Here is a 57,671-nt window from a genome sequence, read left to right on the forward strand (position 1 = left end):
AGGTGTCACCTTCGCCGATGTGGAGGACTTGGCCGTCGCCGATGTAAGTGGTCGTGCCGGTGCTCTCGGTGCGGGCCGCATTGCCGGCGGCTTGGGCGACCGCACGGGCCTGGTCGGTCTGTGCGTCCTGGTTAGTGGTCTGCGGCGGTTCGTCGAACGCGCCGAGTGTGCTCGCGGACTCCGAAGCACTCGCATAGCCATACACCGCAGCCGCGTCTTGAACCCACATCTGCACGTATTCGGCTTCGGTCGCCGCGATCGCCGGCGTGTTCTGGCCGAAAAAGTTCGTCGCGGTCAGTCGGCGCTGTATGAGAACGCATCCCAGGCATCCAACAGGGCGTCGACGTTTAACTGGGGTTGAATTCCCGAGGTTCCGGATAACCCGGGCGCGGCCAAGGCGCTGAGCCCTGGAGGCCCCGCAGGGGTCGGCGGAGCCGGTGGCATCCCGGGCGCCACGGTAACCAGGCCGATCAAGCCGCCGCGCCCGACGGAGCCGCCGGGGCCGACGGTAACGATATCGCCGGGTCCGATGGCAAGGGTGCCACCGGATTCGACCGGGACGGTGCTGCCGGCGTTGACGGTGAGATAGCCGCCCCCGTCGATGGCAAGGGTGCCGCCATCACCGACGGTCAGGGTGGTGCCGGGGTTGAGCGTAATGGCGCCGCCGGATTAGACGGTCAAGGTGCTGCCGTAATAGACGATGAGTGTGCCGCTGTTGGTCAGAGTGCCACCGTTGGTCAAAGTTCCGGCGTCGAAAAGGGCCCCTCCGGCGTGGATGGCCAGGGTGCCGTCGGGTTGGACGGCGAGGGTGCCGAAGTCGCTAAGCGTGCCGTAATCGTTGAGCACGCCGCCGGTGTTGACCGTGAGAGTGCCGTAATCGCTGAGCGTGCCGTAATCGCTGAGCACGCCCCCGCCATCAACCGTGAGGGCCCCGTAGTCGTTGAGGGCTGCGCCGGTGTCGATCGTCAGGGTGCCGTGGTCGCTGAGGACGCCGCCCGGGTCGACGCTCAGGGTCCCGGAATCGGTAAGTGTGCCACCGCTGTTCACGGTGTGAGTGCCGTAGTCGTCGAGGACGCCCCCGGATTCGACGGAGACCGCACCGCCGTCGTTGAGAACGCCACCGGTGTCAACGGTGAGGGTGCCGGAGTCGTTGAGGAGGCCCCCGGAGTTGAGCGAGATGGTGCCACCGCCGTTCACGGTGAGAGTGCCGGTGTCGTTGAGGGTGCCGTTGCCGTTTACGTTGAGCGTCCCCTGGTCGCTGATGAGACCGCCGGTGTTGGTGAGGGTGCCGTAGTCATTGAGGCTGCCGCCGGCGTTGACGTTGAGGTAGCTGCTGGGGCTGACGTTGAAGTTGCCGCCGTCGGTGATGGTGAGGGTGCCGTAGTCATTGAGGCTGCCGCTGTCGGTGAGACTACCGCTGTTGATCAGGGTGCTGCCGGAGTTGAGGTTGAGGGTGCCAGCGTTGTCGAGAGTGCCGGTGTTGGTGAGGTTTCCGTTGTTGATCAAGCTGGCGCAGATCCGCGAGTCGATGCTGACAGCACCGGCGTTGTTGAAAGTGCCGGCATTGGTGAGGGTTCCGCTGTCGGTGAGGGTGCCGCCCGGGTTGACGTTGACACTACCGGCGTTGGCGAGGGTACCGCCGGGTTGGACTGTGACGGTACCGTCATTGCCCAGCGTGCCACCGGATTCGACGGTTAGGGTGCCGTAATCGCTTAGCGTGCCACCGGATTGGACAGTCACGGCGCCGTAATCGTTCAGCGCCCCGTTGTTGGTGAGGGCGCCGGAATCGGTGAGGGTGGCGCCGTTGTTGACGGTCAGGGTGCCGCTGTTAGTGAGCGAGCCAGCGCTTTGGACGTTGAGGGTACCGCCGTCGGTGAGCGTGGCGCCGTCGTGGACGGTGAGAATACCGGCGTCGTTCAAAATGCCGCCGTTGATGGTGAGGGCGCCGCCGCTCTCGCCGGGGGTGCTCGATTGGACGCTGAGGCTGCCGCCGCTTTGGATGGTGAGAATGCCGGAGTCGTTGAGGGCGCCGCCAGTATTGACGGTGACGACGCCGCTGTTGGTGACGCTGCCGCCGTCGGCGACGTTGAGGGCGCCGTTAACGGTGAGGCCGCCGCTGTTGGCGATGGTGCCGCCGTCGGCGACGTTGAGGGTGCCGCTGTCGGTGAGGCTGCCGCTGGCGTTGACGGTCAGCATGCCGCTATCGGTGAGGGTGCTGCCGGCGTTGACGGTCAGGGTGCCGCTATCGGTGAGGGTGCCACCAGAGTCGATGGTGAGGGCGCCACCACTGCTGACGTTGAGAGTGCCCAAGTCCGTCAAGGTGCCGCCGCTATTGATAGTCAGGGTGCCGGAATCGGTGAGAGCGCCGCCCGAGCTAACGGTGAGAGTGCCCGAGTCGGTGAGAGTGCCGGAATTGGTGAGGGCACCGCCACCGCTAATCGTGAGAGTGCCGCCGTCCATGAGGGTGCCGCCGGCGTCGACGTTGAGGGTGCCGCTGTCGGTGAGGACACCGCCAGCGTCGACGGTCAGCGTGCCGCTGTCGGTGAGGACGCCACCACCGTTGATGGTCAGGGTGCCGCTGTCGGTGAGGACGCCACCACCGTTGATGGTCAGGGTGCCGCTGGGGCCGACTGTGAGGCCGCTGTCGGCGTTGAGGGTGACGGTGCCTCCACTGTTGACGGTGAGGATGCCGTCGGCACCAACGGTAAGGATGTCGTTGTTGGTCAGGGTGCCATCGGCGCCAACGGTGAGGATGCCGCCGGTATTGATGTTGCCGCCGACCGTGATCCCGGCGTCGTTGGTGAGGGTGCCGCCGGAGTCGACGGTCACGGTGCCGCTATCGGTGAGGACACCGCCGGCGTTGACGGTCAGCGTGCCGCTATCGGTGAGAGTGCTGCCGTCGCCGACCGCGACGGTGCCGGAATCGGTGAGAGTGCCGCCGGAGTAAACGGTGAGGGTACCGCTGTCGGTGAGCGTGCCGCCGCTATTGATAGTCAGGGTGGAGTCGGAGTTGATGGTGACGGTGCCAGAGGAGGCGAGGGTGCCGGAATCGATGAGAGTGCCGCCGTCGGCGACCGTGAGGGTGCCGCCGGAGGAGACGGTGAGGCCGCCGCCGGAGTTGATACTGACAGTTCCGTAGTCGGTGAGGGTGCCGCCATCGGTGAGGATGCCGCTGATGTCGTCGATAGTGCCGCTGATGGTGAGTGTGCCGGTGGGGTCGACGGTGACGGTGCCGCCGCTGTCGATGGTGACAGTGCCGCTGTCGATGGTCAGGGCACCGCGGTCTGTGAGGGTGCCGTCGATGGTGAGGGTGCCGGAGTCGGTGACCGTAAGAGAGCCGCCGTTGGTGAGGGTGCTGGCGTCGCTGAGCGTGACGGTGCCGTAGTCGGTGAGGATGCCGCCGTTGTTGAGGGTGCCGTCGACGGTGAGGCTGCCGGCGACGGTGAAGCTGCTGCCGGATTCGACGATGACGGTGTCGCCGGCGCCGATGGTGTAGGTCTGGCCAGAGACGATTGTGAGGGTCTGGCCATCGCTGATGGTGGTGGTGGTACCGGAGTTGGCGGTTGAGCTGAGTTGCTGTGTGAGTGTTTGGGTTTGGGTGCTGGTGGTGTTGGCGGTGGCTTGGGCTACGGCGCGGGCCTGGTCCGTCTGCCCGTTCTGGTTGGTGGTCTGCGGCGGGTCATCGAACGCGGCCAGGGCGCCCGCAGTCATGGAGTCGGCGGCGTAGCCGTACATTGCGGTGACGTCTTGAACCCACATCTGCATGTATTCGGCCTCGGTGGCCGCGATCGCCGGGGTGTTCTGCCCGAGGAAGTTGGTCGCGACCAGCGTCATCAGCTGCGCGCGGTTGGCCGCGATCACCGGCGGGGGCACCGTCATCGCGAACGCCGTTTCGTACGCCGCCGCCGCACCATAGGCCTGGGCTGCAGTCTGCGCCGCCGCAGCCGCACTCGCTTGCAACCATTCCACATAGGGCGTCGCCTCGGTGGTCATCGCTAGCGATGCCGGGCCGGACCACACCGGTCCGGTCAGCCCCGCGATCTCCCAGGAGTGACCGGCCGCAGCGGATTCCAGCTCGGCGGCCACCGCGTCCCAACCGGCCGCGTTCGACAGCACTGGACCCGCCCCGGGCCCGGTATACACCAACTCCGAGTTGATCTCGGGCGGCAACAACCCAAAATCCATGGCTCTGTTTCCCTTCCAGCCATGACGACATGCTTATTCGACGGAACGGCTGCGACGGGTCATGTCCCAGCCTTGCGGGACGGAATGACATGCGCCTATCCGCTTCTGCACCTTGTCGGATCCGTGCTGGTCCAAATATACGGGCATGCACGTATGGCAGCAATATATACTGAAATAAATTGGGTGTCGTGCAGCTGCCTCGGGGCCGAAGAGCAGTCAGTTCAAAATGGACGCGCTAGACCGCAGCCGCCCTACAGCGCCACCAAGCCGTCCTGAGGACAACGATGCCGCGACCAACCCGACGCCAGTAAAGCCAATGGCGCCAATGATTGTCGGGCAGCCCTCCGGCACGGCCTCGCGGCGCAGGGCGGCGCTGTGCCGTTGGTCATCACCGGTGGGATCGCCAGCGGGATCGCCGCCTACTTCGAGGCCCGGGTGATCAAGTTGTCGCGCTGACCGTGCTGAGCAAGATCGTGATCGCGCTGTGCGCCGCGATCACCGTGATTCTTGAGGTCTTCCCGCAGCCACTGCTCGACCTCGCGGATCATGCCGCGCGGTTGCTGCAGTAACACCGCGACTCACGGGCGCACCCATTATCAGATCGGATGCCTTCTCCCCGATCATGATTGCCGGTGCATGGGTGTTGCCGGCGGTGATCGACGGCATGACCGACACGTCGGCGACCCGCAAGCCCGCCACGCCACGCACCCTGAGATCCGGTGTTACGACGGCGTCGTCGTCGACGCCCATCCGGCACGTCCCGACTTGATGGTGGTAGCTGCCGACGGCACGCCGCACGTATGCGCGCAGGTGATCGCGCGTGCGTGCTGCCGGTCCGGGTGCGACCTCGGCGTAGCGCCACTCGTCGAAGGCGGCACTGGCCCCTATCTCGCGGCAGATCTCCACCGCGTCGACCAGCGCTTCGACGTCGTAGGGTTCGGCCAGGACATTCGGATCGCACCGCGGCGCGGCCGCTGGATCGGCCGAGACAAGCCGCAGGATGCCGCGCGACCGAGGACGGATGATGCTGGGCGCGATCGTATATCCGTTGCGCGGCACGGGATAGCCCTCGGCCGGGTACACCAGGTGCATGAACAACGGCTGCAGATCGGGCCCCGGACCACGCCAGTACGCGGTGGAGGTGAACAGTTGGCACTCAAGCAGGTTGTGGTGCGGCGGTTCCATCGGCCGCGCCGCCTCGTAGATGTTGCTCACCAGCAGGTGGTCGTGCAGGTTCTCGCCCACCCCGGGAAGATCGACAGTGGCCTTCACGCCGATTTCGGTCAGGTGCTCGGCGGGTCCGATGCCACTGAGCATCAACAGCTTCGGTGAGCCCACGGTGCCCGCGCACAGCACCACTTCACTGTCGGCCGACGCCTGAAGAATCTGCCCGCGCGCCGAATACTGCACCCCGACCGCGCGGCCACCGCGAATGACGGCATGGTGCACCAGCGCCCCGGTGGTCACGGCCAGGCGCGGATTTCCCCGCACCGGAGCCATGAAACTGCGCCACGCGCTGGCCCGGCGACCGTTGCGGGTGGTCACTTGGCTGTAGCCGACACCGGCCTGCCGCGGCCCGTTGAAATCATCGATCACCGGGTGCCCGAGGGCACTCGCCGCGTCGATGAACGCGACCGATGTCGGGTTCGGTCGGGTGATGCGCTCGACCGGCAGCGGTCCGCCCGCTCCGTGCCACCGGCTGGCGCCGTCCACGTGGTCCTCCGAGCGCAGAAACAACGGAAGTATGCTCTCGAAATCCCAACCCTTACAACCGAGTTGGGCCCACTCATCGTAGTCGCTGCGGTGCCCACGGATGTAGATCTGGCCGTTGAGGGAGCTGCTCCCGCCCAACACCTTTCCCCGCAGCCAATACAGACGCCGATTGTTGGCGTGTCGTTGCGGGGTAGTCATGAAAGCCCAGTCCTGCCCGCTGTGCAGTAATGCGGGCCATCTGGAACTGATGTGGATATCGGGGTTGATGTCGGCGGGGCCGGCCTCCAGCACATGCACCGAATACCCACGGTCCAGCAATCGGCGCGCGACCACACTGCCGGACGCGCCCGCGCCCACCACGATGAAGTCGGTTGTGTGTGTTCGGTGGCTCACCATGGCTCCCTTGTCTGACGGCGTCTCGTCGACACCGGGTGCCGCCACATCCTGCTTATCGGCACAGCGCGCGGCCAGGACAAAAAACCTTGCAGGTACGTCAAACCACCAAGGAAAACAGCCAAATCCAGCGCATACTCGTGATGACTCGCGGCGTTGTCAGGCCCAATGCGTGATCAGCCCAAGAACGGGCGGGTAGCCAACAGGTAGATCGCCAACACCGCAAGCGGGGCCGCCAGCGGTACCCAGGGCAGCCGCAGCGGGAACGACATGGCCACCGCGCCCACCACGGTAAAGCTTACGGCGCCAACAAGTGTCGGCCAACTTGCCATGACGACCGCATCCGACATCCCCGCCGCGTGGCGCGAGACCAGATAGCCGGCCGCGCACAGCCCCGAAAGCAGCGCGAACACATAGGAGCGATCGGAGACGACGATCACAATCACGCACAGCAACACGGCAACCGTTGCGGCGGGCCGCAACACGACCCCGACGCCCACAACGACCAGCGCCGTCATTCCGGCGGCCACCTCCGGCCCGTGGGTGCCCACCGCGGCCAGGCCGACCATCAGCAGACCGAATATCGTTGCCCAAGCGTGGATCCCGAATCGTGCACCGAATGACATCACTACCCCCGCAGCCGTCCACACACCCGGTGACGGCGATCCGGCATCACACCCATCGACTGCTCGAGGGTGTGATCTGCCTGCCAGGAGACGATGTCGACACCGATCGTCGCCATGTCGCGATACATGGCCGAGCGCTGCAACGCCCACAGCCGATCCACCAACGGGTCTTGATCGTCTTCGAACGGCGAGACGTCCAGGGTGTCGACCGCGATCACGACATCGCCGCGCTTGCGCAAATCGATGAGCGCCAGCGCGAATTCGGTGTCGAGCAGGGTGGAGAACGCGATGACGATGGCCCCGGCCGGGACGGCCGCACGCGGCGCCAGTGTTCCGGTGGTGTTCTCGAATCGATCGCCGGCGCCGAGCACGGTGTCCAGGACGCGATAGAACTGCCGCTGACCGATGTCGGCGCCGAGCCAGCGCGGCCGATGTCCGCCGAGCGCGACGATTCCGGCGCGATCGCCGTAGCGCAGCGCGGTCTGCACTACCTGAGCCGCACCGCGCACCACTCGTTCGGTGGCATCGGTCGCCGGGCTCGCCGGCTGCCGGTACCCGTCGATCAGTACCACCACGTCGGCGGCGCGGTCGGTCAGACGCTCCGTGACATGCAACTGGCCACGACGCGCGCTCACCGGCCAATTCACCGCTCGCAGTTGGTCACCTGGAACATACGGACGGATGTCGGCATACTCGACGCCGGGGCCGACATGCCTGGTCAGGTGGGCGCCGAGCCGGTCGAGTAACTCGGTTCGCGGGATGGGCGTCGACTGCGGCGGTGTCAGTGGAAACACGATCACATTGGCGACGTCGACGATCGCGGTGCCGGTGACCAGCCCGCCGCGCGCGACCGGGTCGACGCGAGCGGGGATCGAATAGTTTCCCCACCGCTGCGCCACGGCCGCAACCGTTTTGGCGTGCGGGGAAGCCGCATCGAGAACTTCGAGCGCCATGCTCTCGACGGCGGGAACGGTGAGCTCCGCTGTCCACGCCCGGTCCGCACCGGCGGCCTCGGTCACCGACAGTGTCACCCGCGCCTGCTCCCCTTCGAAGCATCGCTGCGACTCCGGTTGCCCGCGCACGTGGAACGTCGGCACGGGTTGCTGCCAGCTGATCGAACACAGCACGCCGAGCAGAGGAGCCGCGAACGCGATGAGCTGCCAATGCGCGCCGATCACGGTGGCAACGAGCGCGACACCCGCACAAGTCGCGATGGCCCGTGTCAATGGTGATGCGCGCCAGCGGAACTCGGCTTCGTGGCCGTTCATGGCGGGCTCATTTGGTGCCCTCGTTGGCGCGAGGCACCGGCAAGCGCCGCAACAGTTCGCCGACGACGTCGGCGCCCTGAATCTTGCGCACCCACATCTCCGGGCGCAGCGTGATCCGGTGCACGACCGCCGCGATGGCCAGAGCCTTGACGTCTTCCGGGATCACATAGTCGCGGCCGAGCAGCAGCGCACGAGCGCGGGCGAGTTGAACCAGGTCGAGTTCGGCACGCGGGCTGGCACCGACGGCGACCTGCGGATGGCGCCGGGTGGCGGTGGCCAGTGACACCACGTAGTGCAGGACATCCTCGTGCACCGTCACCCGCTCGACGGATTCGCGCATCGCCAGCAGATCCTGGGCTTCGACGATCTGATTGACCGTCGGCTCGGCTGAGACACGATCGAGACGGCGACGCAGCATGGCCGTCTCGTCGCGTTCGGACAGATAGCGCAGCTCCAACCGCATCGCGAATCGATCCAGCTGCGCCTCCGGCAACGGGTAGGTGCCCTCGTATTCGATCGGGTTGTCGGTCGCCAGAACGATGAATGGTGTTGGCAGCTTGTGTGTTTCGCCGTCGATACTGATCTGGCCCTCGGCCATCGCCTCGAGCAGTGCGGCCTGGGTCTTGGGTGGGGTGCGGTTGATCTCGTCGGCAAGCAGCAGGTTGGTGAAGGTCGGGCCGGCGCGGAACGCGAAACGCCCCGACTGCATGTCGTAGATCGTCGAACCGAGCAGGTCCGCCGGCAACAGGTCCGGTGTGAACTGCACCCGGGTGAACCGCAGACCCAGCGCGGCCGCAAAGGATCTCGCGATCAGCGTCTTGCCCAGTCCCGGCAGGTCTTCGATGAGTACGTGGCCACGTGCCGGCACCGCGGTGAGGATGAGGGTCAGCGCCGAACGTTTGCCCACCACCACGCGTTCGATTTCGTCGAGCACCGCCTCGTAGTGTGCGGTAGTGGTACTGGCGGGCATCGCGGCCGGCATCGTGGCGCCCCCTGTCATACCTGCTCCAACCTCCGGAAAATCTCTTCGAACACGGCCCGGCCGGGGCCGGGCTGGTGATCAACAACACGCCTGATATTGTTGGGATTTACCCATTCCCACAGCTCGGCGCCGAACAGCATGCGCCCGGTCGATTGAAACGCCGCCGGTTCTTGGCAAGTCGCTGGCCGGTCGCCATTTCGTACCGGCGAGCGAGCATCGCACGCAGATGTCGATCCCAGTCCGCGCGCGTGGACTCCGACCAGCGAATCGTCGTCTCGGTGGTGGCAAGCCAGCGGCGCAACGAATCACCGAGATCGTCGATCCGGGTCAGCCGCGAGTTCTCCCCCGTGTCCCAGCAGCCGACGAACGTCGAGCAGTACCAGCGCCAGGGCGACCCCTGAGACCACAGACACCACGGACCGCTCCCGCACGATCAGCACCAGCAGCTCCGACCCTACGATGAAGCAAACACCCAGAGCTATCAGCCTTTTCATACCGCACTCCGTAGCTCGGCAAGAACCAGCTGCAGCACCCCGACCGCCGCGTCGCGATGACCCTCGCTCATCACATGAGGACTGAACCGCGCCTCCTCGAACAGGTTCACCAGTTGAACGGCGTTATCGATATGCAGCGCATGGCGTTCCACCGCGCGGGCCAATACCTCGGTCGGGGTGTCGAACTCCTGCGGGGCGGCTCCGGGAACCCGCGCGAGCTCACGTTCCATCGCGGCGTAGCACACGATGATCGCCTCGCGCGGTTCGCGACTCGGGTCCGCCATTTCGGCCAATCCCAGTTCGGCGGCCCGCACCAGGGATTCCGAACGGGCTGCCGGCGGCGCATATTCGGCGTCATCCTCGGCAACGGCGTGCAGCACCGCGGCGCGGAATCGCCGCCGCGACATGATAAACGACGCGACGACGATCAGCAGCATCATCGGAACCGTGGCGCCCAGCAGGATGCCCAGCATGTCGCCGCGGTCGTGGTGCGCAGGCCGGTGCTGTGGCGGCGCAGGCGCGGCCGGCTGGGGCGGTGCGCCGGCATCCTGCTGCATGGGCGGCACCCCATGCGGCACCCACCAGCGGGACAGCAGCATCGCGATCAACAGCCACGCGCCAATCACCGCGAGCCCGATCAACAACACGCGCCAACTCGGTCGGCCGCGGCCGGTGCCGAGCATCCCGGAGATATCGCCCGTTCTCGGCGCCATCGCGCGTGGATCGCGTAGTCGCGCGATGACCGCGACCGCGAGCAAGGCGATTGCCGCACCCAGCAGAACGACGACGAACACCAGCGCCGCGCGGCCACTACCTTCGGCGTGTGTCGCACCACCGCGAGCCGGGAGGTATCCGCGCAGGGCAGCGGCAACGACGATCAACAGCACGATGAGCGCAACGACGCGCCCTGTCGGCTTATCGGGCTTCTGGCCACACCACTCGCCGGTTTTCCTATGCCGTTGCGGCACAGGCCTGATCCATACTTGCACGTCAGGCCGTCGTGTGACCAGGGTTCGCCGGTATCCCGCGAACGTAAGCGCACTGCGAAATCGAGCCAGCTATTTCGCAGTGCGTATTCCCCCGCGAGCGGGAGGTGCCCCCAGCTCGCGAGCGGGCGTTGTTCTAGACAGGATCGAAGGGCCGGAAGCTGCCGTCGAGAACCTCGTGGTGGCCGATGGTCCGCCCGGTGACCGTCGCGGGGTCAACGAGCGCCAATTGCACTGCCGCCAACACGAATTCATCTTCGGTTGCGGTGTCGCCGAAGGCCGTGGCGTAATACGACAGGCCGGGCGTCATGATCGGCTTCGACGGTGCCAGCGCGTTGACGGCGATGTTGTGATCGGCCAGATCGAACGCCGCGCACTGGGTCAGATGCTCGAGTGCGGCCTTGGAGCCTCCGTAACCAGGTAAGACACCACCGCTGCGATCGGGATAGGGTCCGTCGCCGGGTAACCGCGACGCCGCCGAAGTGATGTTGATGACGGAGTTACCACCGGCGGTGATCATGTCCGGCGACACCAGCTGCATCAGCTCGTAGGTCGCAAACACCGCGATGTCGAAATGGCGGCGAAAAGCGGACAACGGCGTGCTGACGAACCCCGGCCAACCGGGTTTGGCGGCGCCGGCCGGTTTGGCGGGCTCCACCCGCGGCGGCCCACCGGGCACCGGCGGGCGCCCCGGCGCGGTGAAGGCCGCGTTGTTTACCAGAATTGTGATGGACCCCAACGCATCTCGCGCTTCAGTCACCAGCCGGGCGACGTCTTCTCGGTCGGTCAGATCGGCACGGACAGCCGCCGCGCGCCCGCCGACCGCCGCGATGGCGGCCACGGTCTCGCCGATGGTGCCCGGCAGCCGGTCATCCCACACCTGCTCGGTGCGCCCGGCCACCGCCACCGTTGCGCCCTCGGCGGCAAGCGCCAGCGCGATCGCCCGGCCCAGCCCGCGGCAGCCGCCGGTGACGATCACCGAACGCCCCGCGAGTCGTCGCGTCATCGCGTCACCCCGTGCACGACGATGGCGGTGATCTGGTCCACCCACGCCTCGTCCAGCTTCTCGTCCGGGCGCAGCAGCATCCGCAGCATGGTCGCTCCCCCGATCAGCTCGATCAACCGGTCCGGGTCGACGTCAGGATGCGCTTCACCTCGGTCGACGGCCTCGCGCAGCCGCACCTGGACCGCCGCGAACAGGTCGGTGAAACGCGACATCACCCGGGCGTTGAGTTCGGGATCGGCCGACATATCCGCCACCAGCCCGGGCAGCGCGGCACGCACCACCGGGCTGGTGAAGACGTCCCGCGCCGCCGCGATCATCATCCGCAGATCGGCGGCGAAGTCACCGGCCGGCGTCTCCAGCGCGCTGGGCGCCGTCGGGAACGCCGTTTCGTGCACCAGTTCGGCCTTGCTCGACCACCGGCGATACAACGCCGATTTCGTGGTGCCGGCCTGCTCGGCTACGGCGGCCAGGGTGAGATTCGAATAGCCGATTTCCACAAGCAGTTCCGCGGTGGCCGCGAGGATGGCAGAGTCAATACGCGGATCCCGGGGGCGCCCAGCACCTGGGGCCTTGTCAAGGTCGGACGGGTCTGCTTTCATAACGCGACCTACCGTATCGTAATTGCCGCGAAAGGTCTCGCCGTGGCCAATGAACCTGTGCTCGACAACGTCGACCGACTGCAGCGCTTCAGCCGCGATGTCACGACGCTGCCGGCGGTGATGTCGAAATGGCTGTCCACCGTCCTGCCCGACGGCGCGAAACCCGACGTCACGGTCGAAAGCGGCATCGATTCGACGGGCATGTCCTCGAAGACCATCATCCTGACCGCGCGGTGGCAGGAGGACGGCCAGCCGGTCGAGCAGAAGCTGGTGACGCGTGTAGCGCCCAGCGCCGAGGACGTACAGCTCTTCCCCACCTACCGACTTGATCACCAATTCGAAGTGATTCGCAAGGTCGGCGAACTCACCGACGTCCCGGTACCGCCGGTGCGTTGGCTTGAGCCCTCCGGCGAAGTGCTGGGCACACCGTTTTTCGTGATGGACTACGTCGACGGCGAGGTGCCACCCGACGTGATGCCCTACACCTTCGGCAACAACTGGTTCGCCGATGCGGCCAAAGAGCGGCAGCGCGAACTTCAGGATGCGACCGTCGGCGTGCTTGCCAAGCTGCACTCAATCCCCAACGCGGAGGGCATATTTGGATTCCTCACCGAGGGTAAAGGTGAGACCGCGCTGCGCCGACACTACAACTGGGGTGCGGGACTGGTACGACTTCGCGGTGCCCGACATCGGCCGGTCTCCGCTGTTGGAACGCAGCTTCACGTGGCTGGAGGACAATTGCCCGACGGCAGTGGACGCGGGTCAGCCCGTGCTGCTGTGGGGTGACGCCCGGGTGGGCAACGTGCTCTACCGCACTTCCAGCCGGTGGCGGTACTGGACTGGGAGATGGTGACGTTGGGCCCGCGTGAGCTCGACGTCGCGTGGATGATCTACGCACATGGTGTTCCAGGAGCTCACCGGACTTGCCGGATTGCCGGGACTGCCCGACGTGATGCGCGAAAAGGACGTCCGCGCCACCTACCGGCGACTGTCCGGCGTGGAGGTGGGCGACCTGCGTTGGTTCTACGTGTACTCCGGCGTGATGTGGGCGTGTGTGTTCATGCGCACCGGCGCTCGGCGAGTGCACTTCGGCGAAACCGAGAAACCCGACGATGTCGAGTCGCTGTTCTACCACGCCGGGTTGATGAAACGTCTTATCGGAGAGGACCAGTAATGCTCGGACCGCTCGACGAGTACCCGGTACACCAGATTCCCCAGCCGGTCGCCTGGCCCGGTTCCTCGGACCGCAACTTCTACGACCGGTCCTACTTCAACGCCTACGACCGCACCGGAAACATCTTCGTCATCAGCGGCATCGGCTACTACCCCAACCTCGGCGTCAAGGATGCCTTCGTGCTCGTCCGGCGCGGAGACTCGCAGACCGCGGTGCACGTTTCTGACGCGATCGATCAAGACCGGCTCAACCAGCACGTCAACGGCTACCGCGTCGAGGTGATCGAACCGCTACACAAGCTGCGCATCGTCCTCGACGAAACCGAAGGCATCGCAGCCGATCTCACCTGGAAGGATTTGTTCGACGTCGTCCAGGAACAGCCGCACATCCTGCGGTCGGGCAACCGGGTCACGCCGGACGCCCAGCGGTTCGCGCAACTGGGCACCTGGAGCGGACACCTCGTGATCGACGGCGAGGAGATCACGGTCGACCCCAACACCTGGCTGGGCAGCCGCGATCGGTCCTGGGGCATCCGACCGATCGGTGAGGCCGAACCGGCCGGACGGCCTGCCGATCCGCCGTTCGAGGGATGTGGTGGCTCTACGTGCCAATGGCTTTCGACGACTTCGCCATCGTGCTGATCATTCAGGAGGAGCCCAACGGGTTCCGCTCGCTCAACGACTGCACCCGGATCTGGCGCGACGGTCGCGTCGAGCAGCTGGGCTGGCCGCGGGTCAAGATCCACTACACGTCGGGCACCCGCATTCCGACCGGCGCCACGATCGACGCGACCACCCCGGACGGCTCCCCCGTGCGCTTCGACGTGGAGTCCAAGCTGCCGGTACCGATTCACGTCGGCGGCGGCTACGGCGGCGATTCGGACTGGATACACGGCATGTGGAAGGGCGAAAAGTTCGCCGAACGTTTGACGTACGACATGACCGACCCGGCGATCATCGGGCGCGCCGGCTTCGGTGTGATCGACCACGTCGGTCGCGCGGTCTGCATCGAGGGCGACAAGCCTCCGGTCGAGGGCTGGGGCCTCTACGAGCACGGCGCGCTGGGCCGTCACGACTCGTCCGGATTCGCCGACTGGTTAACGGTTGCGCCGTAACCCTTTTCGCGTCGTACGGCGACGGGAGTCGGGCTGCCGTGACAGTAGGACAGCACGTGCTCGCGGACCAGCGCCTCGACGTTCGGATCGCGTGTCGCGAAAGCTTCCACGATCGCGGTGTGGTCGTCGGCGTTGGCATGTAATTCGGTGCGCAGCAAGCGGATCGACAGATTCGTCCACACCTCGATGCCGAGCGATTCCCAGACCGCCAGCAGAACCCGGTTGCCCGCGGCGGCCACGATCTCACGGTGAAAGGCGACACCGGCCCAAACCTGCATGCCGATGTCGCCCAGCTCCGCTGCCTCGCGAAGCTCGTCGGCATGCCGCTGCAATGCGGTCACGTCGCCGGCGAGTTTGTCGACCGCGACCGAGGCGGCGAAACCTTCCAGCGCCGCTCGCACCGGATACATCTCCAACAGATCATCCGGGCCGATGTCGCGGACCCGAGCGCCCTTGTTCGGCACCGAGCTGACAAGGCGCAGCGCCTCCAGATCCCGCAGGGCCTCCCGCACGGGCGCCTGGCTGACGTCCAGCTCGGCGGCGACCTGCCGTTCGACGATCCGGTCGCCGGGCTGCCAACGACCGCTGATCAGGCCGTCGAGCAGCACACCCAAGATCTGTTCGCGAAGTGGCTGACCACGAACTTCGGCGCGAGCGCCGGGAGTGTTGGACACCGTTTAACTCTAGGGCTCTACCGCCAAACCCGGTTCCGAACGTCCTGAAGAGTCGGGCCCGGCTCCCGGTTGATCTGCATTACGCGGCATTTGATGCCTCCGCATACCTTGCGAATCTCGGTGCCGGTTACCTCGATGACCTCCACGCCGGCAGCGCGGATCTTCGCGTTCGTCACGTGGCAGTCCGCGTGTGCGATCACCTTTCCGAGTTCCAGCAACAACACGTTGCAGGGCGCGAGAAAGTCGCGCTGTTCCCGCGCGTCGGCCTCGATCAGCTCGAAGTTGTTGTCGTGCAACCAGGTACGTGCTTCCCAGTCAAGTGCCGCCGGCGAGACCACCAATTTTCCGACGTCGATCGCGTTGATGTTGATGTCCGGGTGAGCGCAGGCGCCGGTGGCTTGGTTGAAGAAGTTCTCCACCGCGGGCCGCAGTTGAAGATTGTGGAACTCGTCGGTGCCGCTGGCCTTGGAGATGGCATTGACGAATTGGTCGGTTCCGCGCTGATCGTATGAGGCCGACAGGCAGGTGACCAACACCTCCTCGGCGATCATGTTGCACGCCCTCGGCTCCATGGCACCTTCGGTGATCGCGACAAGCGGCGGGATGTTCAGTGTGTTCCATGCCCATTTGGCGAGGTACTCGCTGACCCCGACCATGCCGGGCAGGAATCCGAAACGCGAGATCACCGAGCCCCCGCGCCAGATCGAGCCCCACGACAGGAACACATGCCCCATCAGCGGCCCGTACGGATTGGACGGCTCTTCCGGGTAGTCGATCCAGTGCACGGTGATGCCGTTGTTCTCGAATGCCGTTGACAGTTCTTCGGTTTCGCGCTGAAATGCCGTCAGGTCGACCGGATTACGATCCGGCACGCCCATGAGCCCTTGGAAAAACGCGGGATTCTCCTTGTACTGGGAGCTCTGGTCGTGCAGCGTGTGCTTGGTCGGGATGTGCAGGGCAACCTCGGTGAGCCGACCGATTCCGTTGAAACCGAACGAACGCCCGGCCACGGCCTCGGCCTGGTACGTGCGGTAGTCCGCCTCGTGCGTGGCGCGCACGAACTCGTAGGTGCTGATCCCTTCCCGATACTGCGGGATATCCGTCAGCCGCCAATCGTCGTAGGCGCGGGTGGACTGGGGCGTAACAGTTGCTGTCATCGGTTCCTCGGCTCGAGTGGGACGGACCTTTCCCGGTGACTTTGATCGATGATCGATCATTTGTCAAAGCAGACGTCGACGATGCGGAGGTTCAGCGGCGGTAAGCCGCGCCCGGATGGTCAGCCGGCAATAGCGGTCCGGCCCCGCCCAGCCGTTCACGCAGGGTGCCGCGTGCCACGTGCTCCGGCAGCCGGCCGCGTCGACGCAGCTCGGGCACGACCAGTTTCGCGAAGTCGACGAAGGTGCCCGGCGTCGTCACGTAGGCGATGTTGAAACCGTCCACATCGGCCTCCTCGACCCAGCGCTCGAGTTCGTCGGCGACCTCGGTGGGTGAGCCCACCAGCACCGGGCCGCGACCGCCGATACCGATCTCTTCGGCCAATTCCCTTGCCGTCCAGGTTCTCTCGTCGGTGGTGAACGAGGCCAGCGCCGAGCGGTTGGCGTCGGTCTCGCTGTAGCGCAACGGATCGTTGTCGCCAAGCTCGGCCAGGTCCACCCCGGTCCAGCCGCCTTGGCGTCCACCGAGAAGCCTTACAAACCAAGGGAATCTGGCCTCGATCGCCGGCGACTGCGCCGCCCCGGTGAGGATCTGGAACGGGGCGAGCAGGAAAACGACAGCCGCGTAGGTGAGCTTCTGCATGGCGTCCAACGGTTCGCCGGGCAGCAGCGGGGGCAGGTTAAACGTCGCGTAGGTGACGATGTCATTCCAGGCTCGGTGAAGATCGACCACGAGTAGGGCCAATACCGGTGTCATTGGCCCGTGGCGAACAGCAGGATGTAGTAGGACAGTCCGACCGCAATCCAACCGATCACCGAGACGAAGTGCCAGTGGCGTCCCATGCCGAGTTTCTTGTGCCCGGGCAGGGCGACCAGCGCACTGTAGTCCTCTTCCTCGTCGAGGGTGTCGTAGAGCTTGTCGTTCGGCATCTTCTTCGGGGTGAACCGTGCCCATTCGGTCCCGGGCCTGCTATCGTCGTGCCAATACAACTTGGGATGGGTGGACAGGATTTCGATGCCGCTGCGCAGCAACAGCGTCAGGAATAGCACATTGAGCCAATGGTCGACGCGAAGCCAGGCCGGGTAGTCGAGCGTCGTCATGTCGCGACCGATCAATCCGTCCAGTGCTGCCGTTGCGGATAGGCGACATTGATCCCCAGCAGCACGGTCGCGTGCAGCGCGACGAAGGCACCGGCGAAGGCCAGTGCGAAGGTGGCCGGCGCGAAGTCCCACCGGCCGGTGATCGCCGTCATGCCGGTCAGCCTCGCCATCCGGGTGCCGACGTCGGCGCCGAGCACGGCAAGACACAGCAAGCTGCCGAAACGCCAACCCGAGTGGGCCACCAGGGAATTGCGTCCGAAGTAGAGGACGCCGGCGAGCAACACACAGCCGACTGCCACCACCGTGGCGTAGATCGTGAAGTAGCCGGGCGGCGCCGGCTGGCTGAGCGCAGCGTAAAGGTGCGTCGCGGCATTACCCGACAGCAGCAAAACACCCAAGCCCGTCACCGTCCTGGGCAGATCGAACGCGACGTACCCACCGAGTCTGAGCGTTCGAGATAGCCGGCTGCGAAGGCTCACCGCCGCGGCGTACCCGTGAGCGGCCGGCTCAAACGAATGCCGACCGCGCGGGTTCGATCAGCGCCCCGGATTGCACCAAAGCCTCGATCTCGTCTGCGGTCAGCCCGATCTCTTTTAGGATTTCTTCGTTGTGCTCGCCCTGGCGGGCGGGCAGTTGGCTGCTCAGGGTGTCGTCGTGGCCGCTGAAGTGCCAGGGCGGTGCGGGGATGGTGATGCTGCCGCCGTGCCGGTCGGACACTTCGCGGGTGACGCCCCAGCCCTTGGCCCAGTCGGTTTCGCTGAACTCGACCATGTCACGCAGTTGACCGGTGGCGATCTTGGCCTCGTCGAACTGCGCGTCCAGCGAGTCCATGGAATCGAAGGTATAGATCCAGGTCTGCACGATCTCGTGCAGTGCTGCCAGGTTCTGGCGGCGTAGCTCCGGCGTACGGAACCGCGGGTCGTCACCGAGATCGGCGCGCCGCATCGCGTGCAGGTAGAACGGGAAACTCATGCTCCCCACCAGGCTCATCGGCGAAACGAACTGGTGGCCTTCGGGACTGGTGAAGAACACGCAGTCGGTGGCACCCAGGATCGGTGTTTCCTCACCGAGGTCGACGTCCGAAAGGTCATAGTGCACACGCTCGTTGAGCGACGTCAGGACCGCCGCCATCGCAACGTCGACGTAGCGTCCCTCGCCGGTGATTCGCCGATGCTGCAAGGCCGCCAAGACCGCGATGGCGGCATGCAGGCCCGCATAGATGTCGCCGTGTGACAACGAGTCCGACCGGCGATCGACACCGTCAACCCCGAACTGGCGCAACGTGTTCTGGGTGAACCCGACCTCGGCCTGCACGGTGGGCGCGTACGCCATGCGTGTTCGCCACGGCCCCGTCTGTCCGTAGCCGCTAATCGAGGCGTAGACGACGGCGGGGTTGCGCGCCGCCACCGACTGATAGTCCAGGCCCAATGACGCCAGCGCGCCCGGGCGGAAGTTCTCGACGATGATGTCGGCGGTATCGCACAACCGCAGCACCGCGTCGCGCGCGTCGGGCACGTTGAGGTCGATGCTCAAGTTGCGCTTGCCCGCGTTCTGTTGCGCGTAGTAGCCGCTGATCTCGTCCTGGCGCGGAAACGCCAGGCGGCTGATGTCGCCGTGGGGTGGTTCGATTTTGATCACCTCGGCGCCCAAGTCGAGTAGATGCTTGGTGCAGTGCGGACCGGCCAACACCCGGGTAAAGTCGATCACCCGGACACCGTCGAGCGGGAGCGTCATGGTCACCGCCCCCCGAACCGCGCGGCGCCGGGACCTTCGGCGGCCAGCGAGGCCAGCCCGATCCTCAGGTCCTCGGATCTCCAGATGTCCTTCTGCAACTCTTACATCGCCTCGTCGATCTCCGATACGCCGTGCGAGATAGCGTGCGAGACAATGGCTTTGGTGGACGCATGGGCGACGGTCGGCCCGTTGGCCAGCTCCTGGGCCAGCGCGGTGGTCACCGCTGCGAGTTGTTCGTCGGCGACCACGCGGTTGATGATGTTCCACCGTTCCAGCGTGCGGGCGTCATAGCGACGGCCCAGCAGCGCCATCTCCTTGGCCCGCGCCGCGCCGGCACGCTGGGTGATCCGCTGAATACCCCCCATCAACGGGTTCAACCCGAGCGATGCCTCGATGTTGCCGATCCTGGCCGACTCGCTGGCCACGATCAGATCACAGGCCATCGCCAACTCCAGACCGCCGCCCAGGCAAACACCGTGCACGGCGGCGACGATCGGTATCGGGAGCGCGTCGAACGCGCGCAGCAGTTCGAGAACAGGAAGATCCGGGGTCTCGCCACGCTCGGCGCTGTCGAACAAGGTGACGTCGGCGCCGGCGCAGAAATTGCACAGGCTGCTGCGCAGCAGCATCGCGCGGGCTCGTTGCTCGGTCGCCCAGCGGATCCCGTCGAGCAGCGCGTCGAACAGTGCGGTCCCAAGAAGTTGTGCGGGGCGTGCTGCATGGTGAGCACCGCGACGTCGCCATCCATCTCGCGCGCCACCGGTGACGAGTCCCGGTTCGGCGCATGCACCGGCGGTATCGCGCCGGCCGGCTGATCCAGCTCAGTCATGAACTTCTCCCATCTTTCTATGTCGGTCGTCTTACTTAATATAAACACCACAGTAAGGCTGATTATCGGATATAGTCAAGAACTATGTATGATGGACGACATGCCAAAAAGGAGTGACAGCAAGGACCGGATGATCGCGGCGGCCCGACGGCTGTTCCGCGAGCACGGCTACTTCGGCACCGCACTGTCCGACGTCGTCGCGGAGAGCTCGGCGCCGCGCGGATCGCTGTACTTTCACTTCCCGGGCGGCAAGGAAGAACTCGCCACCGAGGTGGCCCTCGTGCATTCCGCCGACACCATCGCCCACATCAACCGGGCCGCGGGCACCACGGGCACGGCGGCCGAGCTGCTCGCCGCGTTCATCGGCCGCCTCCGCGACGAACTCATGGCCAGCGACTACCGCGAGGGCTGCGCCGTCGCACCCATCGTCATCGAATCCACCCCGGCCTCGGTCCAGCTTTCCGACACGGCCCGGCGCGGCTTCGGCGACCTGATCGCCACGCTGGCGGCTCGTCTGGCCGAGAAGGGCATACCCCAAGACGGTGCCAGGCAACTCGCCGTGAACGCCGTCACCGCCATGGAAGGGGCTCTGATACTCGGCCGGGTGCTGCGCAGCCCCGAGCCGTTCGACGCCGCCATCGCCGCCCTCACCGCGAGCGCCGAGGTGGCAGCGGGGTCACCGGCCCGATGACGACAACGACAGCAGAAGAGTTGCGCACCAAGCTGATTGGCGCCTGGACCCTGGAGTCGTACGAAAGCTGCGCGCTGGACGGGTCCGACATGACCTACCCACTGGGCGTCGATGCCCGCGGCGTCATCATGTACATTCCGGACGGCTACATGTCAGCCCAGCTGATGCGCGCCGACCGAACGCCGTTCGACCGCGACGATCCGCATCACGCGCCTGACGACGAGCTGGCCGCCGCGGCCGGGGGATACATGAGCTATGCCGGCCCGTTCTCCGTCGTCGACGACGGCCTGATCGCCCATCATGTCGAAGTCAGCTTGCTGCCCAACTGGATCGGGGGGATCCAATACCGCAAGGCCCACTTGCGGGACCGCTACCTGAAACTCGGCCCGCCCGAACCGATTGTGCTCAACGGTGTGCCGCGCTACGCCAGGCTGGTGTGGCGGCGCAGCTGACGGCAAACTACCAATGGCCTAGGTCCCGGTACTAAAGTCTGGGCAGGATCCCAGACCAAGGAGGCCCAGACGAACCCTCAGGATCCGTTCGGACACAATCCCTTTAGCCCCTTTAGCCCCTTTAGCCCCTTTAGCCCAGAATCCTTGAGCTACGATCCGTTGGGCCGCGCCCCCGACGCCCCACCGCCGGTCTTCGTGCCCCCACCCCCGCCGCCGCCCCCGCCGGTCAACACGTTCGCGACGCTGTCGGTGGTGTTCGCGTTCGTGTTCGCCCCTGTCGGAGCGATTCTCGGGCATCTCGGCCTGGCGCAGATCCGGCGCACCGGCGAGCTCGGCCGTGACCGGGCACTCGTCGGGTTGTCCTTGTCGTATGCGTTCATCACCCTCACCGTCATCGCCGTGGCGGCGTGGGCCACGCTGTCCACCCTGGCCGTGTCGCGGCCGCACCAGAGCGCCGCGCCGGCTATCACGGCCACCCCCGGCACCAGCACCGAACCGCCGCCGAAGGTGGCACCCGACGACGTGATTGAGCTGCTGCCCAAACTGGAGGCCCTGAAAAGCCTCACCAACGACCAAAACCTGGAGGCCGGCCCAACCTGGGATCGGCCGGGTAAAAGCGATACGGACGCGGCGATCGATCGTCCGCAGTGCTGGGGCGCCGTGATGCCCGGCGCCCCGGAGGCCTACGACCTCAAGGCCATGCTGCGCTACCGCGCGGAGGCGTACTCCGACACGCAAACCCTGTTGAAGTCGATCCAGGTCATCCAAGCGGTCATGGCGTTTCGGGACTCGCCGACCGCGCAGGCACAAGTGACGGGGTTGGTCGACGGCTGGCGTGAGTGCGGTGGGGCGCCGGTGACACTGACCGCCCACGGCGGGCCCACCTACCAGCTGTCGCTCAGCCCACCCGCCGATGCCGGCAATGGCATCACCACGATGGATCTGGCACCCAAGGGCCTGAAGGTGCGCTTTGTCCGCGCGGCGGCGGCCAAAGCCAACGTCGTCGTCGACCTGTACGTCGTCAACCTCGGCACCACCGACGCCGGCGGCGCCCGACAAACCGCCGTCAGCATCGCCAACTACATCCTCACCAAGATCCCCGACTAGCCGAAGTGGCCGGCGTGGGGCCGATGGACGAGGGGGTTCGGCGTACGTCGGGCCCACGCTCGGCGCCCGGTGCGGTGCCTACCGCAGTACGGTGAAACACATGAAATATCTCGACGTCGACGGAGTGGGGCAAGTCAGCCGGATCGGGTTGGGCACCTGGCAATTCGGTTCACGCGAATGGGGTTACGGGGACGAGTACGCCGCCGGCGCCGCCCGCGACATCGTGCAACGCGCTCGCGCGATGGGTGTGACGCTGTTCGACACCGCCGAGGTGTACGGGCTGGGCAAAAGCGAGCGGATCCTCGGCGAGGCGCTCGGTGACGAGCGGACCGAGGTGGCGGTGACCAGCAAGATCATGCCGATCGCACCCTTCCCGGCGGTGATCAAGCAGCGCGAGCGGGCCAGCGTGCGGCGCCGCAGCTCGACCGCATCCCGCTCTACCAGATCCACCAGGCCAACCCGGTGGTCCCCGACACGGTGATCATGCCGGGCATGCGCGACCTCCTCGACAGCGGTGACATCGGCGCCGCGGGCGTCTCAAACTATTCGCTTGAGCGCTGGCAGAAGGCCGATGCCGCGCTCGGCCGTCCGGTCGTCAGCAATCAAGTCCACTTCTCGCTCGCCTTTCCCAAGGCGCTCAAGAACCTGGTGCCGTTCGCCGAGCGGGAGAACCGCGTCGTGATCGCATACAGCCCGCCGGAGCAGGGGCTGCTGGGCGGCAAGTACAACGTCGACAACCGGCCCGGCGGCATCCGCGCGATCAACTCGCTGTTCGGCACGGAAAACCTGCGCCGCCTCGAGCCGTTGCTGCAGTTGTTGCGCGACGTCGCCACCGAGGTCGACGCCAAGCCGGCGCAGGTGGCGCTGGCCTGGCTGATCAGCTACCCGGGCGTCGTCGCCATTCCGAGTGCATCCAGCGTCGAACAGCTCGAGTTCAACGTGGCCGCCGCCGATATCGAGCTGCCCATCGCATCCCGCGACGCGCTCACCGAGGCCGCCCTGGCGTTCCGGCCGGTGTCGCCGATTCGCTTCGTCACCGACCTGGTGCGGGAGAAGGTCGCCGGTCGTTGAGCTATGACTGATTGGCCTCGGCGAACGCGGCGGGGCTCGACGGCGCGCCGCGGGCAACCACGAGCGGCATCGACGTCGAGGCGTTGGTGCGCAGGATCGTGTGGACCACGTCGATCAGGTCCTCGACGGGCATCAACTTGCCCGGCATGCAACCGCGCGAGACCCAGAGCGGATAGGCCTGCATGGTGAGGTCCATATCCCAGCCGGCGTTCATCCCGGTCGCCGCCTCACCCTCGCCGCCGGCGCACTCCCCGACGATCAGGTTGGTGAACCCGACGTCGAGGTGTTCGGCACGCCACGCCTCGACGAGTCGTTCGAGGGCCGCCTTGCTGACGCCGTAGGCGCCCAGCCCCGGCCACACCGGACCGTACGGGCCCGCGTCGGAGGACAGATAGACCACCTTGCCCGCCGACTCGGTCAGGTGGGTCATCGCCGCCGCGGTTACCAGCGAGGCCCCGACCACGTTGGTGTCGAAGATGCGGCGCCACGTTTCGGCATCGGTGTCGACCATGCGGACCAGCGGGCTGATGGCGGGGGTGTACACCACGTTGTCGATGCCGCCGAACGCGTCGGCGACGTCACCGATGGCCGACCGGCACGACGCCTGGTCGGTGATGTCGCACTCGACGGCGATCGCGCCCGACCCGGCCTCCTGGGCGGCCGTTTCCAGGCGCGCACACCGGCGGGCCAGCAACGCGACCCGATCGCCGCGCTGGGCAAGCCCGATTCCGATACAACGCCCAAGACCATTTGATGCGCCGACCACCACTGTCCGTGACATATTCGCCCTCTCCTGTAACGTGCCCGCTGCAGGCACAGCGTATCTAGCAGGGACGGCACGGGTAACCGCCGGGCGGCTGTTCGGCCGGGAGGCTCAGGACTCGTTGGCCGACAGCTCCTGCAGCACGACGGCGGTGTGCGGTTCCACGGTGAGCGTGCCCCCGCCGGGAACTTCATCTGCGGGCGTGGTCTCCTCCGGCCCGGTGTACACCACCAGATTCCACGTGGCTCCGAATTCCTTTGGCGGAAGCGTGAATTCGAGTGCCTCGTAGTGCGCGTTGAAACACAGCAGGAACGAGTCGTCGAGCACCCGCTGGCCCCGCGCATCGCGGTCGGGGATGCCGTGACCGTTGAGAAAGACCGCGACCGATTTCGCGAAACTCGCGCCTCAGTCCTTGTCGGTCATCTCGTCGCCGTCGGGGCCGAACCAGGCGATATCGGGCAGGCCGTCGCGGCCGCGGCGGCCCACCGGCTTGCCGCTGAAGAACCGCCGCCTGCGAAACACCGGGTGGCTCGCGCGTAGCGTCGACACCATGCGGTTGAACTTCAGCAGGCCGGTGTCGGCATTGGCCCAGTCGATCCAGGTGAGCTCGCTGTCCTGGCAGTAGCCGTTGTTGTTGCCACTTTGCGTGCGACCGAGCTCGTCGCCATGGCAGATCATCGGGACCCCTTGCGACAGCAGCAAAGTGGTGATGAAGTTGCGTTGCTGACGAGCGCGCAGTTCGTTGACACCGGCGTCGTCGGTCGGCCCTTCGGCGCCGCAGTTCCACGACCGGTTATGGCTCTCGCCGTCGTTGTTGTCCTCGCCGTTGGCCTCGTTGTGCTTCTCGTTGTAGGAGACCAGGTCGCGCAGCGTGAACCCGTCGTGGGCGATGACGAAGTTGATCGACGCCACCGGTCGGCGCCCGGTGTGCTCGTAGAGGTCGGCCGAGCCGGACAGCCGGTAGGCGAACTCGTCGAGCGTGGAAGGCTCGCCGCGCCAGAAGTCGCGGACGGTGTCGCGGTATTTGCCGTTCCACTCCGTCCACTGCGGCGGGAAATTGCCCACCTGATAGCCGCCGGGCCCGACGTCCCACGGTTCGGCGATCAGCTTGACCTGACTGACCGTCGGATCCTGTTGCACGAGTTCGAAAAACGTCGAAAGTTTGTCCACGTCGTAGAACTCGCGGGCCAGCGTGGACGCCAGGTCGAACCGGAACCCGTCGACATGCATCTCGGTCACCCAGTAGCGCAGCGAGTCCATGATCAGCTGCAGCGAATGCGGATGCCCGACGTTGAGGCTGTTGCCCGTGCCGGTGTAGTCCATGTAGTACTGCTTGTCGTCGTCGACGAGCCGGTAGTAGGCGGCGTTGTCGATCCCCCGCATGGACAACGTCGGTCCCAGGTGGTTGCCCTCGGCGGTGTGGTTGTAGACGACGTCGAGGATCACCTCGATGTCCGCCTCGTGCAGCGCACGCACCATCGCCTTGAACTCCTGCACCTGGACACCGGGAGACGAACCGGTGGAGTACTTGAAGTCGGGGGCCAAAAACCCAATCGTGTTGTAGCCCCAGTAATTCGACAGACCCCGCTCGACCAGGGTGGAGTCGTTGGCGAAGTGGTGCACGGGCATCAGCTCGATCGCGGTGACGCCCAGGCTTTTGAGGTGCTCGATGATCACCGGGTGCGCCACCGCGCCGTAGGTGCCACGGATCTGTTCGGGAATGTCGGGATGGGTCTGCGTCAGCCCCTTGACGTGTGCCTCGTAGATGACCGTGTCGGCGTACTCGTGGCTCGGGGGGCGATCGTTACCCCAGTCGAAGTAAGGGTTGATCACCACGGACTTGGGCATCGACGGCGCGGAGTCCTCGTCGTTGCGACTGTCGGGATCGTTGAAGTCGTAGCTGAACAGCGCCTGGTTCCAGTCGAAGGTTCCGTCGATGGCCTTCGAATACGGGTCCAACAGCAATTTGTTCGGATTGCACCGCAGCCCTTCGGCGGGCTGGTACGGGCCGTAGACGCGGTAGCCGTAGCGCTGACCGGGCTCGATGGCCGGTACGTAGCCGTGCCAAACGAAATAGTCGACTTCGGGCAGGGTGATCCGCGTCTCGGCGCCGTCGGCGTCGAACAAGCACAGTTCGACCCGTTCGGCCACCTCACTGAACAGCGCGAAGTTGGTGCCCGCGCCGTCGTAGGTGGCCCCCAGCGGGTATGCCTTACCGGGCCACAGTTCACCGGTGGGCGTCGGAACGGGCGCGTCGGCTGTGGTCATGGCGCACTTGATACCCGGGACATGCGGCAATCAAACAATCATTCGAAACGCCATAAGGGACTTACTATTTCGCGACTCTTGGCCCTTCGCCCGCTCATGGCCTGAGCATAACCTTTACGGCGCCGTCCTGCTTCTTCTGGAAGATGTCGTAGCCGTGCGGAGCCTGGTCGAGCGGCAACACGTGGGTGGCGAACTAGTCGACACCGAGCGGGTCGTCGTCGGTCAACAACGGCATGATGTCGTCGACCCATCTCTTGACGTTGGCCTGCCCCATGCGCAGAGTCACCTGTTTGTCGAAGAGCGTGAGCATCGGCAGCGGATCGGCCATGCCGCCGTAGACGCCGACCAAAGAGATCGTTCTGCCGCGCCGCACGATGTCGATCGCGGAGTACAGCGCGTTCAGCCGGTCCACGCCCGCGGTCTGCAGCATCCGCTTGGCAATGACATCCGGCAACACCGCGGTGGCCTGTTGAGCGGACTTGGCAACCGGGGAACCGTGCGCTTCCATGCCCACCGCGTCGATCACCGAGTCCGGACCGCGCCCATCGGTCAGGTCGCGGATCGCGTCACCGAGAGAATTCTCCAGCCGCCCCAAATCGATGGTGTGGATGCCGCGCTTGGCGGCGCGTCCCAATCGCTCGGGCACCAGGTCGACGGCGATGACCCGGTAGCCGAGATGGTCGGCGATGCGGGCGACCATGTCGCCGATGGGCCCCAGCCCGAGGACCGCGACGGTACCGCCGTCGGGGATGTCGGCATACGCCACCGCCTGCCAGGCGGACGGCAGCACGTCCGAGAGGTAAACAAACCGCGAATCTGGCGGGCCCACAGGCACTTTGATGTGTGTGAATTGCGCCTGCGGAACACGAAGCAGCTCGGCCTGGCCGCCGGGGACTTCGCCGTAGAGTTCCGAGTAGCCGAAAAGCGCTGCCCCCATTCCTTGTTCACGCACCTGGGTGGTCTCGCACTGGGTGAAAAGCTGCTGGTGGCACATGTGACAGCTGCCGCACGAGATCTGAAACGGGATCACGACGCGGTCGCCGACGCGGAGATCGCCGGTTTCCGGTCCGGTCTCGCGGACGATCCACATCGGCTCGTGACCCAGGATGTCACCCGGCTTCATGAACGCCCCGAGAACTTCGTAGAGATGCAGGTCGGACCCGCAGATGTTGGTCGACGTGACTTCGATGATGGCGTCGGTGGGCTGTTCGATCTTCGGGTCGGGCACCGACTCCACGCGCACGTCGCGTTTGCCTTGCCAGGTGACAGCTTTCATCGCCACTCCTACCAGAACGGTCGCTCCGTTGGAATTGCTGGCGCATACCAGTCTGCGGCCGTCCGAAACGACCAACAGGGGTTCATCCCCGTCGGACGGGGGTACCACGCCGAAGTGGCCGAGTCGGGATTGATCGTCGTGGGCAGTGGGCCCGCCGGCCTGGCCGCGGCGGAGACGTTTCGCGAACACGACAGTCACCGACCGGTACGGATCCTCACCGCCGATCTCGATCTGCCCTACGCCCGCCCCCCGTTGAGCAAGGAATACCTACGCGGGGAGACCGACGACGTCGCATTGCACGACGCGGCGTGGTATGACGACCGGGCGATCGAGCTGATCACCGGTGCGGCGGTTGCCCGGCTGGACCTTGGTGAGCATGCCCTCTATACCGGCGATCGACGACATGTGTTCGACACCTTGATCCTGGCGTGCGGCGCGGCGCCGGGGCCACCACCGGTTCCGGGCGGCCGGCGGGCGCTGTTGCTGCGTTCGCTCGCCGACGCCACCGCGCTGCGCAACGCCGCCGACACCGCCGCCTCCGCGGTGGTGATCGGCTCCGGATTCATCGCCTGCGAGGCGGCCGCATCGTTGGCGTTGCGCGACGTATCGGTGACTTTGGTTGCCCCCCCCAACCACTTCCACAAGAAAGGCGGTTGGGTACCGAGGCCGCTGCGCGCCTGCGCGATTTGGTGATTCACGCCGGAGCCCGCCATGTCGGTGGGGTTGCCGTGAAGGAGATCACCGACGCCGGCCCGCGACTGGACAACGGCGTAACGATCGACTGCGATCTCGTGCTAGCCGCGACGGGAGTTACGCCGCAGAGTGCCATCGCGGCCGAGGCGGGTTTGGAGATTCGCGACGACCGCATCGTCGTCGGCTCCGACATGGCCACCTCGGCGGCCGGCGTCTACGCCGCGGGCGACGTGGCGCTGGCCCGGCACGAGGTCGCGGGGCGTCACCTGGTCGTCGAGCACTGGCAGGACGCGGCCGAGCAGGGCGCCGTCGCGGGTGCGTGCGCGGCGCGATGGCTCACCAAATGGGTTGGCGTGCCGGGATTTTGGACGTCAGTGGGAGGTGCCACGCTGAAGTACCACGCCTGGGGAGACGGCTACGAGCACAGCGAGCTGCGCGACCATCCCGGCGGCTTCACGGTCTGGTACTCGTCCGGCGATGCGGTGGTCGCAGTCCTGACCTACAACCGCGACGAAGACTACGAACGCGGCGAACAGCTGATCGCCGAACGTCGGCCCGCACCCTTCTCGATCGAGGACTAGTGACGATGCCGGCGCTTGAGCGGATGTTCGCTTTCGATCAACGCCGCGGCGAGATCGATCAGCTTGGTGTTGGATTGCTGCGATAGCCGGGTGAGGAGTTCGAATGCCTCCACGGAATCGATGTTGAAACGCTCCATGACCACGCCCTTGGCTTGGCCGATGATGTCCCGCGACGCCAGGGCGCTGCGAAACTGATCTTTGCGCCGCATCATCGACCACGCCAGCGCGACGTGGGTGGCGAACACACCGCCGAGCTCGATCGAGTCCTGGCTGAACGCATGTGGTTGCTCGTCATAGAAGTTCAGCGCCGCGGTGGTGCCACCGTCCACGAACAACTCGTAGGACAGGATCGACCGGATCGGCGTGTGCTCGAGCGCGTACTGCTGGTAGTGCGGCCAGCGTGCGTCGGTGGCGAGATCGGCAATGTGCATGACGTGGTGCTCCCATGCGGCCGCGACACATGGCCCTTCCCGATAACGGTCCTGAACGGCATCAAGGTCGGTTGCGTAATGATGTGTCGCGGCGATGTTGGATATCCCCGCGCCGCTGTCGGCAACGGTGATCCCCGCGTATCGGCAGCCCTCGACGCGATGAGCCCCGTTGTCGATGAGTTCACGCAGAACCGCGGCCGTATCGGTGCCTTTACGCTCAAGAGTGGCAACAAGCTAGGCAAGCTGGGCAACGATCGAGCTGTTCTTGTCCGGCATGTCCCACCCCCTTACGGGCGCGGGGCCACCTGTCACGGGACGATCGGTTACCGGGCGCCGAGGTGCACTGCCGCAAGCATAAGCCGCTCGACACCATGTCTCATCCCTGGGCCAGTCCCTGGCCAGCGGCCAAACGAACTCGAAGCCGCGACTCGTTTAATGCCCTGCCGCGCCGGGCAATCGGCGAACGTGGATAACAACGACGACGAGATGCTGGAACAGTCGGAAAGCCTGGACTCCGACGAGGTTCGCAACGACGACGGCGACGAGGTGGTCGACCCACCCAACCGGTGGATCGATGCCGACGACCACGAGTCGCTGGACGACAAGCTCGCGGCGGAGAACTCCGAAAATCCAGGCGCGGACGAATCAGGCGATTACGGTCGGCCCGAGGTAATCGGCGACGACGAGCTGGATCGGATGGAAATCAACGATTACGGGCGCACGCGGGGTCAGGTCGACGGCACGCCCGAAGACGGTGACTCATTTTTCGACGTCGAGAAGTGATCGCCCGGGTCAGCTGCCGGGTGAGGTGAGACGATGCGCGGTCTCCAGCAACAGCGCGTGCACGAACGCCTGCGGCAGGTTCCCGCGCAATTGATGCTGCCCGACGTCGTATTCCTCGGCGAACAGCCCGGGTGGACCGCACGCGGTCCGATTGGGCTCGAATAATCGGACCGCCGCAAGGGAGTTGCCCTGCTGGTGTTCTGCCAGTGCCGTCAAAAACCCACACAGCAGAAATGCACCCTCGGCCTCACCGAGCGGTCGATCGTCCGGGCGGAATCGGTAGACGAAACCTTGCTCGGTCAATTCCCGGCGCACCGCGTCGAGCGTGGCGACGGTACGCGGGTCGTCCCGGGGAAGCGCGCCCCGAATGGAGGGCAACACCAGCGCCGCGTCGACGCGCGAATCCCCTTGAGCCCGTTGCCATCTCCCACTGGGATGCAGACAGTTCGAGCCGACGTCGGCGATCAACCGATCGGCCAGGCGCTGCCATGACACGGCCGATCGCGGTGGCACCGACGCAGCGATACCGCGCAGCCCTGCCGCGCACATCAACCGGGAATGCGCCCAACGCCGATCGTCTAGCTCCCAGATCCCGGAATCCGGTTCACGCCAACGCTGTTCGATGGTCTGCACCAGTGTCTCAACGGCTTGCCAGTGCGAGGCATCGAGACGATCGAGGCGCGCCGTCGCCGCCAGCAGCAGCAGCGCCTCGCCCTGGACGTCCAGTTTGGAATTGGCGTGACACCCGGTTGCCGGTTTTGGCTACGCCACCGGGGTAACCGGGCAGGTCAAGGTCCTGTTCGCGGGGCGGTGGCATGCCGTCGACGGAATAGGCCGGCTTGAGCCGCGGGCCGTCGGCCACAACGCGTGCGCTGACGAACCGGACGGCGTCGTCCAGCAACGGATAGGCCCCGGCGGCGGCTGTCGCCTGCCCGGCGTAGCACTGGTCGCGAATCCAGCAGTATCGGTAGTCGTAGTTGCGGTCCTGGTCGGCCCGCTCCGACAACGAGGTCGTCGCCGCGGCGACCATTCCGCCGTCATCGCCGGTCAGGCCGCGTAGCACTGCGTAGGCGATCTGTGCGTCGACGTCGGCCAGGCTGTCACCGAAGTCCGGAACCGCTTGCGCCCAAAAGCTTTCGGTAGCCATCCAGGACTGGATCGCCCGCGCCGGTGAGGCGTCGAGTTCGTGGTCGGACAGTTCGAGGACCAGGTCGTGATCGCGTCCGGGCACGACGTCGAGCAAAGCGTGCAGCGCACCGTCAGCCTCGACGCGCACACCGTCGACGGCCGTCCAGCGGAATCGGCAGGGTCCAGATCGACCCCTCCACACCGGAATCCCGTCTTCCTCGCTGCAAGAGTGATCAGACATCGCGTGGGCGCCGAAGTCGGCACGCACGTCCAGGGTGATGTGCATGCGCGCCGGCCCGTCCACGGCATGAATTCGGCGCAATAACACCGCAGCGTGGTGGTCGCTCGGCATCGCCAGCGCCTCGCGGCATTCGACGATCCCGTCGTTGGTCACCCATCGTGAAACCCAGATCAGCGAGCGCGGTAGGTAATAGCCACCCCAGACGAAGCGCGGCTGGTCGGGTGCCACGGCGTAGACGCCGGGGCCGCCGAGCAAGGAATTGAACACCGCCCCGTTGTGCCAGCGCGGCAAGCACATCCAGCAATAGTCGCCGCATGGCCCGACCACCACGCCGCGTTCACCGTCGGCGAGCAACGCATACTGCCGCAACACATGAGGGGGAAACCTCGCGGCCGCGGGCTGCCCGGTGCCCGGTCGCCGGATTGGAGCCATCGGGGTGGGGTACCCCGTTGACCATGGATCAGTCGCAGGCCCCGTTGCTGGGGCACTGGCCGACTACCACCGTAAAAACCGGTACGGCTTCAGCCCACCCGGGCACCGCCAAGGAGCCGGCGCCGACGAACGCGTGCTGGCCGTGTTGGGCAAGGAGCCGTTCCGCGACGACGTGCTGGCCACGGGCGGCCTCGACGATCGCCGGGCGGGCGGGAAGTTTCTGGCACGCGCCGAGGAATTGATGGCCGACGCCGTGGGTGCCGAGACAGCCTTCTTCTCGACGTGCGGCAGCTCGCTGTCGGTGAAGGCCGCGATGATGGCCGTCGCGGGCGGGGCGGATGGCGGGCTGCTGGTCCCCCGCGGCAGTCACAAATCCATCGTGGCGGGCCTGATCTTCTCGGGGGTGCGGCCCCGCTGGATCACCCCGCGCTGGGACAGCGAGCACCACTTCTCCCATCCCCCCGCACCGGAGCAGGTGCGGGGGGATGGGAGGAACACCCCGACGCGGCCGGGGCCCTGATCGTCAGCCCCCAGCCCGTACGGCACCTGTGCCGACATCGCCGCCATTGCCGACGTCTGCCATCGCCGCAACAAACCACTGATCGTCGACGAGGCCTGGGGCGCCCACCTTCCGTTCCACGAGGATCTGCCGACGTGGGCGATGGACGCCGGTGCCGACGTCTGCGCGGTCAGCGTGCACAAGATGGGTGCGGGATTCGAGCAGGGGTCCGTCTTCCACTTGCAGGGTGACCTGGTCGACCCGACCCGGTTGTCCGCGTGCGCCGACCTGCTGATGACGACCAGCCCCAACGTCATGGTCTATGCGGCCCTCGATGGTTGGCGGCGCCAGATGGTCGAGCGGGGCCACGATCTGCTCGGTGCCGAGCTCGACCTCGCCCGCGACCTGCGGGGCCGCCTCGCCGAGATCGCCGACCTGCAGGTGCTCGAGGACGAGCTACTGGGCGCCGAGGCGTCCTGCGATCTCGACAGGACGCAGGTGCTGATGGACATTGCCGCGACCGGCACATCGGGATACCAGGCCGCGGACTGGCTCCGGGAAAACCGCCACATCGACTTGGGCATGAGCGATCACCGACGCGTCCTGGCCACCATGTCGTTCGCCGACGACAAGCAGACCACCGACCGCCTGGTAGCCGCGATGAACGAATGGCGGCAAGCGGCAAGGGGTTTTGATCGGCCGCCCTCGCTACAACTGCCGTCGCCCGCGGACTTGCAGCTCGAGACCGTGTGTCTGCCCCGTGACGCGTTCTTCGGGCCGACCGAGATGGTGCCCGCGGCGCGGGCCGCCGGTCGCATCTCGGCCGAGCAAATAACGCCGTACCCGCCCGGCATCCCAGCGGTCGTGCCGGGCGAGCGTCTCGATGAGGCCGTGATCGACTACCTGCGTTCGGGTGTCGAGGCGGGTATGACGCTGCCCGACCCCGCCGATGCGACGGCGCAACAATTCCGGGTCGTCGCCTAGGTCGCTTTGTCGCGCTTGGCTCGCACGGCGTCACGCAGGGTGCGGTTGCTCGAGCGCAGATCGGTGTTGGCCGCGGACAGCTCCGCGTTGTCGTCTTCGAGGCTGAGGATTCGGGCAATGCCGGCCAGGTTGACCCCGGCGTCGACCAGCGCACTGATCCGCCGCAGTCGGGCTATGTCGTCGGCACTGTAACGCCGGGTTCCGCCCTCGCTGCGCGACGGCGTGAGCAGGCCGTAGCGCTCATAGAGACGAAGCGACTGCACGGCGATGCCGGACAGTTCGGCAGCCACCGAGATGCCGTAGACCCCCTGATCGGACGACGGTGCACCGGTGGCCCCCGACGGGTCAGCCATCGAGCACCTCCTTGCTTGCTCGCATAGAAAAACTGTTATCACACTTGCGGTAATTTGTCGACGGTGCTATATAAAACCTATGCCTCAAGGCATAGATCAAGTGAGCCCACAGCAACAGATTGGAGTGAGAAATGGCTGCAATGCTGATGCGTACCGACCCCTTCCGCGAACTCGACCGTTTCGCCCAACAGGTACTGGGCACGGCCGCCCGTCCTGCGGTGATGCCGATGGACGCGTGGCGCGACGGCGAGGAATTCGTCATCGAGTTCGACTTGCCGGGCATCGACGCCGATTCGCTGGACATCGACATCGAACGCAACGTGGTGACCGTACGGGCCGAGCGCCCCGCCGTCGACCCCGACCGGGAGATGCTGGCCGCCGAGCGGTCACGCGGAGTGTTCAGCAGACAGCTGGTGCTCGGTGAAAACCTGGACACCGACAAGATCGAGGCCTCCTACACCGAAGGCGTTCTGCGCCTGCGCATCCCGGTGGCCGAGAAAGCCAAGCCGCGCAAAATCACCGTCGGCCGGGGCAATGGACGCCAGGCCATCGACGACCATGCCGCACCACGGGAGGTCATCAACGCCTGATCGTCCGCGGGGGCGGCGGCCCGCTTGCGCGACCGCCGCCCCCGCGGGTAAAACTGCTGAGTGGGACCGGTTATGTCAGTTGAAACGACCGGGGCGCTGAACAGTCAGCGCCCCCGATATCGACGTCGTGGCTTCGCGAGTTCCCGCATGTTTTCCTTACCCCATCAACGATGCACGCGCGGCACCGGCCGGTCGAGTCCAGTGAGCTGAACCCGAGGAGACGAAGTCCGCAATGAGTTGGGACCTCAACGGCCAGTCGGCCGACGTCGAACAAGCCCTGGCCGGCGGTGTGCCGCAGCGGGCCAGCTGGTTCCGGTTCTACTTTTCCGACCAGCACTGGGAATGGTCCGAGCAGGTGCAACGGCTGCACGGGTACGAGCCCGGCAGCGTTACCCCGACCACCGAGCTCGTGCTCTCCCACAAACACCCGGACGATCGCAGACAGGTCGCGGCCACCATCGATCAGATCCTCAACAACCGGCCAGGCGTTCAGCACCCGCCATCGGATCATCGACACCGGCGGACAGGTGCGCCACGTGGTGGTCGTCGGCGACCAGCTACACAATGACCAGGGCGAGGTGATCGGAACACACGGTTTCTACGTCGACGTCTCCCCGCTGCCCGACCGAGAGCGTGAAGACCTCGTCACCGCGCAGCTGGCCGAGATCGCCGAGCAGCACGCCGGCATCGAGCAGGCGAAAGGGATGCTGATGCTGGTCTACGGCATCGGCGACGACGCGGCCTTCGACCTGCTCAAGTGGCTGTCCCAGGAAGCCAACATCAAGCTGCGGCTGCTGGCCGAACAGATCCTCGGTCCACGTCCCAGCTCACAGTCGGACTACGACCACCTACTGATGACCGCGCACGAGCGCGTCGACCCCACAATTCGATCAAGATCGTAAAGGGTAGCCTACGATTTGCCAAGGGCACTACGACTTCTTACTCGGAATGACGATAACGACGATCAAGGTGAGGATCGAGAAGAACAGCCCGAGAAGTCCCCATCCCAAAGGATTGCGGCCTTTCATCGCGGCAATGAGACCACAAACTATCGCGGCAATCACGCTGCCAATGGCGACGAAGATGCCCTTAGTCCCACGCAGAATGAGGCCTGCGGCAAGCGGATCCGAACTGGCAAGTATCACCGAATGCAACATCTGAGGTCCTTTCGTCAGGAGAAGTCGTTAGGGAATACCCTCATGACGGCGCACCAAACCGCAAATACGCGGGGCACCTCGGTGCTCGTGTTGCCGCCCGGAATGACGGGGCTTAGCCGTTTGCCAGGGGGGAACGCGCTTAGAGCCCGTCGGAGAAATCGGCGGTGATCCAGCGGTCCGGACGCACGGTGAACAACACACTCTCCTGATTGGCGATGCTGCTCACGAATGCGCGGCCGCCCTCCTCGTCGAGGTAGCGGATCGCGATCTCTTCCCGGACGTCCAGCGACGTGGGCCTGGTGGTCTCGACCACGGTGCCCTCGACGACCACATATTGATACGGAAGATCTTCCCGCTGCACGACGAGCGTCACCACCCCGGCCCGCTCGATGAGCTTGGCCTTACGCGACGAAGCTCCGGTGTTGATCCGGATGTTTCCGCCCGGCGCGTAGTCGTACCAAATGGGGACGCTCGCCGGCGGACGGCCGTCGTCGGCGGCCACCGACAAGACGCCGACGTGCTTGGCTTGGAGGGATTCCTGACGCTCGCTCTCGCTGAAAGAATCCATGGCCGGGGGGAACGCGCCAGCCGCGCCACGCTATTCCCGATCAGTTGGTAAACAAAGCCGGGATCTTCGCCACCACCTCGTAGAGGCCATAGGTGAAGGGGACGCCCACCCACAACCGGCTGACCAAGCCCAGCAGCTTGACGCGGGGCGATGTCGCCGTGACCGTTTGATCGCTCATTGTGCAGCTTCTCCAGAAATCACGCACTCGGGCTTTCGCGTATCCACCGTCGAGACAATGAAGCCGGGCGGCCCGGGGGGGGGGGGTACGAATCAGCTCGTTGCAGACCACGCCGATCAGCAACAGGATCACCATGATCATGAACGACCACCGGTAACGCTCGGGGCCGACCACATGGGCGGCAATGCGGTTGTCCGCGATCGCATTGACGATCACCGGTCCCAGCACACCCGCGGTCGACCACGCGGTGAGCAGCCGGCCGTGGATCGCCCCGACTTCGAGGTAGCCGAACAGGTCGCGCAGGTAGGCGGGCACTGTCGCGAACCCCGCGCCGTAGAACGACAAGAGCAAGATGCATACCACCAAAAACAATGGCTTGCTTGCGTTTTGCGCGATGATCAACACGGCGTAAAGCATCGCCCCCAGGCCGAGGTAGAGCCGGTACATGTTCTTGCGGCCGACCGCATCAGAGGCCGCGGACCACAGCAAACGTCCCGACGAGTTCGCCAGCGAGAGCATCGCGACAAATCCCGCCGCGGCCGCGGTCAATGCCGCGCGAGACCCGGCATGGGAAAGTAGTCCCGATAGATCGGTGCGGCCCGTTCCAGGATGCCGATTCCCGCAGTGACGTTGAAGCACAGCACAATCCACAGCAACCAGAACTGCGGGGTCTTGATCGCTTCGTTGGCGGTGCGATCGGGCCCGGCGGCATGCGGCATCTTCGACGCGGCGACCCGGACGACGGGCGGGTCCCATTCGTGCGGTGGAACGCGGATCAGCAGGACTCCCAACGACATCAAGACGGCGTACACCCCACCCATGACCAAGAACGTCGCCGCCAGGCCGTGCCGATCGGTGCCGAACCACTTCATCAACTCCGACGACCACGGAGAGGCGATCAGTGCCCCACCGCCGAAGCCCATGATGGCGAAACCGGTCGCCATCCCCGGGCGGTCAGGGAACCATTTCATCAAGGTGGAAACCGGTGAGATGTTACAAACCTCCCGGCCAAAGCAAAATGGTCACTTTCTACACCGCGGATGCCGCAGCGATTCGGCCAGGTGACGAAGTGCGAATGGCGGGTATCCGGGTAGGAACGATCGAGAATCTCTCGCTGGAACCAAACCGGGTGCGGGTACAGCTGCACGTTAAAGATGGGGCGTTTGTCGGTGACGAGTCACAGGTGGATGTCCGCATGCTCACGGTAGTCGGCGGTTACTACGTGAACATCAATTCTATTGGCGACACCCCCTTGGGCGCTGAGCCGATTCCACTAGAACGCGTGACGATGCCCTACAACCTGATGCAAGCCCTTACCGATACGACCAAAGCCACCCAAAACGTCGATCCGAAGCCAATAAACCAATCCCTCAACGAAATACAACAAGGGCTCACAGGTACAAATGTGGAAGCAATTTCGACTGCAATCGATGCCGGGAACTCTCTCATGTCGACCATAGAGAAGCAAAAAGATCAGGTGTCCGCGATTCTAGATGTGATCAATGAATATATGTGGACCCTGAATAATCATCGCGATGAAATTGTCAGATTAGTCCGGAAGATGTCGATCGTGACGCAGACCCTTGTGCTCTACGGCAAGGGACTTGAGGCGCAGATCGATGGGCTAGGCGAAGCGCTGTTGGTAATCAAACCGGTTGCAGACTCGTATGAAATCCATCGACTCGAACTAATCGAAAGGATTCGGCAGTATCAGCATAGAGCTCGGATGTTTGTGGAACGTAACGGATTGACGGTGCGCGCCCTACAGCGAGCGCAGAACCTGTTCGACCGAATCCTTGACGCCCAGAATGCAAGACCCGCGCTGTTGGCTGCCGACTTGTGCATTCCGATACCAGGGAGTCCATGCTGATGCGCACATCGAGGGTGTATCGAACCTACCGGGGGGTTTCGGCATCGCTGGTCATGTCAACCTTGGTTTTCCCTTGTAGCTCCTGCGCGCCGAGCAGCGCCTAGGTACAGCAGTTCGCGTACTGCGCTGTCATGCCCGACGCCGTGGGCTTATATGTCAACAACCCGGTAACGCAGATGGGCATGCAGATCGGCAAGATTACCGCCATCACCCCCGAAAACCTGAGCGCTCGAGTGGATTTTGTCGTGACCGAAAAGCGGCCCCTCCCAAGTCATGTCAAGGCGGTCATCAGATCGGACTCGCTGCTTGCTGACCGCTCACTCGAGCTCGTCGGCAACTACCAGGGCGGGACTCAACTGCCAGCCGATGGCTGCATTCCGCTCGGCCGGTCGTTCACTCCTAAGAGCTTGTCTGAGGTTATCGGGGCGTCGACCAAGTTCGCCAATGCGATCAACCCTGACGGGTCAACAAACATCGGCGACGTCGTCAACGGCGTCGACCATGCGTTGCGCGGCCAAGGAGCCAACATCAACATGGCGCTGACCAAGGCGTCAGCACTGCTTGATTCGCCGGATCAGGCAATCGGAGACATCGGTTCCATCATGAAAAACATCTCGCAGTTGACTTCGACCGTCCGTGTGATAAGGCCAACTGTGAAGAGCACGCTCGAAGAGTTGGTGCAGGTGGGTCCAGAGGTTGCGTCAACGGCGCTGGGCGCGGACAAATTGTTCCACGGGCTCATACCGCTGATCACCATGGTCGCCGATTTGGAGACGCAGCTCGGCGGCGAATTTCAGCAAACTCTTGACTCGGTATCTGTCGTCGTGCGGAAAATCTCGCCGCGTGCGCCTTTCTATGCCAGCATGTTGAACGTCGCGCCCAGATTGATCAGCGGCCTAGCGAACTTCGCCGAAAGCCGCGGAACCTCCGGAGTCGCGGCGTTCACCATCAGGTATCGCCCGCCGCTGTACAGGGTGCGAACGCCGGATGGATGGGCCCAGTGCGGGCTTATGAACGCGGCGATGCCTGGCAGCTGCGCGAACATCGCCGGCATGCCGTACGCCGTCGACGTCAGCCTCTTGCAGTACGTACTGACCCAGGCCGCCAACCGATGAGACGCCAAATTATGCTAATCGCAGCGGTCCTGGCCTGCGTGCTCCCCGTGACGTCGTGTACACAGCTCGACGTCAACGCGTTACCACAGTCGGGCACTTCGTACCGCGATGGATACGACATCACTCTCGAATTCGAAGATGTTCTCAACCTGCCCGACCGGGCAAAGGTGCAGTTCAACGGCGTGACCGTCGGCGTCGTTACCCAGGTGACGATGACACGCCGACTTGTCGACGTCACTGCGCGAATCGGCGCCGACGTCGCGGTGCCATCTAACGCCCACGCGGCGCTGGAGCAAGCCACCGTGCTGGGCGACATCTACGTCGCCATCGATCCCCCAGAAACAGGTGCTCCGCCGGCAGCCAAGTTGGCTCCGGGCGGTCGGCTTCCATTGGCCCAAACGACGTCGCCACCACAGTTGGAAGATACGTTGGCGAGCCTCGCAACTTTCGTGGGAAGTGGGTCCCGTCGCTAACCAGCTCCGAATACAGCTCATACTCGTCAGGTGTCAGTCGCGCCAGGATTGATTTCGTGGGGTGGTCTTCGGTCACCCACCGATCGCGGTGGGCCAGCAGCGTGTCACGGTCCATCAGCACCGAGCGCGCCCGCGGGAGCCGCGCCCGGGGGCGGTCGAGAATGGCGAACCCGTGAGTGTCGATGTCTCCCCAGTAGAGGACGTCGGCCTCCGCCAGCCATCGCAGCCGACCTATGCTGTCGACTTCGAAGCCCTTCCCCCAGAACACAACCCCGTCTTCGGGGACATCGATGCTGAGATAGCTGATCTCGTTCTCGACGATTAGCGCAATGCGCGGTTCGACAGTGAGCTGCGCCAACTCGTCAAAACGCGCCGCAAACTCAGTCAGCGTCGGCCCCGGGAAGCCCAGCGACGGCGAGGGCCGGAGCCGCACCAATCCGGGCTTGCGCCGCAGACCCAGATCGGCCAGGAACCCGGTGGCCGTCGCTGAAACGCGAAGCATCGCGGCCAGGACTGGTCGATGCCTTTCGGCGAACTTGGTGTCAACGCCGGGGGCGCTGATCTCGCGAAGGTATCGCTGCGACTGACGGTGACTGTCCAGCCAAACGTAGGCAGCGATCAACTGTGGCATCTCGGGCGCCAGCTCAAGCGCGCGATGCGGATGGCCGACGATCCAGTCTCGGACCCGCGGATGCGGGTCTGTCAGGGCCAGGAGTTCGTCGAAGCGACGGACCGTCGTCGTAACGGCCAAGAGCGCACACGCCTGCTCGATCGAGGACACCACCGCACGGACGGGCAGGAGGTTGCGGCCGATCTGGCGGCCGCCGATCGACTGCCATCGCAGGGCATATCGGGTGTCGTCGCGTCGGCCCGCATCCAGGGCGGCCACCCACTCGCGGGCGGCAGCAATGTCGTCACCTACCTGCGACGGTTTGGGGCCGCGCAGCGGCACTTCGATCGTCTGAAAGGGATCGCCATTGGCGTGGGCCCGCAGCAGCGATCCGTCGTCCCACCGTCGTTTCACCCTGGCGGCAATGTCGGCTGGTGTGGTCCACGCGGCACTCACGACCGCGGTCCGTCACGCCGCGTCCGGTACTCCTCGATGGTCATGGTCCACAAGCGGGAGAACGTTCCGGTCGGATTGTCAACGTAGCCAATCGCTTTCACGTAGGGTTCGATGACGTGAACCTTCTGCAGAGGGGTGACGATGAGAAGTTGCAACCCAAGGGTGGCGAAAAGCTGCAGCGCGTAGCGCGTGGAGACATCCCAACCGCGCCCGAACGCCTCGTCGATGACGGCGAACCGGAAGTCGCGTGACCGCTCGGCGCCCCACTCGAGCCCGAACTGATAGGCGAGTGACGCCGCGAGGATCGTATAAGCGAGCTTCTCCTTCTGACCGCCGGACTTTCCGTCCGAATCGCTGTAATGCTCCCATTCCTCATCGGTTTCGGCGTCGCGCTCGGACGCCGAGAAGACGAACCAGTTGCGCACGTCGGTGACGCGCCGGGTCCACGTCCTGTCGGATTCGGCGTGGTTGTCGCGGCCCCAGAAGCGCTCAATGATCCGCTTGACGTCTCCGAAGCGCTGCTCGGAGTATTGATCGCCGTCGATCGAGTGGCTGTCGTTGGTCAGGTTGCGCAGGTCCGAACGGAATAGCACGATGTCCTGGTTGGTAGTCGCCTCCTTCTCCAGCCGGATGTAGCGACCCGGGTTGTACGGTACTGCGCCGAGCGCCTCGTTGATGCGATCCACGCGCTCGTCGATCGCCGATGCCTGCCGGTTGAGCCAATTGTTGAAGCCCGCGAGTTCCTGGATGGCGTTCTTGTTGAGTTGCTCCTTGAACTCGGCCTCGAAACGCGGGAGGTCATCGGTCGCGACACGATCGCGGAACACCAAAAAGTCCTGGCGTGCCTCGACATTGGCGTCCATGTCCGCGCGAAGCTCGGGCCAGCGACGCAAGACTTCGCTCATGTACTGAGTGAGGTTCAGCGCGTGGCCGTTGAGTTGGCCGGCGAGGCGTTCGATGCGCCGGTGCAGATCCTCCGACAGCGTTACCTCCGCGGCGGCGCAGTCCGCCGCGCGGACCGGGCGGTTCCTCCCCAGGCGCTCGTAGAGGGCGGCATACGAGGCGCGGGCGGTGATCAGCTCTTCGTCTGGCTGCGCCGCGACAAACTCATCGTCGCGCCTCTTTCCTTGCTCCGCTGCCCTTTTCGCCGCTGCAGTGGTGGCGAGCTTGCCGGTGAGCCGTTCGATCAACTCCCCCACGACGTTGGCTTGCGCTTCATTCTCGTCAAGCGCCCGCGCGATCTCCTCCAGTCGCGAAGAGCCGGCCAGCAAGCGAACGCGTTCGGCGTCATGATCGTTCGCACGCGACTCGGCCTCGTCGACATCAAGGTCGTTCCAAGAGCGGTATTCCTCAAGCCAGGCAAGGGCTTGCAGCTTTGTCTGCACCGCATCCCGCTGCGCATCGAGCCTAGTCAACTCGGCAGTAGCCGTCGCCTGCTGTTCTTGCAGCTCGGCGAGTTCGTCGCGAAGCACGGCAATCTTTCGCTCGTTCGCCCAGCCAAGAACCCAGCGACGGGGATCGTCGACGCGGTGCCGGTCGTCCTTCTCGTGGCGATCACCCGAGCGCACCTGGCCTTCGCGAGTCACGGCGCGGCGCTGGCCGCGAAACTCCTGAAGGCTCAGCGCGCATCGGTAGTCGGCCCGTTTCGTGAGCTCGTCGGCGACGTACTGATGGAAGGGCCCGTCCTTGACCTCGATGCAGTCAACGAGCCAAAGGCCTTCTTGCCCCGGCGATTGCAGCGGAACCCGTTGCCTGGCAACCCTTTCGTAGACGAGCTTGGCTCCGATCGCCTCACCGCCGCGGCCATGGAACGTGAGCCTTCGGCCGTTCACCCAACCGGCCACGGCGTCGTAGTGCTGTTGCGGCACCAGCAGCGACAGAGCGAACCCTCGCAGCACCCGCTCCGCGGCGCCCCGCCACTCGGCGTGTTCGTCGGTGACGTCAAGCAGTTCTCCGGCATAAGGTAAGGTCGTCCGGCGTCAGCCCGAGGGCCGCACACAGCTCCGCACGCACCTCGAACTGCTCGACGGGCAGGTTGCTGGTGCGTTGCTCCAGGCTCGTGAGTTTCTCGGAAATGATGCCGCACTGCCGCCCGAACTCCCTCTCCCGTCCGATCGCGTCGGCCGTGGCCATGTCGAGGGTCCGCTTCTCCCCGGCTAGTCGCGACCGCTCGGTGGGGGCCAAAGCAGCCAGTGCCGCGAAGTCATCGCTGCCGATGACTGGCTCCAACCCGGCATCGGTGACGGCGGCGTCGAATCGCGTCCGGGCGTGATGACGACTCTGGGCGTGGGCACGGGCCTCGCCCGCTAGGCGCTCCAGCTCGCCGATGCGGTCCCCGCCGGCCTTGGCGCGCTCCTCGATGAGGGAGTCGCGTTCGTCCTTTAGCCTCTGTTCCTTGGCCTTCGCGGCGTCCTGCTCCTGCCACAAGCGCGAGCCTTCAGCCTCCAGTTCGGCGATCTCGTCGGCGAGCAAACCGGAGCGCAGCTCGGCGATGAACAGCCGAACGGCCGATCGCTCGCGCTGTAACGACTCACGCTCGTCGAGCCCAGCGTCGTACTTTGCCGCGGCCGCCGCGACGGGCTCGAGCGCTTCGAGCTGCTCTCTCGCCCGTTTGACGGCGTCGTGGGCTTTGGTCAGGTCGTCGAAGTGGGCGATAATGTCGCGAACCCGCCCGGTGGAGTCGCTGGGCTCGAGCATGTGGTCGCGCACGAAGTCGTCAAGGTTTCCGACCGACTTCATCGAGACGGTCTGGTGGAACAGCTCGAGCGCTTGGTCGGATCGGATTCCCAGCAGGCGACGCAACGACGTTGCGTACTAGGGGAACTCGTCGAAGATCTCGGCTCCGGTAGCGCGCAGCCTCTTGCGGAGGTCGCGCAGGTCCGTGCCGAAGTCGGCGAAATCCGTTGCGATCGAGAGCGCTTTCGTCGCGGTGAGGAAAAGCGGTAGGGCTGGCCCGTGCTCTCGCGCTGCTGGAACACCTGGGCCAAGGTGACGGTCTCGTCGTATCCGTGGTTGACGAAGACCCCGAGGACAACCGAGTAGGTCCGCTTGTTCTCGCGCAGCCCCTTGGCACGCGAGCGCCCGGTGACCTCGTTTCGCTCGGACTTGTAATGGCCTTCGACGTAGGAGCGCAGGGTGCGTTCCTTGGCGTCGGCGCCCGCGGCCCTGTTGTAGGCGGCCTTGTGCGACGGCATCAGCAACGTGGTGAGCGCGTCGACAATCGTCGACTTGCCGGAGCCGATATCCCCGGTGAGCAGGGCGGTTTCGGTGTCGGGAGTCAGACGCCAAACCTGGGAGTCGAACGTGCCCCAGTTGAATACTTCGGTGTACTGAAGCCGGTAACCGGCCCTTGGGGTATCGCTGAGCCCGACCATCGAGAACAGTCCGTCAGTCATCACTGGCCACCGCTCCTGCATACTCTCGCAACTTGGTCGCGAAATCCGAAAGTGTCTGGGCGTCAACGTATGCCTTGAGGATGCGCCGCACTTCCCAATGGTCGCTTTGACCGCGGAGCTGCCGCAAAAACCCGAGTTCTACGGCCTTCCTGATGGTCGTCTCCGCCTGGTCCACGACTCGTGCGTCGTTCGTGGACTCGGCCTGGAAGAGTCGCAACATCTCGACGATCTGGTCAGTGGTCAGGACCAGTCGGCCGTCACCGCCGGTCGTCTCGAACTCGACGAGTCGCTTGCGCAGTAATACCAGCAGCAGGCTGACGTTGTAGGTCAGTGCCCGCCTGCGCACCAGGCGCGGGAGCGCCTCCTGCGCATCTTGGCCTTCGTCCTCAGGTCGGGATCGAAGATTCGCGTAGCCTTCGGCGTCGTCCACGACGACGTCGACCCCGATGGTGCCGAAATGGTCGCGCACACCGGCGCCGAGGCGTTCCAGCGTCGACCAGGTGTCTTCGTCAGACTCGCGGTAGACCACGCCCTGCATCAACCGGATGATCGAGCTGGCGACAGCATGCTCGCTGCTCATCGACGCCTCACCGTGACTTTCGGCAGCCTCGCCCTCTTAGTGGCATCCACGTCGGCGGGGTCGGAGTACTCCAGGAACGTCTCGTCGGTGTCATCCATCTCGACCGCCATGTCTTCGTCATTGAGCGCGAGGTAGCCGACGATCTCCGCCGCGCCCTGCTCGATGGGGTGCATCGCGACGACATCGGCCAGCAGCGCCGAGGAGTTCTCGGGCAGGACGGTGCGGATGACCTCGGCCAGGCGAGCCTGGTCGATGAACGTCTGAGCGAACAGCAGCTCGGCGTCGACCTCCTCGGTCGCCTCTGCGATCCGACTCTCAACCGCCACCGCCACGGGTGGTTGGTAGAGCGGGCGCTCGAACTGCAGCGCGATCTCGATGCCCGGCAGATCGACCTCGAGCCCGAAGTTCCGGGGATTGTCACGGAGCTCAAGAGCGACACCCTCCACGGCCCGGACCAGGTCGAGGACGCGCCGGTTCTCCAGCCAGACCTGGTCGTCGAGAAAGCGTCGCAGTTGTTCGGAAATCCGGCGGACTGTGCGCTGTGCCCGTTCGGCAGCTTCAGACCAGTCGTGGTGGATGCCGCGAATGCGGTGATCGGGCTCGATCGTGTCGAGAGCTGACACCCTGGTGAGCAACTCGGCAGTTCGGCCTGGCGTGACTCGGAGACCAGGAAGTCGTAGAACGCCTGGAAGCTACGCCCCTGATCGGAACCGGCGATCTCGGAGCGGCTTCCGACCAACTCGGCGAGCAGTTCGCCTTTGCAGCCGTCCCATGCCGCGATCTTTTCTCGCGCGGCGCGGTCCAGGAGCCGGAAGTTCTGTTCAACCTCTCGAAAGTCCGAGAGCAGTTCCCGGGCGGTGGTAGCGAGCTGTTGGTAGCGGTCGCGGACCCCGGTCGCGTCGAGCACCGTGATGACGCCGGCTTCGACGGCCGCGATCTCGGCGTCAAGTTCGTCGCGGCGGCGGCGTAGTTCGGTCAGCCGGACGTCGGGTTCGGCTTCGGTTCCGTGCACGATCTGGCGGAGCAGCTCGACCACGGTATGCAACCTGGACTCCGTTCCCACGAAGGACCTGCCCTTGAGGGCAATGACCCACGCGTAGGCCTTCTCGAATGCTGGGGTGACCTCGTAGTGAACTTCGTCGTCGCCGGGCGGATAGAACCGCCGCAGATAGGCGACGTCGGTGGCCGCCCAGTCTTCCAGATAGGACCGCGCGTCCTTCGGAAACCGTTCCTCCCCGCTCTCGGTGGAGATCTCGGTGTTCAGCGCGTGCAGGTGGTCGTCCAACCCCGCCGCGACCTCGCTTGCCGGGCAGGCGCCGCGGTTGCCCTCGACGAAAAACTCCCCGAGGAAGGCCAGGATCAGCGCGGAATTGCCGGCGCGCAGCAGCCGCCATGCGGGGTGTCGTTCCCGCAGCGCGTCGATCGCCGCGTAATCCACGAGGCAAGCGTAAGGAATCCGACCGACAGATCCGGGTCCACTCGCGGGGAATACCCGGCGCTCGATGTGAGATCGTCAGAAAATGTTGGAAAAAACCAACATCAGGACCACTCGGGAACAATGTGATGATTTCTTGCCATCAGCATCTCTGGCGACTAATGTGAGTAAATGGCAACATCTGGCGGTTATGAGATGACGCGCGCTCAGCTTCCGCACTCGGGCGTGCGCTCCGCGCTGCGCGTCAGGCCCAAGGACTGACTCAGAGCGAACTCGCCGAGCGATCCCGAACCAACCGATTCTCCATCGCCCAACTGGAAACCGGCGAGGCCACCAAGGCCATCGAGAAGCTGTTCGACACGCTCGCCGCACTTGATCTCGAACTGGTGGTCCGCCCTCGCCAAGGCTTGAAAACCCGATGAGCCTCGATATTTGGCTGCACGGAATACTCACCGCACGCGCCACCCTAAAATCCGCGGGACGCAAGATCGTGATCGAGTACACCGACGACGGGCGCCTCGACTATGGCGGCGGTGCGCCCATCCTGTCCTGCTCCCTACCCTCGATCCCGGGACCGAACGCACCCTCAGTCTCACGCTCCTTCCTGGAAGGATTGCTTCCGGAAGGGCACGCGTTACAGCACGCCGCCGCACGCCTGCGAGGCGTGGAACTCGACCTGGCCGGCGCTCCCGCAACCCCTTCAGATGTCATTGCACTCCTGGCCGAATACGGGCGGGAATGTGCTGGGGCAGTAGTTGTGGTGCCTTCCGGAGAAGGGTTGCCGACCGAGGGGCATTTGTCATCTCCGTTGAGCGAGCAGGAACTTGCCGACCTCATCCAGAATCTGCCGACGAGACCTCTCGGTGCCGACCCGGCAGGGGAATCCGGATGTCACTGCCGGGCGCCCAGGACAAACTGCTGCTGACCCGCGTGAACGGGCGGTGGTGCGTGCCCGTCGATGGCTAACCCTCGACCCACATCATCAAGCCCACCACCGTGTGGCCCCACAGTGCCGAGAACGAGGCACTAGTGCTCGCCCTGTCCCGGAAATGCGGCCTGTCAGATAACGCAGGGTGGGTCGAGCGAATCGGCGATGCGACCGCACTCGTTGCCGAGCGCTATGACCGGACCGTCAAGGGCGACGGAACAATACACCGCCTGCACCAGGAGGACATGTGTCAGGCCGTCGGGCTCCGCCCGAAAGACAAGTACCTGATCGGTCGGCCCTCCGAACGCATGGCCCGCGTGCTTCGGGAATTCGCCGACTCCCCACATCAGGAAATCATGAACATCTTCAAGCAGGTCGCATTCCGCGCGGTCGTCGGCGACGAGGACGGCCACGGCAAGAACTACTCACTGATGCTCCATGACGGAGTGGTCCTGATGTCGCCCCTATACGACTCGCCCTGCACGCTGGAATACCCCGAGCTATCAGGGACCATGGGCGCCAAGATCGGTGCCCGACAATCGCTCGCCAAAGTGGATCGGCAGGCGCTTCTCGACGAGGCGAAGGCCATGGGCCTCACCGCTCGCGTGGCCGAGCAGACGCTCGACGAACTCTCAACGAACGTCCGCGCAGGCATCCAGATCAACGAACGTCCGCGCAGGCATCCAGAGCCTGCCCAGTGACATCACCGAAGGCTGGCCGTCCGAACGCTTAATTGAGACGGTGACGGCGCGATTGCACAGACTCGAAACCGAACAGCCGCTCGGCGGCGTCAGACAATCATCCCGACCGAGCCGAACGCTGGATGCGATCACCGCCAACAAGCGCGGTGCCACCCCCGCCCGCCGAGGAACGACATCGACGCCGTGAGTCGACCGGAACGGCCGGGCGAGACGAGTCGCCGTGTGATCGAGGTCGCCCGAGGCTACGGGCTGTCCCGGTACTGGGTACACCAACTGGTCAATCTCTACTACGTTGAGGGGCCCGCCGCCTTCGAGTCGCACTCCCGACGCCCACACCACCACCGCCACGTGGTCAGCGCCGAGGTCGAAGACAAGATCGTGGGGCTGCGCAAGTCGCTATCCAGACGCGGCTACGACGCCGGCGCAGGCACCATCGCCGAACACTTGACCCGCGACCCGACCATCACGAATGTTCCTGCCATATCCACCATTTGGTGCATCCTGCACAAACGTGGATTCGTCACACCCGAACCCCACAAGCGCCCCCGCTCGGCCTGGAAACGCTTTGCCGCCGACCTCGACGACCACTCCCGCCTGCTGCTGGCCAGCCGCGACTACCAACCCCGCGGCGTCAAATGCGGAAACAGCCCCGAAAACAGGCTCAAGGTGTAAACGATGTCTCGGGACACCTGTCAACGATGTCCCGAGACATGACACTAGTAGCGGGGACAGGATTCGAACCTGCGACCTCTGGGTTATGAGCCCAGCGAGCTACCGAGCTGCTCCACCCCGCGTCGGTAAATGCAAGGTTACCGAACCGGTGTCGAGGCGACCAAATCGCGGGCTCAGCAGGGGTGACTCCGTTGATCAGTGCCTACCTCAATGGGAAGGCGGGTTCAGCCCGTATCGGTGCGCGATGTCGTCCATCCAGGCCGACGAACCATAGATCAGCCCGTACTTGTCGGCGAGTTCGCCGAACTCGGGCAGCTCGTGCAGGGGCCTGCCCCCGGGGTCATCGGCGTGCTCGACGAGCAGCTCACCGAGTTCCCGGAAGTAATTCTTGAACCCGCCCGGGGTGATGATCTCGACGATGCGGCCCGGCTCGCTGCCGGCGTTCCACATCGCGTGCATCTACCCGCGCGGTTTGGTGATGTAGCCACCGGGGCCGAGCACCACCTCGCTGTCGTCGGAGCGGAAGCCGATCTCACCGGCCAGCACGATCGAATGCTCGTCTTCGCGGGTGTGCCGGTGCGCCGCGGTGAGCAACCCGACCTCGAACGGATGCTCCACGATGGACACCTCCCCGCCGTTGGTCTTGCCGGACAGTTTGAACACCGCCCCGAAACCCGGGAGCGCCACGACCTCGCCCTCCCCCGGCCGCACCACCGTCACACCGATCTGGTTCATCTGGCCCACCTTCCTCGGTATACCCTTGCGCCGCAATGCCCGGTTCAGTGCGGCGGCCAGAGTGGTTGCGGCACTTCGATTCCGAATGGCTTGCCCCATTCGTTTCGCGATGAAACCTCGTGCACGGGATGGCGATTGGCCGCCACGCCCCACTTGCCCAGCGGGTAGCCGAGGGCCAACATCGCCGACATTTTCCAGCCCTCCTCGACCGGTACGCCCAACAGCTGGTTGACCTCGTCCTCGAAGTTGCGGAGCACCATCGTCATCACCCCGCCGACGCCCTCTGCCCGGGCGGCGAGCAACGCACTCCAAATCGCGGGATAGATGTTGGCGCCCCCGAGGTCGTCGATGGCAAAAAACGAAAAGGAGCAACGGAATTTCTTCGAAATAATCTGCCAGGTAGTCGCCCGAACTTTTCAGCCGGCGCATCGTGCCGGCGTGCGCGGCCGGGTCCGCACCGGAAGCCGTCGCGACCATCGGTCCCGTCCCCGACTTGAACTTGTCGTATTCCAGCGCGGGCCCGTCGGAACAAGCCGGCGAGCTCACGGATCAGTTCGCGATCGTCGACGGCCAGGAAGTGCCAGCGTTGGGTGTTACCTCCATCGGGAGCGCGAACGGCCGCGTTGAGAATGCGGGCCTGCGTGTCCAGCGGAATCGGATCCGGCCGCAGCCGGCGCATCATCCGGGTGGTGTAAAGGCCTTCATAAAGGTCCATGTCGCCATTCCCACCGTTACTCGGGCCAGTTGTTGGACAAGATGACGTCGACGAAGTCGTCGCGGACGAACGCCGGGTCGAAGTGCGCGAGCACGTCGTCATTCAGTGCCGAAGGTGCTGTGCGGGTGATGCTTCATGCCGTCGTTGAACGCAGTCAGGATGCGCCGCTTGAAATTCGGACGCGGATGAGCCGCGGTGACCGCATCCAGAGCCTCGGGAGACAGCTCGTCGCGCTCGATGCCCAACACGTCGGTTTCGACCCCGGCGGTCACCAAGGCGACTTCGGGTGCCAGGAATTCGGGGATGCCGGGAGTGGTTTGCAACGCGATGCTCAACCACACCTTGTCGGCGTCGGACCGATCGACGTCGTGCTCCAGCAGGAACGGCCGTGCCGCGTTGGCGCCGTCGACCTCGAAGCGCAGCATCGAGGTGCGGTAGCGCGCGGTGAGGCCGATGTCGTGGAACATCGCCCCCGCGTACAGCAGCTCCAGGTTGGGTTTCAGTCCGCGCCGGCGTCCCTGCAGGGCACCGAACAGGAAAACCCGGCGCGAGTGGTCGAAGAGCAAGTCGTCTTCGGCATCGCGGATGTGCGCCGTGATCTCGCGCACCAGTTCAGTGTCGGGGATCGCGATGCCGGCAATGGTGTCCATCACCTGAATATCCATGATCTGACCTCCTCGTTGGCGTTGGTTGTCAGTTTGCGGGGACACGGGCGGACCGACCCTTGTGGTTCCCGACGTCTTTGCCACAGAAAGCGACACAATGGTTTGGTGGCCGAAGCCGGAGCGCGTTCGAAAGTGGTGGTAATCGTCGTCTTCGACGGGGTGACGCTGTTGGATGTCGCGGGGGCCGGCGAAGTGTTCGTCGAGGCCAACCGGTTCGGCGCCGACTACCAGCTCAAGATCGCCTCGCTGGACGGCAACGATGTGACCAGCTCGATCGGGACGCGGTTGGGCGTCACCGACTCCCTTTCGGCAATCGAATCCGCCGATACCGTGATGGTCGCCGGCAGTGACAATCTGCCCCGGCAAGCAATTCATCCCGCGCTGGTCGGGGCCGTCAGAGCGGTGGGTGCCCGGACCAGGCGTCTGGCGTCGATCTGCACGGGGTCGTTCATCCTCGCGCAGGCCGGCTTGCTCAGCGGCCGGCGCGCCACCACGCACTGGCACGAAACCCGGCGATTGGCCCGGGCGTTCGGGGATGTCACCGTCGAGCCGGACGCGATCTTCGTCCGTGACGGCAACGTCTTCACCTCCGCCGGGGTCTCGTCGGGCATCGACCTGGCGCTGGCGTTGGTCGAAATGGATTACGGGACAGAGCTGGTCCGGGACGTGGCCCGGTGGCTGGTCGTTTATCTCAAACGCGCGGGCGGCCAATCACAGTTCTCGGTGTTGGTCGAGGCCGATCCCCCGGCGGGCTCGCCACTGCGCTCGGTCACCGATGCGATTGCGGCCGATACCGCTCGCGATCACAGCGTGTCCAAGCTCGCAGCCAAGGCGTCGTTGAGTACTCGTCAGCTGACCCAGCTGTTTCAGTCCGAGCTCGGTATGACACCGGCGCGTTACGTCGAGTTGGTTCGGATCGACTTAGCCCGCGCCGGGCTCGAAGCAGGGCGGACCGTCACGGAGACAGCGCATCTCGCGGGCTTCGGTAGCGTCGAAACGCTGCGCCGGGTATTCGTCAATCACCTCGGCATCAGCCCGAAAGCCTACCGGGATAGGTTCCGCACGGCCTGCGCCTGAATCAGGCCGACAAGATCGCGGCGGCCGCTTCGTCGGGGTGGGTCAGAATGCAGTTGTGGGTGCCCGGTACGACCGTCGGCCAGACACCGAGCCGCCCGGCGAATTCCGCGACGGGCCTTGGCAATGCGCGATCACTGTCACTGGCGATGTAGGCCGTGGGAACGTCGAGATCGCCCGCCTCGACGTCGAGGGCATCGAGGAAGTAACGACCGGGCTGAGCTGTCTGCAGCTCCGCAACCAACCGCTGAAGTTGTGCGGCGACGCCTTGCATCAATTCCCGCTCGACATACGCCAGGGTCGGTGCAATCGCGCCGACGGGTGATTCGTCGATCAGTCGCAGGATCAATTCCTTTTTCTCGGTTGGGTTTTCGTCTACCAATGACCTACCCCGATCAGGGACATGGGCGTTGAGGTAGACCAGCTTGTGCACGGTGTCCTGAAGCAGATGTGCCGCGCCGGCAGCAGGGTAGCCGCCCCAGCTGTGCGCGACCAGGACAACTTCGTCGAGTTCGCGCACCTTTTCGGCGATGTAGCCGACCGCGTCCCGCAGTCGGTGGCCCGCCGGGTCGTCGCCGTCGCCCAAACCTGGAAGTGTAATCCCGATCGCCCGATGCCCCTCGGCGCGAAGCCTTTTGGCTACCGGCCGCCAGGACCAGGCCCCCTGCCAGGCGCCGGGTATCAGCACATACGTCGGGGGTCGCAGCACGGTAGGGCAGCTCACAGTTTGCGCAGTCCGCGAAGGACTTTGGCGAACGAGACGTTTGCGGCCAGGCCGCGGCCGAGCCTGCGCTGCAGGCCGCTGATATTGCTGATCACCGGGTACTGCAAGCCCTGATCGCGCCATTCGGCCAACTGGTCGAGGATGTCGGCGGGGGTTCCGGTAAGCAGCATCTCGCGCAGCAGCGTTGGCGGTACGTCGGCGGTCAGCGACAGCACGGTCCGTTCGTCCAACGTCTGCGGGATGATGTCCTGAGCACCGGTGAAGTCGCCGCCAAGCGGATGATTCGCTCCGTGGGCGGCCCACAACGGGGCGGGTGCGTTGAGCGCGAACGCTCTCATCGGAGGCGAGTCCAACGCTTCCTCGATATGGTCGCGGCTGTGGCCGGTCATCACGAAGAACAAGCCCGCGGCGGTGATTGACCTCGGATCGCGCCCGGCGTCGCAGGCCGCGGCCCGGACCGTCGCCAGGCCGGCGGCGTAGTCCTTCGGCCGGTAGGTGAAGGAGGCGGGAAACCATCCATCCGCATACCGCCCGGTGGCCCGCAGCATGCGCGGCCCGTGCGCGGCGATCCAGACATCCAACCACCTCCCGCGGTAAGGCGGCAATCCGAACGCGGCGTTGCGCAGCGGGAAGAACGGCGAGTCGCGGGTGACGAGTTCACCGTCGGAGTTCCACAGCGTGCGAATGGTCGCCAGGGCTTCTTCGAAGCGCGCCACCGGCTTCGACCACTCCACGCCATACGGTTCGTTGCTGGCCCGGGCGCCCGTTCCGATTCCGAGGATCGCTCGTCCCCGGGTCATCAGATGTAACGTCGCCGCTGCTTGGGCGGTGACGGCGGGATTGCGCCGGCTGGCATCCGTCACCCCAATCCCAAGCCGCCGCTTTCCCAATCGGTTTCGGGCGACCAGATGACCCAGCACCGTCCAGGGGTCGTAGTGCGCGTCGATATTGGGCGCCAGTCGCGCACTTGCGACATACTCCGCGGTCATCACTGCCGGAGGAAACAGCGAGTTGATGTGGTCGGGCAACCAGTACGAGTCCATCCCCGTGCCGACCGCGGTGAGATAACCGAGGCTCACCAACGCCGTCGACGAGTAACGGGTGTGCAGCGGCTGTTCGATCAGGCCGACCTTCACGTGTTCACCTCGCGGTGGTCTGCGACGACCGCTGCCGGTATCCGTCCGCGTGCGGCGCGCGGCCCTTTAGCAACCCGGGCCACGATCGAGGGCCTCAGCAGTCGAGATGGCGGGTCAATCATGTTGGGTGAGCGTAAGAACTGCTGGACGACGGCGGGCTCGGTCTCGGCCGCGGCGAACACCCGTCCCAGATAAGCATTGGCCACTCGTACGCTGGCCGGCCGCTTGCCCGCGATCTGGGGTAACGCCAAATCCGAACTCACAGCCGAACGCCACGCCACGCGAATCTCCTTGGTGCAGTTGCGAAAATACCTCCGCTGCAGCCCACGATCACCTTGTGATAGGCAGTCGCGCAGGACGAGCGCCTCGATGGCCGCGACGGACATGCCTTGTCCGTAAAGCGGATTGAAGTTGCACAGCGCGTCGCCGATGACGATGAGCCCAGCGGGCATCCGAGCCAATTTGTCGTAACGGCGCCATCGGTTGGAGGGAAACCGATATTGGGTGACGTCCGCGAGCGGTTCGGCGCGCCGCGCGGCCGCCAGCACGTGCGCGGGCGCCAGCTCGCTCAGGCAATCCAGCAGTGCCGCGTGATCGGACGGCGCCGGCTGTCCTGCCACCGTCTGAACCGCGAGCATGTAGGTGTCATCCTGGCCGGCGAACATCGCGTACCCGCGCGGTCGGCTGGGGTGGGGCGCGGCGAACGCGATGAATTCGCGCAACGCGCCCGCGGGCAGGCGGACCGGCAACCCGGCGTAGGTGACGTGCACGGTCAGTTCGTCTTCCCGCGGCCGACGAAAGCCGAGCTGTTCGAGAAACACCGGGGTGCGCGACCCCCGTCCGGTGGCGTCCACGACAAGATCGGCACTCAGCGATGTCTCGGTGCCGGAGGCCCGGTGGGCCACCACCACGCCGGTCACCCGGTCACCCCGGACGGTCGAGGTGAGCCTGACCGCATCGTGGCCGTCGACAATCGTCTACGTTGGGAATCGCGGTCACCCGACGACGCAGGCTCCACTCCAAAAACACTCGGTACACGTAGTACATGGTCAGCGATTGCGGGTCGGGAATTCGGCCCGATCGCTGGAATTGGTGCCCGCTGAACGTGACACACAACCGCGACAGGTCGCCGTCGTCCCAAACTCGTGCGCCGGCGGCGACCAACTCGTCGAGAAAACCCGGGAACAGCTGATCCATGATCCGCATTCCGCGCGCCGCCGGAATGTGGGGCATGACGCCTTGCGGCACGCCGCGGCGGGACACCGGTTGGCCGGGCAGCATGTCTCGCTCGACGACCGTGACCTGGTCATACGATTCGGCCAGCACCCGGGCGGCCAGCAGCCCAGCGACACTGGGTCCGAAAACGATTGCGCAGCAGTGGGATTCAGGCAAGTTTCGTATTCTACTGTGACGTCGAAGTCCTACGGCGGTGGCCGCACATCAGGTCTATCGCGAGAGAAAGACGAAGGCGTGTCGCAGACGTGCGTGATGTACACCAGACGCGCGCCGACTACGGTTGCGCGTGCGGTGTCGCAATTTGTGGGAAAGCTGTCCTGTCTGAACCGGCCACCGAAACGCGCCGAACCCCACAATGGGCAGCGTGACTTCGCGACACGAGGGGCGTCCCGACTGCCGCGCGGGCCCGGAGCACACACCGGCATTCATCACGCCTGAAAACGTGTCGTACCGAACGGGTTTCGCGCCCGTGGCGAGAATGACGGCTTCGAGCGGCACCCTCTCGGCGGCCATCTGGCGATTCGAACACCAGTCGGAGTACGAATTGCGTGGTCCGGCGGTCGAGAACACGAACCTGATCTCGATCACGATAAGCGGGGCCCACCACCACACCTATTTCGGCAACGGCCGCCGCAAATGGAGCCGGGTGCACCCGCCCTTTCACATGAACGTGGTGGTCGCGGGTGAAGAACCGAGAGGAATTTTCCGCTCGGAGCGGCCATTCAGCTATCTGCACGTGTATCTCCCACACGCCATGGTCGAGCGGATCGCCGTGGACAGCGGCGCGGTCAAGGCGGGCCGGTCGGTCACCCTGATCGATCCGATGTGTTCCCGAGATCCACTGACCGAGCAGATCAGCCGGGGACTGGTCCACGAATTGAAACACCGCGACGGGTGTTCTCGCATGATGGTCGAGTCGTTCGGCCACCAACTTGCCGTGCGCCTGGTGCGTCAGCATTCGAGCGCCTCCGGGTCGGGGGCTCTCGCAGCGAAAAATGGCTCAGGATACCGTGATTGGCGGCTGCGACGCGCAATCAACTACCTCGAGGCGCACCTGTCGGCCGACGTGGGCCTCATCGAGGTCGCCGACGCGGTAGGCCTGTCACCGGGCCGCCTGACGGCGCTTTTTCGCGAGGGGACGGGCGAAACACCGCACCGTTGGCTGATGAACCGCCGCCTCACCCGGGCCTGTGAATTGCTGGCCACCCCGTCATACAGCGTCACCGAGATCGCCCACCGGTGCGGATTCGCTAGTTCTCAACACCTGGCCACCGTGATGCGCCGACGGCTCGCGACGACACCGACGGGCTACCGTCGAAGCATCCTCACCTGATCTAGAGAGCCGGCCTACTTGGTGTTGTTGTACTTGGTGATCGCATCGTCGAGCCGCTGCAGCGCCGCCCCATAGCCGGCGAAGTCGCCCTTCTTCTGGGCGTCCCGCGCTGCGTTGATCGCTGTCTCAATCTCTTGCAGGGCAGCGGCTTTCGCTGGCGACAGCGTCGTAGACCCGTCCGGGGCGGGGGGCACCGCCGTGGGCGGGTTGCTCGGGGCGTGTGGCGCACCCTGGGGCGCCGGCGGAGCCGCGGGCGGGTTCGCGGGCACCCCGGGATCGGTGGGGACGATTCCCGTCGCGGCCGCACCAGCACCGGGACCGAACAAGCCGGTGAGTGCATCACCGACGGTGGGGCCGTAGCCGATCTTGTCGTTGTACATCATCGCCACCCGGATCAACCGCGGGTACGACGAGGCGGCGTCGCTGGCGCCGGGAGAGGCGTAAACGGGCTCGACGTACAACAATCCGCCCTGCGCAACGGGCAGCGTCAGCAAGTTGCCCCAACGTATCCGGTTCTGGTTGTCTCGCCCGATCACACCGAGGTCCTGGGACACCGCCGGGTCGGTGGTGATCGCGTTGTTGGCCAGCTTCGGGCCGTTGACCTGACCCGGGATGGTCAGCACCGTGATCTTGCCGTACGTCGTGGGATCGGAGCTGGCACTGATGTAGGCGGCCAGGTAGTCGCGTTTGAACCTGTTCATCGCGCTGGTCAACTGATACGACGACGTATTGTCGTTCTTCGCAATGTTTTTCGCGACGATGTAATAGGGCGGCTGATAACTGCTGGCCGTCGGATTCGGATCCAGCGGCACATCCCAGAAATCCGACGTGGAGAAGAACGTCACCGGGTCGTTGACGTGATATTTCGCCAGCAGCATGCGCTGCACCTTGAACAGGTCCTCGGGATAGCGCAGATGCTCGGCAAGCTCGGGGGTGATGTCGGTCTTGGGCTTGACCGTGCCCGGGAACACCTGCATCCAGGCCTTCAGCACCGGGTCCTGCTCGTCCTGCTGATACAGCGTGACAGTCCCGTCGTACGCGTCGACCGTGGCCTTCACCGAGTTACGAATGTAGGACACCTGTTTGTCGGGACCCAGCTTGTTGAACGCCACCTCGGTGGAGTCGGCGGTCGCGGACTCCAGCGACGTGAGTTCGGAGTACGGGTAGTTGTCCAACGTGGTGTAGCCGTCGATGATCCACACCAGGCGCTTGTTGACGATCGCGGGGTACACCGCGCTGTCGGTGGTCAACCACGGAGCCACCGCCTCCACCCGGGCAGCCGGATCACGGTTGAACAGGATCTTGCTGTTGGAGCCGATCACGCTGGAAAACAGGAAGTTTCGCTCGGCGAACTTGGCCGCGAACACGCTGCGGGACAGCCAATCGCCGATCGGGACCCCCCCGAGCCCGGTATAGGTGTAGTTCTTGGTTTCGGTGTTGGTCTCGTAGTCGTACTCGCGGTCTGCGCCGTTCTTCCCGACGATCGCGTAGTCGGCCGAGGTGTTGGAGATGACCGGCCCGAAGTAGATGCGCGGCTGGT

At 65.2% G+C, this 57,671-nt stretch carries 42 protein-coding genes, 1 tRNA gene and 21 pseudogenes (1 of these 64 running past the window's edge); 24 read left to right on the top strand and 40 right to left on the bottom strand.

Features of this window, described 5'->3' with window-relative positions:
* Positions 1-58: 58 nt before the first annotated feature.
* Both T428_RS34060 and T428_RS35280 read right to left on the bottom strand, forming a co-directional pair.
* Positions 59-298, bottom strand: a pseudogene (locus T428_RS34060) (PPE domain-containing protein); the annotation flags it as partial.
* 371 nt (positions 299-669) lie between these two features.
* A complete protein-coding gene (locus T428_RS35280) occupies positions 670-4,185 on the bottom strand; it encodes a PPE family protein (protein ID WP_025735684.1) in 3,516 nt (1,171 codons plus the stop codon).
* A gap of 357 nt (positions 4,186-4,542) precedes the next feature.
* Here T428_RS35280 and T428_RS34080 point away from each other — a divergent pair.
* A pseudogene (locus tag T428_RS34080) lies at positions 4,543-4,754 on the top strand (NADH-quinone oxidoreductase subunit NuoN); the annotation flags it as partial.
* Here T428_RS34080 and T428_RS0105510 read toward each other — a convergent pair.
* The 8 genes and pseudogenes from T428_RS0105510 to T428_RS0105550 form a co-directional block, all read right to left on the bottom strand.
* Positions 4,681-6,339 (bottom strand): GMC family oxidoreductase, encoded by a 1,659-nt coding sequence (locus T428_RS0105510; RefSeq protein WP_245604801.1) that lies wholly within the window; start codon positions 6,337-6,339, stop codon positions 4,681-4,683. The pseudogene T428_RS34080 and the gene T428_RS0105510 overlap by 74 nt on opposite strands.
* Positions 6,340-6,467: 128 nt before the next feature.
* Positions 6,468-6,917: a hypothetical protein gene (locus T428_RS0105515; RefSeq protein ID WP_036467387.1), complete on the bottom strand. Its 450-nt coding sequence runs from the start codon at positions 6,915-6,917 to the stop codon at positions 6,468-6,470.
* Positions 6,918-6,919: 2 nt separating this feature from the next.
* Positions 6,920-8,185, bottom strand: coding sequence for a DUF58 domain-containing protein (locus tag T428_RS0105520; RefSeq protein ID WP_025735687.1), 1,266 nt, complete (start codon positions 8,183-8,185; stop codon positions 6,920-6,922).
* Between the two features lie 7 nt (positions 8,186-8,192).
* Positions 8,193-9,155, bottom strand: coding sequence for an AAA family ATPase (locus T428_RS0105525; RefSeq protein WP_025735688.1), 963 nt, complete (start codon positions 9,153-9,155; stop codon positions 8,193-8,195).
* A gap of 26 nt (positions 9,156-9,181) precedes the next feature.
* A pseudogene (locus T428_RS34085) lies at positions 9,182-9,661 on the bottom strand (hypothetical protein).
* The gene (locus T428_RS0105540; RefSeq protein WP_245604802.1) at positions 9,658-10,548 is read right to left on the bottom strand and encodes a DUF4129 domain-containing protein; all 891 of its coding nucleotides are present in this window, start codon (positions 10,546-10,548) and stop codon (positions 9,658-9,660) included. Before T428_RS0105540 ends, T428_RS34085 begins: the two are co-directional and overlap by 4 nt.
* 235 nt (positions 10,549-10,783) lie before the next feature.
* The gene (locus T428_RS0105545) at positions 10,784-11,653 is read right to left on the bottom strand and encodes an SDR family NAD(P)-dependent oxidoreductase (protein ID WP_025735690.1); all 870 of its coding nucleotides are present in this window, start codon (positions 11,651-11,653) and stop codon (positions 10,784-10,786) included.
* Positions 11,650-12,252: a TetR/AcrR family transcriptional regulator gene (locus tag T428_RS0105550; protein WP_025735691.1), complete on the bottom strand. Its 603-nt coding sequence runs from the start codon at positions 12,250-12,252 to the stop codon at positions 11,650-11,652. Before T428_RS0105550 ends, T428_RS0105545 begins: the two co-directional genes overlap by 4 nt.
* 42 nt (positions 12,253-12,294) lie before the next feature.
* Between T428_RS0105550 and T428_RS25870 the strand changes: the two are divergent.
* Positions 12,295-13,426, top strand: a pseudogene (locus T428_RS25870) (phosphotransferase family protein).
* Positions 13,426-14,540 (top strand): annotated as a pseudogene (locus T428_RS25875) (Rv3169 family protein). Before T428_RS25870 ends, T428_RS25875 begins: the two co-directional pseudogenes overlap by 1 nt.
* Here the strand turns inward: T428_RS25875 and T428_RS0105565 are convergent.
* The 7 genes and pseudogenes from T428_RS0105565 to T428_RS25885 all read right to left on the bottom strand — a co-directional run bounded on the left by T428_RS0105565 (position 14,495) and on the right by T428_RS25885 (position 19,832).
* Positions 14,495-15,214 (bottom strand): GntR family transcriptional regulator, encoded by a 720-nt coding sequence (locus T428_RS0105565; protein ID WP_025735692.1) that lies wholly within the window; start codon positions 15,212-15,214, stop codon positions 14,495-14,497. The pseudogene T428_RS25875 and the gene T428_RS0105565 sit on opposite strands and share 46 nt — an antisense overlap.
* A gap of 17 nt (positions 15,215-15,231) precedes the next feature.
* A complete protein-coding gene (nnhA, locus tag T428_RS0105570; protein WP_169733618.1) occupies positions 15,232-16,371 on the bottom strand; it encodes a 2-nitroimidazole nitrohydrolase in 1,140 nt (379 codons plus the stop codon).
* A 91-nt stretch (positions 16,372-16,462) separates the two neighbouring features.
* Positions 16,463-16,882, bottom strand: a pseudogene (locus T428_RS33465) (5,10-methylene tetrahydromethanopterin reductase); the annotation flags it as partial.
* Positions 16,883-17,469 (bottom strand): annotated as a pseudogene (locus T428_RS33470) (cytochrome b/b6 domain-containing protein); the annotation flags it as partial.
* 11 nt (positions 17,470-17,480) lie between these two features.
* Complete coding sequence (locus tag T428_RS0105585; protein WP_025735696.1) at positions 17,481-17,948, bottom strand: hypothetical protein; 468 nt, start codon at positions 17,946-17,948, stop codon at positions 17,481-17,483.
* A gap of 28 nt (positions 17,949-17,976) precedes the next feature.
* Positions 17,977-19,203, bottom strand: coding sequence for a CaiB/BaiF CoA transferase family protein (locus T428_RS0105590; RefSeq protein WP_025735697.1), 1,227 nt, complete (start codon positions 19,201-19,203; stop codon positions 17,977-17,979).
* Between the two features lie 101 nt (positions 19,204-19,304).
* Entirely contained in the window at positions 19,305-19,832 is a 528-nt protein-coding gene (locus T428_RS25885) for an enoyl-CoA hydratase/isomerase family protein (protein ID WP_211243894.1), read from the bottom strand.
* A 12-nt stretch (positions 19,833-19,844) separates the two neighbouring features.
* Between T428_RS25885 and T428_RS33475 the strand changes: the two genes are divergently transcribed.
* The 5 genes and pseudogenes from T428_RS33475 to T428_RS25900 all read left to right on the top strand — a co-directional run bounded on the left by T428_RS33475 (position 19,845) and on the right by T428_RS25900 (position 23,353).
* Positions 19,845-20,018, top strand: coding sequence for a hypothetical protein (locus T428_RS33475; protein ID WP_211243895.1), 174 nt, complete (start codon positions 19,845-19,847; stop codon positions 20,016-20,018).
* A gap of 114 nt (positions 20,019-20,132) precedes the next feature.
* Positions 20,133-20,723 (top strand): TetR/AcrR family transcriptional regulator, encoded by a 591-nt coding sequence (locus T428_RS0105600; RefSeq protein ID WP_025735698.1) that lies wholly within the window; start codon positions 20,133-20,135, stop codon positions 20,721-20,723.
* Complete coding sequence (locus T428_RS25890; protein ID WP_036467214.1) at positions 20,720-21,175, top strand: lipocalin-like domain-containing protein; 456 nt, start codon at positions 20,720-20,722, stop codon at positions 21,173-21,175. The genes T428_RS0105600 and T428_RS25890 overlap by 4 nt, the downstream gene beginning before the upstream one ends.
* Positions 21,176-21,319: 144 nt before the next feature.
* Complete coding sequence (locus tag T428_RS25895; RefSeq protein WP_051465135.1) at positions 21,320-22,282, top strand: sensor domain-containing protein; 963 nt, start codon at positions 21,320-21,322, stop codon at positions 22,280-22,282.
* A 100-nt stretch (positions 22,283-22,382) separates the two neighbouring features.
* Positions 22,383-23,353: pseudogene (locus T428_RS25900) on the top strand (aldo/keto reductase).
* Between the two features lies 1 nt (position 23,354).
* On the opposite strand, the gene T428_RS0105620 reads toward T428_RS25900, so the two are convergent.
* The 3 genes and pseudogenes from T428_RS0105620 to T428_RS25910 all read right to left on the bottom strand — a co-directional run bounded on the left by T428_RS0105620 (position 23,355) and on the right by T428_RS25910 (position 27,660).
* Positions 23,355-24,122 (bottom strand): SDR family oxidoreductase, encoded by a 768-nt coding sequence (locus T428_RS0105620; RefSeq protein ID WP_025735699.1) that lies wholly within the window; start codon positions 24,120-24,122, stop codon positions 23,355-23,357.
* A gap of 105 nt (positions 24,123-24,227) precedes the next feature.
* Positions 24,228-26,384: pseudogene (gene glgX, locus T428_RS25905) on the bottom strand (glycogen debranching protein GlgX).
* A 94-nt stretch (positions 26,385-26,478) separates the two neighbouring features.
* Positions 26,479-27,660 (bottom strand): annotated as a pseudogene (locus T428_RS25910) (zinc-dependent alcohol dehydrogenase).
* Between the two features lie 114 nt (positions 27,661-27,774).
* On the opposite strand from T428_RS25910, the gene T428_RS35285 reads away from it, so the two are divergent.
* Together T428_RS35285 and T428_RS35290 are read left to right on the top strand one after the other, a co-directional pair.
* Positions 27,775-28,353, top strand: a complete 579-nt coding sequence (locus T428_RS35285) for an FAD-dependent oxidoreductase (protein ID WP_281173691.1) — start codon at positions 27,775-27,777, stop codon at positions 28,351-28,353.
* A complete protein-coding gene (locus T428_RS35290) occupies positions 28,314-28,934 on the top strand; it encodes an FAD-dependent oxidoreductase (protein WP_281173692.1) in 621 nt (206 codons plus the stop codon). Before T428_RS35285 ends, T428_RS35290 begins: the two co-directional genes overlap by 40 nt.
* On the opposite strand, the pseudogene T428_RS25920 reads toward T428_RS35290, so the two are convergent.
* Positions 28,931-29,641: pseudogene (locus tag T428_RS25920) on the bottom strand (GAF and ANTAR domain-containing protein). The gene T428_RS35290 and the pseudogene T428_RS25920 sit on opposite strands and share 4 nt — an antisense overlap.
* A 159-nt stretch (positions 29,642-29,800) precedes the next feature.
* Between T428_RS25920 and T428_RS0105645 the strand changes: the two are divergent.
* Positions 29,801-30,148, top strand: coding sequence for a hypothetical protein (locus T428_RS0105645; RefSeq protein ID WP_051465136.1), 348 nt, complete (start codon positions 29,801-29,803; stop codon positions 30,146-30,148).
* Positions 30,149-30,157: 9 nt separating this feature from the next.
* Here T428_RS0105645 and T428_RS25925 read toward each other — a convergent pair.
* A pseudogene (locus T428_RS25925) lies at positions 30,158-31,949 on the bottom strand (glycoside hydrolase family 15 protein).
* A 4-nt stretch (positions 31,950-31,953) separates the two neighbouring features.
* Between T428_RS25925 and T428_RS34090 the strand changes: the two are divergent.
* Positions 31,954-32,835 (top strand): annotated as a pseudogene (locus T428_RS34090) (aminotransferase class I/II-fold pyridoxal phosphate-dependent enzyme); the annotation flags it as partial.
* A 399-nt stretch (positions 32,836-33,234) separates the two neighbouring features.
* Complete coding sequence (locus T428_RS34095) at positions 33,235-33,432, top strand: Orn/Lys/Arg family decarboxylase (RefSeq protein ID WP_245604830.1); 198 nt, start codon at positions 33,235-33,237, stop codon at positions 33,430-33,432.
* Here the strand turns inward: T428_RS34095 and T428_RS0105660 are convergent.
* The gene (locus T428_RS0105660) at positions 33,429-33,785 is read right to left on the bottom strand and encodes a MerR family transcriptional regulator (protein WP_025735701.1); all 357 of its coding nucleotides are present in this window, start codon (positions 33,783-33,785) and stop codon (positions 33,429-33,431) included. The two genes, T428_RS34095 and T428_RS0105660, sit on opposite strands and share 4 nt — an antisense overlap.
* A 140-nt stretch (positions 33,786-33,925) precedes the next feature.
* Here T428_RS0105660 and T428_RS0105665 point away from each other — a divergent pair, with 140 nt between their 5' ends.
* Both T428_RS0105665 and T428_RS25935 read left to right on the top strand, forming a co-directional pair.
* Complete coding sequence (locus T428_RS0105665) at positions 33,926-34,375, top strand: Hsp20/alpha crystallin family protein (protein WP_025735702.1); 450 nt, start codon at positions 33,926-33,928, stop codon at positions 34,373-34,375.
* Between the two features lie 232 nt (positions 34,376-34,607).
* A pseudogene (locus tag T428_RS25935) lies at positions 34,608-35,277 on the top strand (PAS and ANTAR domain-containing protein).
* Between the two features lie 27 nt (positions 35,278-35,304).
* Here T428_RS25935 and T428_RS0105675 read toward each other — a convergent pair.
* The 4 genes from T428_RS0105675 to T428_RS35650 all read right to left on the bottom strand — a co-directional run bounded on the left by T428_RS0105675 (position 35,305) and on the right by T428_RS35650 (position 37,222).
* A complete protein-coding gene (locus T428_RS0105675; protein WP_025735703.1) occupies positions 35,305-35,532 on the bottom strand; it encodes a hypothetical protein in 228 nt (75 codons plus the stop codon).
* 139 nt (positions 35,533-35,671) lie between these two features.
* Positions 35,672-36,100, bottom strand: coding sequence for a pyridoxamine 5'-phosphate oxidase family protein (locus T428_RS0105680; protein ID WP_025735704.1), 429 nt, complete (start codon positions 36,098-36,100; stop codon positions 35,672-35,674).
* A gap of 40 nt (positions 36,101-36,140) precedes the next feature.
* Positions 36,141-36,797: an MFS transporter gene (locus T428_RS35645; protein ID WP_342666159.1), complete on the bottom strand. Its 657-nt coding sequence runs from the start codon at positions 36,795-36,797 to the stop codon at positions 36,141-36,143.
* A gap of 26 nt (positions 36,798-36,823) precedes the next feature.
* Positions 36,824-37,222: an MFS transporter gene (locus T428_RS35650; RefSeq protein ID WP_025735706.1), complete on the bottom strand. Its 399-nt coding sequence runs from the start codon at positions 37,220-37,222 to the stop codon at positions 36,824-36,826.
* A gap of 74 nt (positions 37,223-37,296) precedes the next feature.
* On the opposite strand from T428_RS35650, the gene T428_RS0105695 reads away from it, so the two are divergent.
* The 3 genes and pseudogenes from T428_RS0105695 to T428_RS34100 all read left to right on the top strand — a co-directional run.
* Positions 37,297-38,148 carry an MlaD family protein gene (locus T428_RS0105695; RefSeq protein WP_084298636.1) on the top strand — a complete coding sequence of 284 codons (852 nt, stop codon included), beginning with the start codon at positions 37,297-37,299 and terminating at the stop codon, positions 38,146-38,148.
* Between the two features lie 131 nt (positions 38,149-38,279).
* The gene (locus T428_RS25945) at positions 38,280-39,263 is read left to right on the top strand and encodes an MlaD family protein (protein WP_051465137.1); all 984 of its coding nucleotides are present in this window, start codon (positions 38,280-38,282) and stop codon (positions 39,261-39,263) included.
* Positions 39,264-39,274: 11 nt separating this feature from the next.
* Positions 39,275-39,541: pseudogene (locus tag T428_RS34100) on the top strand (MlaD family protein); the annotation flags it as partial.
* Here the strand turns inward: T428_RS34100 and T428_RS25955 are convergent.
* The 4 genes and pseudogenes from T428_RS25955 to T428_RS25965 all read right to left on the bottom strand — a co-directional run bounded on the left by T428_RS25955 (position 39,534) and on the right by T428_RS25965 (position 46,215).
* A complete protein-coding gene (locus T428_RS25955) occupies positions 39,534-40,802 on the bottom strand; it encodes a DUF3322 domain-containing protein (protein ID WP_245604803.1) in 1,269 nt (422 codons plus the stop codon). The pseudogene T428_RS34100 and the gene T428_RS25955 overlap by 8 nt on opposite strands.
* Positions 40,799-44,197 (bottom strand): annotated as a pseudogene (locus T428_RS25960) (ATP-binding protein). The gene T428_RS25955 and the pseudogene T428_RS25960 overlap by 4 nt, the downstream one beginning before the upstream one ends.
* Complete coding sequence (locus T428_RS0105715) at positions 44,190-44,777, bottom strand: DUF4194 domain-containing protein (RefSeq protein WP_025735708.1); 588 nt, start codon at positions 44,775-44,777, stop codon at positions 44,190-44,192. Before T428_RS0105715 ends, T428_RS25960 begins: the two are co-directional and overlap by 8 nt.
* Positions 44,774-46,215 (bottom strand): annotated as a pseudogene (locus T428_RS25965) (DUF3375 domain-containing protein). Before T428_RS25965 ends, T428_RS0105715 begins: the two are co-directional and overlap by 4 nt.
* Positions 46,216-46,439: 224 nt before the next feature.
* Here T428_RS25965 and T428_RS35975 point away from each other — a divergent pair.
* The 4 genes and pseudogenes from T428_RS35975 to T428_RS25975 all read left to right on the top strand — a co-directional run.
* Positions 46,440-46,634, top strand: a pseudogene (locus tag T428_RS35975) (helix-turn-helix domain-containing protein); the annotation flags it as partial.
* Positions 46,631-47,137 carry a HipA N-terminal domain-containing protein gene (locus tag T428_RS35980; protein WP_084298638.1) on the top strand — a complete coding sequence of 169 codons (507 nt, stop codon included), beginning with the start codon at positions 46,631-46,633 and terminating at the stop codon, positions 47,135-47,137. The pseudogene T428_RS35975 and the gene T428_RS35980, both read left to right, overlap by 4 nt.
* Positions 47,138-47,190: 53 nt before the next feature.
* Entirely contained in the window at positions 47,191-47,841 is a 651-nt protein-coding gene (locus T428_RS0105730; RefSeq protein WP_342666187.1) for a HipA domain-containing protein, read from the top strand.
* A 183-nt stretch (positions 47,842-48,024) separates the two neighbouring features.
* Positions 48,025-48,513 (top strand): hypothetical protein, encoded by a 489-nt coding sequence (locus T428_RS25975; RefSeq protein WP_156942868.1) that lies wholly within the window; start codon positions 48,025-48,027, stop codon positions 48,511-48,513.
* Between the two features lie 48 nt (positions 48,514-48,561).
* On the opposite strand, the gene T428_RS0105740 is transcribed toward T428_RS25975, so the two are convergent.
* The 4 genes and pseudogenes from T428_RS0105740 to T428_RS25990 all read right to left on the bottom strand — a co-directional run bounded on the left by T428_RS0105740 (position 48,562) and on the right by T428_RS25990 (position 50,613).
* Positions 48,562-48,635 (bottom strand) — tRNA-Met (locus T428_RS0105740).
* Between the two features lie 85 nt (positions 48,636-48,720).
* Positions 48,721-49,248 (bottom strand): annotated as a pseudogene (locus T428_RS35985) (cupin domain-containing protein).
* Between the two features lie 44 nt (positions 49,249-49,292).
* A pseudogene (locus T428_RS25985) lies at positions 49,293-49,963 on the bottom strand (nitroreductase family protein).
* Positions 49,964-49,979: 16 nt separating this feature from the next.
* Positions 49,980-50,613, bottom strand: a pseudogene (locus tag T428_RS25990) (HD domain-containing protein).
* Positions 50,614-50,733: 120 nt separating this feature from the next.
* On the opposite strand from T428_RS25990, the gene T428_RS0105760 reads away from it, so the two are divergent.
* A complete protein-coding gene (locus T428_RS0105760) occupies positions 50,734-51,705 on the top strand; it encodes a GlxA family transcriptional regulator (protein ID WP_025735713.1) in 972 nt (323 codons plus the stop codon).
* A 1-nt stretch (position 51,706) separates the two neighbouring features.
* Here the strand turns inward: T428_RS0105760 and T428_RS0105765 are convergent, their stop codons facing one another.
* From T428_RS0105765 to T428_RS34115, 4 genes are read right to left on the bottom strand one after another with little or no spacing between them, the layout of a single operon-like run.
* A complete protein-coding gene (locus T428_RS0105765) occupies positions 51,707-52,411 on the bottom strand; it encodes an alpha/beta fold hydrolase (protein ID WP_245604806.1) in 705 nt (234 codons plus the stop codon).
* Positions 52,412-52,422: 11 nt separating this feature from the next.
* Complete coding sequence (locus tag T428_RS0105770) at positions 52,423-53,562, bottom strand: LLM class flavin-dependent oxidoreductase (RefSeq protein WP_025735715.1); 1,140 nt, start codon at positions 53,560-53,562, stop codon at positions 52,423-52,425.
* Entirely contained in the window at positions 53,559-54,482 is a 924-nt protein-coding gene (locus T428_RS25995) for an NAD(P)/FAD-dependent oxidoreductase (protein ID WP_245604807.1), read from the bottom strand. Before T428_RS25995 ends, T428_RS0105770 begins: the two co-directional genes overlap by 4 nt.
* 4 nt (positions 54,483-54,486) lie before the next feature.
* Entirely contained in the window at positions 54,487-54,954 is a 468-nt protein-coding gene (locus T428_RS34115) for an FAD-dependent monooxygenase family protein (RefSeq protein ID WP_245604808.1), read from the bottom strand.
* Between the two features lie 322 nt (positions 54,955-55,276).
* Between T428_RS34115 and T428_RS0105780 the strand changes: the two genes are divergently transcribed.
* Positions 55,277-56,131: a helix-turn-helix domain-containing protein gene (locus T428_RS0105780; protein WP_245604809.1), complete on the top strand. Its 855-nt coding sequence runs from the start codon at positions 55,277-55,279 to the stop codon at positions 56,129-56,131.
* 14 nt (positions 56,132-56,145) lie between these two features.
* On the opposite strand, the gene T428_RS0105785 is transcribed toward T428_RS0105780, so the two are convergent.
* Positions 56,146-57,671, bottom strand: the 3' portion of a protein-coding gene (locus T428_RS0105785) for a UPF0182 family protein (RefSeq protein WP_025735717.1). Its footprint extends 1,459 nt past the window's final position; only the last 1,526 of its 2,985 coding nucleotides appear in the window; its start codon lies beyond the right edge, outside the window; its stop codon occupies positions 56,146-56,148.

Source organism: Mycobacterium genavense ATCC 51234, assembly GCF_000526915.1.
Taxonomy (GTDB): Bacteria; Actinomycetota; Actinomycetes; order Mycobacteriales; family Mycobacteriaceae; genus Mycobacterium; species Mycobacterium genavense.

What these genes read in the sequence shown, in the direction of transcription:
- T428_RS0105520 (WP_025735687.1), bottom strand. Translation starts at nt 8,185, where the DNA reads ATGAACGGCCACGAAGCCGAGTTCCGCTGGCGCGCATCACCATTGACA.
- T428_RS0105645 (WP_051465136.1), top strand. Translation starts at nt 29,801, where the DNA reads ATGCCCTGCCGCGCCGGGCAATCGGCGAACGTGGATAACAACGACGAC.
- T428_RS0105545 (WP_025735690.1), bottom strand. Translation starts at nt 11,653, where the DNA reads ATGACGCGACGACTCGCGGGGCGTTCGGTGATCGTCACCGGCGGCTGC.
- T428_RS0105525 (WP_025735688.1), bottom strand. Translation starts at nt 9,155, where the DNA reads ATGCCCGCCAGTACCACTACCGCACACTACGAGGCGGTGCTCGACGAA.
- T428_RS35980 (WP_084298638.1), top strand. Translation starts at nt 46,631, where the DNA reads ATGAGCCTCGATATTTGGCTGCACGGAATACTCACCGCACGCGCCACC.
- T428_RS0105600 (WP_025735698.1), top strand. Translation starts at nt 20,133, where the DNA reads ATGCCAAAAAGGAGTGACAGCAAGGACCGGATGATCGCGGCGGCCCGA.
- T428_RS0105515 (WP_036467387.1), bottom strand. Translation starts at nt 6,917, where the DNA reads ATGTCATTCGGTGCACGATTCGGGATCCACGCTTGGGCAACGATATTC.
- T428_RS0105665 (WP_025735702.1), top strand. Translation starts at nt 33,926, where the DNA reads ATGCTGATGCGTACCGACCCCTTCCGCGAACTCGACCGTTTCGCCCAA.
- T428_RS35280 (WP_025735684.1), bottom strand. Translation starts at nt 4,185, where the DNA reads ATGGATTTTGGGTTGTTGCCGCCCGAGATCAACTCGGAGTTGGTGTAT.
- T428_RS0105695 (WP_084298636.1), top strand. Translation starts at nt 37,297, where the DNA reads ATGGTCACTTTCTACACCGCGGATGCCGCAGCGATTCGGCCAGGTGAC.
- T428_RS35645 (WP_342666159.1), bottom strand. Translation starts at nt 36,797, where the DNA reads ATGCTCTCGCTGGCGAACTCGTCGGGACGTTTGCTGTGGTCCGCGGCC.
- T428_RS0105660 (WP_025735701.1), bottom strand. Translation starts at nt 33,785, where the DNA reads ATGGCTGACCCGTCGGGGGCCACCGGTGCACCGTCGTCCGATCAGGGG.
- T428_RS25890 (WP_036467214.1), top strand. Translation starts at nt 20,720, where the DNA reads ATGACGACAACGACAGCAGAAGAGTTGCGCACCAAGCTGATTGGCGCC.
- T428_RS35650 (WP_025735706.1), bottom strand. Translation starts at nt 37,222, where the DNA reads ATGGCGACCGGTTTCGCCATCATGGGCTTCGGCGGTGGGGCACTGATC.
- T428_RS0105590 (WP_025735697.1), bottom strand. Translation starts at nt 19,203, where the DNA reads ATGACGCTCCCGCTCGACGGTGTCCGGGTGATCGACTTTACCCGGGTG.
- T428_RS0105675 (WP_025735703.1), bottom strand. Translation starts at nt 35,532, where the DNA reads ATGTTGCATTCGGTGATACTTGCCAGTTCGGATCCGCTTGCCGCAGGC.
- T428_RS0105680 (WP_025735704.1), bottom strand. Translation starts at nt 36,100, where the DNA reads ATGGATTCTTTCAGCGAGAGCGAGCGTCAGGAATCCCTCCAAGCCAAG.
- T428_RS34095 (WP_245604830.1), top strand. Translation starts at nt 33,235, where the DNA reads ATGGTGCCCGCGGCGCGGGCCGCCGGTCGCATCTCGGCCGAGCAAATA.
- T428_RS25885 (WP_211243894.1), bottom strand. Translation starts at nt 19,832, where the DNA reads ATGCTGCTGCGCAGCAGCCTGTGCAATTTCTGCGCCGGCGCCGACGTC.
- T428_RS25945 (WP_051465137.1), top strand. Translation starts at nt 38,280, where the DNA reads ATGCCCGACGCCGTGGGCTTATATGTCAACAACCCGGTAACGCAGATG.
- T428_RS0105780 (WP_245604809.1), top strand. Translation starts at nt 55,277, where the DNA reads ATGACGGCTTCGAGCGGCACCCTCTCGGCGGCCATCTGGCGATTCGAA.
- T428_RS0105715 (WP_025735708.1), bottom strand. Translation starts at nt 44,777, where the DNA reads ATGAGCAGCGAGCATGCTGTCGCCAGCTCGATCATCCGGTTGATGCAG.
- T428_RS0105550 (WP_025735691.1), bottom strand. Translation starts at nt 12,252, where the DNA reads ATGAAAGCAGACCCGTCCGACCTTGACAAGGCCCCAGGTGCTGGGCGC.
- nnhA (WP_169733618.1), bottom strand. Translation starts at nt 16,371, where the DNA reads ATGACAGCAACTGTTACGCCCCAGTCCACCCGCGCCTACGACGATTGG.